The organism is Streptomyces cinereospinus, from assembly GCF_042430725.1.
Classification (GTDB): Bacteria; Actinomycetota; Actinomycetes; order Streptomycetales; family Streptomycetaceae; genus Streptomyces; species Streptomyces cinereospinus.
On record NZ_JBHMCY010000003.1, the window covers coordinates 1 to 57054 of the forward strand.

Consider the following 57054-nt stretch of genomic DNA (forward strand, 5'->3'; position numbering starts at 1 on the left):
CCCGGCGCGTCGACGGCGGCGCGCGCGCCGTCGCGGTCCGCCCGCGCGGCGCGGAAGGCGGCCAGCGCGGCGGCCTCACCGGGGAGTTCGTCGCCGGCCGGGGCGGGTTCGGCGAGCGCGCCGAGCGCGCGGGCGAGCCGCTCGGCCTGCTCGCGGGTGGCGTCGTCGGCAGCGTCCAGTGGCTCTCCGCTCAGCAAACGCTCCGCCGTTTCGCGGTCCAGCCAGCTGTCCTGCTCGTCGGCCATCACATGTCCCTCTGCGTCCGCGTGCGCCCAGGCGTCACACTCGCGGACGACACCGCGCCCTCGCGCGGTTCTCGCTGGGGCGGCAGGGCATCGAGCACTCCGGCGGATTCCGGATCGTCGCCCGGGTCGCCGAGCAGCTCGGCGAGTCGTTTCAGCCCCCGGTGCGCCGCGGTGCGCACGGCACCGGCCCGTTTGCCGAGCGTCTCGGCGGCGGTCTTCGCGTCCAGGCCCACCACGACCCGCAGCACCACGGCCTCCGCCTGGTCCTGCGGCAGCCGGGCGATCAGCGCGAGGGCGCGGTCGGTGGCCAGGGCCTCGATCGCCTCGCCCGCGGTGTCGGAGTCGGCGGCCCGGCCGGTCAGCTCGGTCTCGTCACCGCCGATCGCGGGCCGTCGCCCGCGCATCCGGACGTGGTCCAGCGCGCGGTTGCGGGCTATCCGGGCGGCCCACCCCCGGAACCGGTCCGCGTCGCCGTCGAACCGCGCCAGGTCCCGGGCTATCTGCAACCAGGCCTCGGACGCCACGTCCTCGGCGTCGGGGTCGCCGACCAGGGTCCGCACGTAGCCGAGCAACCGCGGGTGCACCGCGCGGTACACCGTCCGGAACGCGGTCTCGTCACCGCCCTGTGCCGCGAGCACCGCGGCCGTCAGCTCCGCGTCGTCCCCCACCGCGCGCGCCCTTCTTTGCGCCCAGACCGGTTCCGCTCCCGCGGACCCGGTTCTTGCCGTTGGTTCCTCGATCAGTCGTCGCGGTGCCAGGACCGCTGTGGTCGCGGTGATATGCCCGCCTCCGCACTCCGGCGCGAAAGGCACGTTACGTCTTGAAACCGCTCGCCGTCCATGTCGGCCGGGGTTGCAACCGACTCGTGACGCGCGGGGGTGTGACAGAAAACGCGCGCACGGCGCTGTAGGAGATACGGGCCGCCGCGCGGCCCGTGCCGCGCGACGGCCGGGGCCTCTCCTGTGGGGGGTGGCGGCCCCGGCCGTTGCCTTGGCGGCGAAGCGGCTTGCTTCTTCCTCTGCGCCGCCTGCTTTCTCTGCGCCGCCTGCTCTCTCTGCGCTGCCTCTTCCACCGCGCCGCCTGCTTCCTCTGCGCCGCCTGCTTCCTCTGCCTACTTCTTCCTGCTCCGCTCCTCGGCCCGGCCGGGGTCGTCGTCGGGCCGGCCGCCCGCGGCGGCGGGGCTCTCCTCGGCGCCGGGGCCGCGCCGGGCGGCGGGGCCGCCCGCGGCGGCACCGCCCGCGGCGGCGGGGCTCTCCTCGGCGCCGGCCCGCGTCAGCAGCTCGGCGAAGTACGCCTCGACGTGCGCCGCGCCGCCCGCGGCGGCGGCCAGCCGCTGCCAGGCCGTGGCGTCCGGCGACCTGCCGCTGCCGGCGACCTGTCCGTAGGCGCGGCAGTGCGCCTCGGTGTCCCGGGCGGTGGCGGGTCGGTCCGGCGCCGGGAGCGCGGTGCGGGACGGGGCCGGGGCGGCGGAGCCGCTCCCCGCCTGCGGCGCGGTCGGCCGGTCCTCGCGACCGGCCTGGCCCGAGGAGGGCGAAGCGGTCGCGGACGGCGGGCCGGACGGGCCCGGCGCACCGATCGTCGCCACCGCGACGCCGCCCGCGGTGAGGCTCGCGAGCAGCACGGCGAGCGTGGTGCGCACCGTGCGCGCCGGGGGCCGCCGCCGGGGGCGCCAGTCGTCCGGGCGCCGGGTGCGCGCCCGGTGCGCCCCCGCCTCGCGGGCCGCCACGAACGCGGCCACGGCCCGCTGCTCGGCCGCCGCGTCGACGCCGCCGTCACGCAGGGCCGCGCCGAGCAGCGCCTCGAACCGCGTGCCGGGCTCACCGGGCCCGGGCACGGCACCGTGCGGGTGCGCACGCCGGCGGCCGAAGGCTCCTCCGCCGTCTGGCCCTTCACCCATGTCCGTTCCTGTTCCTCCACGCGCCGCCCGGCCGGACCGGCGCGGGCCCCGTCCGCCGGTCCGCGGGACTGCCGCCGCCGTCGTTCATGTCGACTCACCCAGCGTCCCGGAGCCGTCATCCGTCACACCCGTACCGCCCAGCCGCCGGGCGAGCTGCCGCAGCCCCCGGTGGGCGGCGGTGCGCACCGCCCCGGGCCGCTTGCCGAGGACCCGGGCGGCGGCGGGGCCGTCCAGCCCGACCACGACGCGCAGCAGCACCGCCTCCGCCTGATCGCGCGGCAGGCCGCGGACCAGGGCCAGGGCGTACTCGGTGGAGATCGACTCCAGGGCCTGCTCGTGCGTGTCGTGCGCGGCGGGCAGCGCCAGTACGTCCGCCTCGAGCGCCGTCGGCTGCGGCCGTGCCCGGCGCCGGCGCAGGTGGTCCAGCGCCCGGTGCCGGGCGATGGTCGCCGTCCAGCCGCGGAAACCGGCGCCGTCCCCGCGGAACCGGCCGAGGTCCCGGGCGATCTCCAGCCACGCGTCGGACGCCACGTCCTCCGCGTCCTCGCCGACCAGCCCCCGCAGGTACCCGAGCAGCCGTGGCTGCACGAGCCGGTACACGACCGCGAACGCCGCCTCGTCACCGTCCTGGGCCCGCGCGACCGCCGCGCCCACTTCCCCGTCGTACGCCTGTACGCGCCGGGGTTCCCCTCCCTGGCCCAAGACCGTCCTCGTTCGTACGGGTCGTAGCGATGTCCCCGGTGCGGCACGTTCCTGCGGTGCCGTCACCCCCCGAGGTCATCAGCGTCGGCCCGCACAGAAGTGTCACAGCCGTCACACGGGCGCCGCGTCACGCCGGCCGCGTCGCGTCCCGGCACAGCAGCCGCAGCGAGCCCTCGCCGGCGAAGCACCGGCGGGCCTCGTCGATGGGGTCCCAGAGGCGGCCGTCCGGGGTGCGGACCCAGTGGTCACCGCCGCTCGCCCACCACTCGGCCCCGACGTGGCGGGCCATCACCTCGCCGGCGTACGCGCCGAGCCCGCGCAGCACGTGCTCCACGGCGGCGTACGGCGTCTGCTCCCGGCGCAGCTCCTCGATCATCCGGTCGGCCCGCCACAGGGACTGCTCGGAGTAGTCGAGCCGCAGCCGCGCCCCCTCCCGCAGGGTCGCCACCACGTCCGCCGCCCACCGCACCGGCTTCGCCGCGGCCGAGGGCCTGTTCCCGGGGGTCGTCCCCGCCTGAGTCGTCGTCACAGTCTGGGTCGTCACACTGGGAGCAGCGCACCGCGGCCGCGATTCGTCACGCGTTCCGGGCCGCTGCCCGCAACCGGCGCAGGACCGCCCCACCACTCCCCCAGGACGGTCACAGGATCCTTGCGCGGCGCCGCGTTCACGCCTGTCCTCTGCCGTACGGCCGCCCGGCACCCGGGCCGGGCGGGGGCGGCTCAGGCGTGCCGGGCCCGGCGGGACACCACCGCGCGCAGCACCCGCCGTCCCTGCGTGGAGACCTCCAGGGCGCGCCGCAGGCCCGTCGTGCCGTGCCCGGTGAGGAGTTCCAGGACGGTGACCTGGCGGCGCAGCTCGGCGGCGACGAGCGGGGACATGTCCTCGGCGCCGCCCTCACGCCGGGTGTCGACCGGGGCGGTGCCGTCCTCCGCGGGGTCGAGCAGCCGGTGGACCTGCAAGGACGCCACCGAGCAGCCGTCGGCCCAGACCCGCGCCTCGGCGGCGGACCGCACGGCGGGGGCGGCGGCCAGCATCCGCCGGACCAGCAGCGCGGCCTCGTCCTCGACGTCCTCCGCGGCCACCACGTCCGCCACGCCCAGCTGCCCGCGCACCGCGTCCAGCAGGGCGCCCCACTCCCCGGCGTCGCCGCTGTCCGTGAGGTTCGCCCACAGCGGCCGCAGCACCTCGTCGTCACCGCCCAGCAGGGGCACGCACCGATCCAAACAAGCCAGCGCACTGACGGTCAGCCCTCGTTCGTCGGCCTGCGCGATCAGTTCCACCAGGCTCATGCACGCCTCCCGTCCCGGGGCGCCAACCGTTACGGAGCCCGCACTTCCCCTTACTGCGCGCCATCCTGCCGTACTGTCACACCGGCGGGGCGGCGGGTGGGTGAAGGAACAGGGAGAAACGGTTTTCGGCCAACCGCCCTCCAGGGAGACACCCCCTATCCCAGGCGGTCCGCCAGTCGGCGGAACCCCGTCCAGGACAGGTCCGGCTCGTCCGCGTCCCACAGCTTCTGGACGGTGGCCCGCAGCGGCATCCGGATCCCCGCCGCCACCTGCTCCTGCGTCTGGGTGTTCGCCAGGTCGCACCAGACGGCGAAGGAACCGCCGAGTATCTGCCCGTCGTAGCGGGCCGCGACCGGCGCGGTCCCGCGCAGCACCCGGGGCGTCCACTGCTCGTAGATCCGCTGCCCCGTCGGGTAGACGAACGTCTGCGGCTGCCCGAGGACGTAGTAGAGGAACTCGTCGTTGTAGTTGAGGACCTCGCGCCCGGCGCTCAGGTACTCCGCCGGCTGCCGCGCGCCGATCTCCTTGCCCGTCCAGTACGCGACCTCGATGTCCCGGTCGGGCCGCACGGACGTACCGGTGTAGAAGCCGTCGTTCCACGCGCGCGGGGTGCGGTCGTGGGCGCGGACCGTGGCGGCGCGGTCGTTGAGCCAGCCGGTGGCGAGGTCGGCGACGGTGCCGCCGGAGCCGTACGCCGTGCGCGCGGCGGCCGCGAGCTGCGGGTAGGAGGCCTCCGGGTCGGACGCCGTCAGGGCCCGGTACTCGTCGCCGCCGAGGTGCCACCGGCCGCCGGGGAAGAGCCCGGCGTACTCGTCGAGCAGCTCGTCGACGATCCTGGCGGCCGCGGGGTCGGAGATGTCGACGGCGCCGGCGGCCGCGACCCCCTGCGCGTCGCGCAGTTGCAGGTCGGGGTGGGCGGCGATCACCGCTCCGAGATGCCCCGGCGAGTCGATCTCCGGCACGACCGTGATGTGCCGGCTCCGGGCCAGCCGGACGATCCGCCGGACCTCCGCCTTGGTCAGATGCTGCCGCGAGACGATCTCGGGGTGCGTGTCCGACTGGATGCGGAACCCCTGGTCGTCGGAGAAGTGCAGCCCCAGCTCGTTGAACTTCAGATCGCCCAGCTCCCGCACCCGGGCCTCGATCCAGTCGGCCGTGAAGTGCTTGCGGGCGATGTCCAGCATCAGCCCGCGCCGCTGCTTGGCGGGCCCGTCCCGCACGATGCCCTCGGGCGCCGCGCCGCCGTCGCGCACCGCCTGCTTCAGCGTGCGGGTCCCGTAGAAGACCCCCGCCTCACCGGCCGCGCTGATGCCGACCCGCCCCTCGCGCACGGTCATGGTGTACGACTCCTGGTCCGCGCCCCGCGCCCCGCTCAGCGCCAGCCGCACGTCCCCCGCCCGGGTGTCCCCCCGCTGTCCCGCGTAGCTCAGCCCCAGCTCGCCGGCGAGCAGCCGCCCCTCGTCGGCCAGGCCGGCGTCGCTCACCACGACGCGCTGCCCCCGCTCGGGGCGCCAGCCGGGGCCGCGCGCCGGGGAGTGGTCGCGGACGGCCGGGATGGTGCGCGGCGCCGTGGACACGGGGTAGGAGCGGGTGGGGGCCGGAGTGGGGCTCGGCGCGGCCGCCGCCGAGCTGCCGTCCGGCGCGCGGGCCGCCGTACCGGCCGGTCCGGCGCCGTCGCCGCCGGCCCACAGTCCCAGGCTCAGCCCGACGAGCACCACCGCGGTGGCGACCGTCGTCATCAGCCACCGCCTGCGCCTCACGCTCCGCGCCGGTGCCCGGCGCCTGTGCTGGCTCACCCCGCCAACCTACGATCCCTGGCGTCCACCACGCGTCCTCAAACTCTCCGTCCGGGTGAAGTTCGAGCATCTCTCGGACATGCCGTGACCACTATCGATAGCCTGACGGCACATCCCTCACATGATCCCCTGCCGACACACGTGACGCCCACGAGGACCCACGCTGCCCGCGCACCGTCTCCCAGACCTCCCCGGCCGGGTCGCCGTGCCGGCTCAGCTCCGTGACCTGCCGTCCCCCCTGGCGCACTTCAACACCGCTCCCGCCGACGAGCTCCGGCAGTCCCTGCTGTCCTGCCTGCACAGCCTCCGCTGGGCGCACCGCCTCACGGCGCACCGCCCCTACCCCGACCCGGACGCCCTGCTCGCCGCCTCCGACGAGGCCGCCTACGACCTGACGGCGGGCGACCTGGCGGAGGCGCTGGCCGCGGAGTCCCTGCCCGGGCTGCCCGAGGACGCGTACGCGGCGGCCCGCACCGCACTGAGCGCGGCGCACGCGGCGTACGAGGCCCGCTTCGGGCACGTGTTCGTCATCTGCGTGCACGGCGTCCCCCCGGACGAGGTCCCCGACCGCCTGCTGGCCGCCGTCCGGTCACGATTGGCGAACGATCCGGAGGAGGAGCGGGCGATCGTCGCAGAGGAACTGCGCCGCCTCGCACGGGCCCGGCTGGCGGGTCTCCTCCGAGGCGCGGGGAACCGCACGACCAGCGCAAACGGCGCCGGGTCCGCCCAGTGAACCGGACACTCCATCCCAGAAGCCCGCAATCCTCACCCATCCGCGTGCCACTTTGATCACACCGGCAGACCCCGGCTCATCCGAGCGGCAGCACGTGGCTACGATGCTGGGGGCCGGTGGACCGTACCCGGCCGGGCCCGTCCGACGCCGAAGCCGGCAGGCCCCAGTCCCCGCTCCCGGAGGGTTCTTCCGTGCCGGCTGGAACGCTGTACCGCGGCCGGGAAGGAATGTGGTCCTGGGTGGCTCACCGAGTCACCGGCGTCCTCATCTTCTTCTTCCTGTTCGTACATGTGCTGGACACCGCGCTCGTCCGCGTCTCCCCCGAGGCGTACGACGAGGTCGTGGCCACCTACAAGACGCCGCTCGTCGCCGTGCTGGAGTACGGCCTCGTCGCCGCCATCCTCTTCCACGCGCTCAACGGCCTGCGCGTCATCGCCGTCGACTTCTGGTCGAAGGGCCCGCGCTACCAGAAGCAGATGCTCTGGACCGTCATGGCCGTCTGGCTCGTGCTGATGCTGGGGGCGATCTACCCCGTCCTCGGCCACGCCGCTCGTGAAGTCTTCGGGAGCTGACGATCATGTCCACGACTGAGAAGACCGCTTCCGGTATCGGCCCCGTCGAGGGCGCCGCCCTCTACACGGTCGACAACCCCGCGCCGCTCATCGAGCCGCCGCGCAAGCGCACCAAGAAGACCCCGCGGACCACCCGCGGCAACTTCGAGATGGCCGCCTGGCTCTTCATGCGGCTGTCCGGCATCGTGCTGGTCGTCCTGGTCATCGGCCACCTGCTGATCCAGCTCGTGCTGGACGGCGGCGTCTCCAAGATCGGCTTCGCCTTCGTGGCCGGCCGCTGGGCGTCCCCGTTCTGGCAGGTCTGGGACCTGCTGATGCTGTGGCTGGCGATGCTGCACGGCGCCAACGGCCTGCGCACCATCATCAACGACTACGCGGAGCGCGCGAACACGCGCCTGTGGCTGAAGGGCCTGCTGTACACCGCCACGGTGTTCACCATCCTGCTGGGCACGCTGGTGATCTTCACCTTCGACCCGAACATCCGCTAGGCACGGGGCTGAGGTACTCCTGATGAAGATCCACAAGTACGACACCGTCATCGTCGGCGCCGGTGGCGCGGGCATGCGCGCCGCCATCGAGGCGACCAAGCGCAGCCGCACCGCCGTGCTGACCAAGCTCTACCCCACCCGCTCCCACACGGGCGCCGCGCAGGGCGGCATGGCCGCCGCGCTGGCCAACGTGGAGGAGGACAACTGGGAGTGGCACACCTTCGACACGGTCAAGGGCGGTGACTACCTGGTCGACCAGGACGCCGCCGAGATCCTCGCGAAGGAGGCCATCGACTCGGTCCTCGACCTGGAGAAGATGGGCCTGCCGTTCAACCGCACCCCGAACGGCACGATCGACCAGCGCCGCTTCGGCGGGCACAGCCGCAACCACGGCGAGGCCCCGGTCCGCCGCTCCTGCTACGCGGCCGACCGCACCGGCCACATGATCCTCCAGACGCTGTACCAGAACTGCGTCAAGGAGGGCGTGGAGTTCTTCAACGAGTTCTACGTCCTGGACCAGCTGATCACCGAGGTCGACGGCATCAAGCACTCGGCCGGCGTGGTGGCGTACGAGCTGGCGACCGGGGAGATCCACATCTTCCAGGCCAAGGCCGTGATCTACGCGTCCGGCGGCTGCGGCAAGTTCTTCAAGGTGACGTCGAACGCGCACACGCTGACCGGTGACGGCCAGGCCGCGGTCTACCGCCGGGGTCTGCCGCTGGAGGACATGGAGTTCTTCCAGTTCCACCCGACCGGCATCTGGCGCATGGGCATCCTGCTCACGGAGGGCGCCCGCGGTGAGGGCGGCATCCTGCGCAACAAGGACGGCGAGCGCTTCATGGAGAAGTACGCGCCGGTCATGAAGGACCTGGCGTCCCGCGACGTCGTGTCCCGCTCCATCTACACCGAGATCCGCGAGGGGCGCGGCTGCGGTCCCGAGGGCGACCACGTCTACCTGGACCTCACCCACCTGCCGCCGGAGCAGCTGGACGCCAAGCTCCCGGACATCACCGAGTTCGCGCGCACCTACCTCGGCATCGAGCCGTACACGGACCCGATCCCGATCCAGCCGACCGCGCACTACGCCATGGGCGGCATCCCCACCAACGTCGAGGGCGAGGTCCTGTCGGACAACACCACCGTCGTGCCGGGCCTGTACGCCGCCGGCGAGGTCGCCTGCGTGTCCGTGCACGGCGCCAACCGCCTGGGCACCAACTCGCTGCTGGACATCAACGTGTTCGGCAAGCGGGCGGGCATCGCGGCGGCGGAGTACGCGCAGAAGGCGTCCTTCGTCGAGCTGCCGGACGACCCGGAGTCCCTCGTCGTGGCGCAGATCGAGCGGCTGCGGACCTCCACGGGCAACGAGCGGGTGGCCATCCTGCGGCGTGAGCTGCAGGAGACCATGGACGCGAACGTCATGGTGTTCCGCACCGAGCAGACGATCAAGACGGCGGTCGAGAAGATCGCCGAGCTGCGCGAGCGGTACCGGAACGTGGCGATCCAGGACAAGGGCAAGCGGTTCAACACGGACCTGCTGGAGGCCATCGAGCTGGGCAACCTGCTCGACCTGGCGGAGGTCATGGCGGTCTCCGCGCTGGCCCGCAAGGAGTCCCGCGGCGGCCACTACCGCGAGGACTACCCCAACCGCGACGACGTCAACTTCATGCGCCACACCATGGCGTACCGCGAGGTCGGCGCCGACGGGTCCGAAACCGTCCGTCTCGACTACAAGCCGGTCGTCCAGACCCGCTACCAGCCGATGGAGCGTAAGTACTGATGGCTACCCCCGTTCTGGACAAGGCCGAGACCCCTGGCTCGGGGTCCGCGGCCTCCCCGTACATCACCGTCACCTTCCGGATCCGCCGGTTCAACCCGGAGGTCTCGGCGGAGGCGGCCTGGGAAGACTTCCCGCTGGAGATCGACCCCAAGGAGCGCGTCCTCGACGGCCTGCACAAGATCAAGTGGGATCTGGACGGCACCCTGACGTTCCGCCGCTCCTGCGCGCACGGCATCTGCGGCTCGGACGCCATGCGGATCAACGGCAAGAACCGCCTCGCCTGCAAGACGCTGATCAAGGACATCAACCCCGAGAAGCCGATCACGGTCGAGCCCATCAAGGGCCTGACGGTCCTGAAGGACCTGGTCGTGGACATGGAGCCGTTCTTCCAGGCGTACCGGGACGTGATGCCCTTCCTGATCACGAAGGACACCAACGAGCCGACGCGCGAGCGGTTGCAGTCCGCCGAGGACCGCGAGCGCTTCGACGACACCACGAAGTGCATCCTCTGCGCGGCGTGCACGTCCTCGTGCCCGGTGTTCTGGAACGACGGCCAGTACTTCGGCCCGGCGGCGATCGTCAACGCCCACCGGTTCATCTTCGACTCGCGTGACGAGGCCGGTGAGCAGCGCCTAGAGATCCTCAACGACCGCGACGGCGTGTGGCGCTGCCGCACGACGTTCAACTGCACGGACGCCTGCCCGCGCGGTATCGAGGTCACCAAGGCGATCCAGGAGGTGAAGCGGGCGCTGATCACGCGCCGCTTCTGAGTCCCTTCCGCACCACCGCGCCAGGGCCCCGTTTTCCGGTGACACACCGGAGGCGGGGCCCTGGCGCGTTCTCCCGGGGGTGTCCGAGGCGGGCACCGCCCCGCCGACGACCGTACGGGCCGCCCCGGGCAATGCCGGGGTTCGGGCGATCGCCGCCCTACGCTGACGGTATGTCAGATGACGAGTCGTACGAGCTGCTCGGTTTCGACAACGTGCTGTTTCCCGTCGGGGACCTCGGCGAGGCCGTGGGCTTCTACGAGAGGGCCGGCTTCACGACGGGGTTCCGGCTCGACGAGGCCGGGATCGCGCTGCTGAGGGTCGGGGGTGAGACGCCCGGACTGCTGCTGCGCGAGGAGGAGGAGTTCGGGTACCGGCCGCCGCCGTGGCCGTCCCCGCGGGTGTGGGTGGAGGTGCCGGACGCGCGGGCGGCGGCCGGGGCGCTGACCGCCGCCGGGATCCCCCTGCTGGACGACCCCTCACCGGTGATCACGGGGTGGGCGGTGGAGATCGCCGACCCCTGGGGGAACGTCGTCGGCTTCACGGACTACAGCAAGCGGCCGGAGCTGGGCCGAAGACCCTGACACCGGCCGCCCCGAGGCACCCCCCGCCATCGTCTTGAACGCGTTCAAACGACAGGCCCAGTGACCGCCCCGCCGAGGACGGTGGTGCGCCGACCAAGTCCGAGCAGACCCGCGCGCTGATCCTGGAGACGGCGATGCGGCTGTTCCGGGAGCGCGGGTACGACCGGACCACCATGCGGGCCATCGCCCGGGAGGCCGGTCTCCGTCGGCAACGCCCACTACTACTTCGCCGGCAAGGAACACCTGATCCAGGGCTTCTACGACCGGGTCGCCGCCGACCACCGGGCGGCGGTCCGGGAGGTGCTGGAGCGGGAGACCGACCTCCAGGCGCGGCTCGCGGGCGTGCTGAAGGCGTGGCTGGACGTGGCGACGCCCTACCACGAGTTCGCGGTGCAGTTCTTCAAGAACGCCGCCGACCCCGACAGCCCGCTCAGCCCGTTCTCCCCGGAGTCGGAGCACGCGCGCGGGGAGGCGATCAGCGTCCACCGGGAGGTGCTCTCGGGGTCCCGGACCAAGGTGCCGGCCGAACTCCGGGACGTCCTGCCCGAACTGATGTGGCTGTCCCAGATGGGTCTCGTCCTGCACTGGATCTTCGACCGCACGGAGGGGCGGGAGCGCAGCTACCGCCTGGCCGAACGCGGCGCGCGGCTCACCGCGCGGGGCGTCTCCCTGGCCCGCTTCCGGGTGCTGCGGCCGCTGGTGCTGGAGGTGCACGAGCTGTTCACGGACTTCCTGCCGGGGATGACCGGGACGCTGCCGGATCCGGGCGCGCGGAGCGGGCCGGACGACCGGGGGCCGGGCACCTGATCCACCCGTCCCGGCCGGCCCCGCCCGCCGCGGCCGGGGCCGGTCAGGACGGAGCCGGGGGCCGGCCAGGAGGACCGGAACCCGGTCAGGCCGGGGTCATGTGACCGCGTCCAGCTCCCCCTCGGCCAGCTCCACGTCGTACGCCAGCGGCCCCTCGCCGACCTCCACGTGCCCCGCGCGCGAGGCGTGCGCCCCGGCGGCCGTCGCCAGCAGGTACGTGCCCGGCGCCGGTACCGCGACGATGTAGGAGCCGTCCGCCAGGGACGTCACCCGGTCGAGCTGCCGGCCACCGGGCGACAGCAGCGTCACCGCCGCCCCCGCCACCGGCTCGCCGTCCGGCGTGCGGACGAATCCGTGGACCACCGAGGCGGGGCCCTGCGCGGGCACCGGCGCCGCCGCCTCCTCCCTCGGCTCCACCGCCAGATGCGGCAGCCGCCTCTCCAGGCCGGCCGGCAGCCACCAGTTGGCCCTGCCCAGCAGGTGCATCGCGGCCGGCACCAGCGCCGTACGGAGGACGAACGCGTCCAGCGCGACCGCCGCCGCCAGGCCGATGCCCGCCATCGCGCCCTCCATGTCACCGCTGAGCACGAAGGCGGAGAAGACGCAGATCATGATCAGGGCGGCGCAGTTGATGACGCGGCCGGTCTCCGCGAGGCCGACGCGCACCGCGCGCGCGTTGTCCTTGGTGTGCACCCACTCCTCGTGCATCCGGCTCACCAGGAACACCTGGTAGTCCATCGACAGGCCGAACAGCAGGGACAGCATGATCACCGGCAGGAACGCCGTGATCGGTCCCTCCTTGCCGATGCCGAGCAGTTCGGTGCCCCAGCCCCACTGGAAGACCGCCACCAGCACGCCGAACGACGCGGCCGCCGCGATCAGGTTCATCACCGCCGCCGTGAGCGGGACCACCAGCGAGCGGAACGCCACCAGCAGCAGCAGGAAGCCCAGCGCGATGATCGTCGCGATGAAGTACGGCAGCCGGTCGCCGGTCACCGACGCGAAGTCCTTGAAGACCGCCGTCACGCCTCCCACGTGCGCCTCGGCGCCCGAGGCCGGGATCACCTCGTCGCGCAGCACGTCGATCAGCCGGTCCGTCTCCTCGGACTGCGGTGAGGTGGCCGGCACCACCTGGATCACCGTGACGTCGTTCACGGGCGGCAGGGCCGCCACCTGGGCGACGCCCTCGGCCGACTCGATGCGCGAGACCAGCGCGTCGGGGGCCGGGCCGTCGACCACCACCTGGAGTGGGCCGTTGGAGCCGGGCCCGAAGCCCTCGGCGAGCAGGTCGTACGCCTGCCGGGTGGTCGTCGTGTCCTGGTGGTTGCCCTGGTCGGTGGCGCCCAGCCGGATGGACAGGACGGGCAGGGACAGCACCACCATGACCGCGAGCGCGAGCGCCGCGACCGCGCGCGGGCGCCTCTGCACGTACCACGACCAGCGCGCCGCCGGTCCGCCCGCCTCCTCCGGCTCCGGTCCCGCGTGGGCCAGCCGGTGCCGCTGCCGGCGGCTGAGCACCCGCATGCCGAGCAGCCCAGCACAGCGCGGCCCAGTTGCGCCGGTTCGTCGCCGACGCCTCGCACGAGCTGCGCACCCCGCTGTCCGCGATACGCGGCTACCTCCAGCTCTACGACAAGGGCATGCTGCGCGACCCGGCCGACCGCCGACGGGCCTGGGAGCGGGTGCTCGCGGAGGCCGACCGGATGGGCCGGCTGGTGGACGAACTGCTCACCCTGGCCCGCCTCGACCAGCAGCCCGAACTGCGCTTCCGCCCGGTGGACGTCAGCCGCCTGGTGCGCGAGGCCGCCGAGGACCTGCGGGTGCAGCAGCCGGAGCGGCCGGTCCGCGTCCGCGCCGACGGCTCGGTGCTGGTGCACGCCGACGAGTCCGGGTTGCGCCAGGTCCTCGGCAACCTCCTCACCAACGTGCGCGTCCACACGCCCGCCGACGTGCCGGTGCGGTGCGGGGTGGAACGGGCGGAGGACGGCGTGGTCCGGCTGTACGTGGCCGACGACGGGCCCGGACTGGACGCGGAGGACGCGGCCCGGGTCTTCGACCGCTTCTTCCGCGCGGGCGGCGGCGCGGGCAGCGGGCTGGGGATGGCGATCGTGCAGGGCGTGGTCCAGGCGCACGGGGGCGAGGTGGGGGTGCGTACGGCGCCGGGCGAGGGGCTCGCGGTGACGGTGACGCTGCCGGCGCGGGCGCCGGTGCCGGCGTAGCGCCGGGTCCCGTCCGGCGACGGCCCTCGCCGCTCGGAGTGCGGCCCGGCGGCGTCGGGCGCGTGCTCTCCGACGCCCCGGGCGTCGCCGGGCTTGCGGCGGCCGTCAGAGAGGACCTCGGGCCTCGGTGGTCAGCAGCGCCCACACCGTCTTGCCGCCGCTGCGGCTCCACACGCCCCACGCCGCGGCCACGTGCTCCACCAGGTGCAGGCCCCGGCCGGCCTCCTCGACGTCGTCGACCGCCCGCAGGCGGGGCGCGCGGCGGTCCTCGTCGGAGACCTCCAGCAGGCAGGAGCCGTCCGCCAGCGCGGTCACCGCCACCTCGAACTCGGTCGCGGTGCGCGGTGCGTGGCGTACGACGTTGGTGGCGAGCTCGGACACCAGCAGCACGGCGTCGGCCACCGACGGGGCGCCGGGGCCGTGGCCCCAGTCGGTCAGGTGGTCCCGGACCCGGCGCCGGGCGAGGCCGACGGAAGCCGGGTGCCGGGGCAGCCGGAAGGCGCAGCGTCTCACCACGTTCGCTCCTCATCACACGCACACCTTCGACACATGGTGCGGTGTCCACGCGCTGTCCGGCGTCACTTGGGCCGATCCCCCGCGGTGGCCGGGTGCCGCGGGTTCACGTCGGTCCGCCGCCGTGCGGCGGACGGGGCGTCAGATCCAGGTGAGCCGCCAGAGGCGGAACACCCCGGTCCCGTCGGTGAGGTACGGTCCGCCGCCGACGGCCTCGTCGGTGACGACGTACTCCTTGCGCTGCCACAGCGGGATGAGCGGCACGTCGCGGGCGACGGTCTCCTGCAGGGCGCGCAGGTCGTCGGCGGCGCGGCCGCGGTCGGCGTGCCGGCGGCCGGCCAGGATGAGCCGGTCGACGTCCCGGCTGGCGTACCCGGTGCGCAGGGGGGAGCCGCTGCCGACGAGCGGGGCGGCGAAGGTGTCCGGATCCGGGTAGTCGGCGATCCAGCCGACGGCGTACAGGTCGAGCCGGCCGGACGCCCACTGCCGCTGGAAGTCGGTCCACTCGTAGCCCTGGACGGTCACCTCGAACAGTCCGCCCTCCTCCAGTTGCCGCCGGATCTCGGCGGCCTCCTCGGCCCCGGCGCCGGGGCCCGCGCGGTAGCCGTAGGTGAGGGGGACCGGGAGGGTGACGCCGGCCCGGACGAGCTGCGCACGCGCCGTGCGCGCGTCCCGGGCCGGGTAGTTGTCGAAGAAGGACGTGGTGTGGCCCGTGAGGCCGGCCGGGATCAGCGAGTACAGCGGGTCGACGGTCCCTTGGTGCACCGTGGCGGCGAGCCGGTCCCGGTCGATCAGCCGGCTCACGGCCTGCCGGACGCCGGGGTCGTGCAGGGGCGAGCCGGCCCGGACGTTGAGGTGGAGGTTGCGGGTCTCGAAGCTGTCGGACTCGAAGACACGCAGCCCCGGGTCGCTCGGGGAGAGGCCGGCGAGCAGGTCGGGGGGCAGTCGCCGGGTGGCCACGTCGACGGTGCCGGTCCGCCAGGCCTTCTCCAGCGCCTCGGAATCGGCGTAGTAGCGGAGTGTGACGGGCTGTCCGGTGCCGTCGACGGCTCCCCGATAGGCGGGATTGGGGGCGAGAGTCGCCTTTTCGTTCGCCGTGTACGCGGTGAGGGTGTACGGGCCGGTGCCGTCCACCGCGCCGTCCTCGCGCAGGGCGTCCGCCGGGTACGCGGTGCGGTCGACGATGGAGCCGGCGCCGGTGGCCACCTTGAACGGGAAGGTCGCGTCGGAGTCCGACAGATGGAAGGTGACGGTGGAGCCGTGTGCCGCCACCGACTCCAGAGTGTCGAACAGGGATGCGGGTCCGGTCCGGGAATTGATCCGTTTCACCCGGTCGAACGAGAACTTCACGTCCTCGGCGGTCATGTACCGCCCACTGGGAAAGGTCAGTTCCTCACGCAGCCGGCAGCGGTACGTCCGCAGGTCGGAACCCGTGAAGTCGCAGTCACCGGCGGCGTCGGGCTCGGGCTCGGCTCTGCCCGGCGCGAAGGTCAGCAGTGACTGGAAGACGTTGCTGAACAGCGCCCAGGAGCCCGCGTCGTAGGCTCCGGCCGGGTCGAGCGAGGTGACCGCGTCCGTCGTCCCCACGGTGACGGGCCGGTCCGCCTCCCCCCGCGCCGGCCACAACTGCCGGCCCGCGACGCCCGTCGCCGCCAGCACCAGCGATACCGCGACAATCCGCAAGCGAACCGATCGCATCGGCGCCCTCCCCAAGGCCCCCACATGCCGCTTCCTCATGGCACGGTTCACTTCATCACGGGTGTTTCCCGCGGGGAAGGCGACTTCGTTGAGAAGGGGGCGAACTCGCCGGTCGATCGCCTCCGGGGGGTTTCACGCGCTGTTCACGAGAAATCGGCTGCGCGGGATTTCCACGGCCGCCCCTTTCCGGCGTTTCCACCGGGAAGCGGGGCGGCGCCGTAAAACCGCGCGGATATATCTGTTTCCGAGGGACGAGTTCCGTGCTCCCGCGGTGGTCGCGGGGGCCGGCCGGGCGGCGGGGAGTCCTGCCTAAGCCCGGAGTGCCGCCAGCTCGATCACCGTGATGTCGGAGGGGGCGCCCACGCGCGTGGGCGGTCCCCAGGCTCCGGCGCCGCGGCTGACGTACAGCTGGGTGTCGCCGTAGCGTTCCAGGCCCGCGACGGTCGGGTTGGCGGCCTCCGCGAGGAGGTTGCCGGGCCACAGCTGGCCGCCGTGGGTGTGACCGGAGAGCTGGAGGTCCACGGCGTGCTCGACGGCCTCGTGGATCTGCACCGGCTGGTGGGCGAGGAGCACGCACGCACGCGCGGTGTCCCGGTCGCCGAGCGCCCTGGCGAAGTCGGGGCCCTGCCCCTCGCTCTCGCCCGCGATGTCGTTGACGCCGGCCAGGTCGAACCAGGGCAGCTCCGTCCGCGCGTTCTCCAGCGGGCGCATGCCCAGCCGCCGCACCTGCTCGACCCACTGCTCGGCGCCGGAGAAGTACTCGTGGTTGCCGGTGACGAAGTACGTGCCGTGCCGGGCGCTCAGCTGCGCCAGGGGCGCGGCGGCGGGGCCCAGGTCCTTCACGCTGCCGTCGACCAGGTCGCCGACGACCGCGATCAGGTCGGGCTGCGTGCCGTTGATGGTGTCCACGACCTTCTGGGCGAAGCCCCGGCCGAGCACCGGGCTCAGGTGGATGTCGCTGACCACCGCGATCCGGAAGCCGTGTCCCGCGCGCGGGAGCTTGGCCAGCGGGACGGTCACGCGCCGGACGCCGGGACCGTTGAGGACGCCGTACGTGCCGGCGCCCACGGTGCCGACGGCCGCCGCGGCGGCGGCGCCCGCGACGACCCGGGAGACGAACAGGCGGCGGGAGGGGGCGGGCCGGGGTGCGGGCTGCCGTTCCCCGGCGGGACCGGCCTCCCCCGGGGCCTCGGTGGCTGCGGCCCCACCGGACGCGACCGTGGAGACGGCCTCGTTGGACGCAACCGTCGAGTCCGCCTCGCTGGAGGGGCCCGTCGCGGCGGACTCGACGGACGCACCGGCCGGGACGGTCTCCCTGGGCGGTGCTCCCGCCGGTATCGGCTCCGGCCGCGGTACGCCGGCGGCGGCCGGTACCCGCGTGCGCGCGTCCCGGCGTTCGAGGACCCGCCGGAGCACGGGGCGCACCACCTCGCCCGCGACGACCCCGAGCAGCAGGTAGACCGAGAGCGCGAGCCAGAGGAGGCCCGGCCAGGCCAGGGTCTGCTGGAGCCAGAAGGGCGCGCCGGCGCGTTCGGCCATCAGGGCGCCGATCGCGACCACCCAGCCGCCCCCGATCAGCACCGCGCCCGCGCGGCGCGGCACGCCCGGGCCCCGGGTCGTGTCGCGGAACAGGCGGCGCCACAGATACCAGTTCGCCGCCACGAGGACGCTCACCACGACGAGCAGAAGGACGATCACCATGCCGTTGTTCTCTCCTTGGCCGGGGGTGCGAGGGGCTATGACTTGGGGCGCAGTGCGCGCAGTCCGCGCAACCCGATGACCCCGATGACCGTCCCCAATACGAGGGAGACGACGGCGAGCAGCAGGTGCACCCAGAAGTACGCCGTCGGCTGACCGTCCTCGAACGCCAGCCCGCTGCTGTCCTTGATCAGGTTGTTGATGAAAGTGACCCAGATGACCCAGCTCCACACCCCGAAGGCGAGCAGGAACCAGGAGATCGGGCGGCTGAGTCTCATGCGTTCAGTATCGCCGTCCGGTGTCCGGTTCGTGCGCCGGGGCAGGGAGGGTGACGGGACTTCACAAGGCCGTACATGTACGTTCTCGCTCGTGCCCGCACCCAAGAAGACCGCTCGGCGGTCCCTGCTGATCGCTTCGGCGACCCTTGTGTCCGTTTCCCTGACCGCCCCCGCCGCCTTCGCGGCGCCCCGCCCCACGCCGAGCTCTTCGCCCAGCTCTTCGCCCAGTTCCTCGCCGAGCCCGACGGTCGCTCCCCCGGCGAACATGTCGACCGTGGGCGGCACCCGGCTCGGCCGTCCGGGTACGCAGGTGAACCTGGCGAGCGGCGTTCCGGTGCTGCCCAAGGACGTCACCGCGCGGTCGTGGATCATCGCCGACGCCGAGTCCGGCGAGGTGCTCGCCGCGCACAACGCGCACTGGCGGCTGGCCCCGGCGAGCACCCTGAAGATGCTGTTCGCCGACACGCTGCTGCCGAAGTTCCCCAAGACGAGGACCCGCAAGGTGGCCCCCTCGGACCTGGCGGGGATCGGCGCCGGCTCCAGCATGGTCGGCATAAAGGAGAACGAGACGTACACCGTCCACGACCTGTGGCTCGGGGTCTTCCTGCGCTCCGGCAACGACGCCGTGCACGTGCTGTCCGCGATGAACCAGGGCGTTCAGAACACCGTCGAGGAGATGAACCGGCACGCCGAGGAGCTCCAGGCCCTCGACACGCACGTGGTCAGCCCCGACGGCTACGACGCCGCCGGGCAGGTCTCCTCGGCGTACGACCTGACGCTGATCGCCCGCTCCGGGCTGCAGAAGAAGGACTTCCGCGAGTACTGCTCCACGGTGACCGCGAAGTTCCCGGGCGCCACGACGAGGAACGACAAGGGCGAGGCGGTCCGCGAGCCCTTCGAGATCCAGAACACCAACCGGCTGCTGACCGGCGACTCGGGCCTCTCCCAGTACCAGGGCATCGCGGGCGTCAAGAACGGCAACACCACGAACGCGGGCGCCACCTTCACCGGCGTCGCCGAGCAGGGCGGCAAGGTGCTGCTCGTCACCGTGATGAACCCGCAGAAGGACGCGCACAACGAGGTCTACAAGGAGACCGCGCAGCTGTTCGACTGGGGCTTCAAGGCGGCCGGGAAGGTCGAGCCGGTGGGCGAGCTGGTGCCGCCCAGGGGCGCGGCCGGCGCCCGGCCGGGCGCCACCGCCTCCGGCGAGGCGAACGCCGCCGGGGGGTCCGGCGAGGCCGGCGGCGGCGCGGGGGCCGGCGGGGACTCGACCAGGCCCGTGGCGAGCGCCACGACCCCGAGCGGCTCCGGCGGCATGGGGACCGCCCTCGGCATCACGGCCGGTCTGCTGGCGCTGCTCGCGGGCGGGGCGTTCCTGGTGAAGCGGCGGTGGCCGCTGCCCGACCTGGTGCGGCGCCGGAAGTGACCGCCTGACGGGTCGCGGGGTCGGTGGTCAGCCCGTGCCGGCCGCCGCCACGTCCGGTACGCCGTCCCCGTCGGCCCGCGCCCGTTCGGCCTCCTTGCTCGGCGTCGCCGTCCAGGCCGCGCAGAACAGCACCAGCTTCGAGGTGAGGTTGATCCACAGCAGCAGGGCGACGGGGACGCCGAACGCGCCGTACATGCTCTTCGCGGCCACGCCCTGCATATAGCCGCTGAGCAGCAGCTTCAGCAGCTCGAAGCCGACCGCGCCGATCAGCGCGCCCACCACCAGCCGCCGCCGGGACGGCTCGACGCCGGGCAGCAGCGTGAGGACGTACAGCAGGAGCAGGAAGGCGGCGAGCACGGCGACCCCGAACGCCGCGACGCGCAGCAGCAGGCTCCCCCAGCCGCGCTCGTCGAGCCCCCACTGGCGGGCGGTCCAGCCGACCGCCGCGGAGGCGACCGTGGACGCGGCGAGGGTGACGAGCAGCGCGCCGCCGAGCCCCAGCAGGATGCCCGCGTCCTTGGCCTTGTGCAGCACGGGGTTGTCCTCCTCGTCCGGCAGCTCCCACACCGCCCGCAGGCAGTCGCGCGTGGAGCCGACCCAGCCGATGCCGGTCAGGAGCAGCAGCGCGCCGGCGATGACCCCGACGGTGCCGGCGTTGTCCACCAGGGAGGCGATGTCCAGCTGGTCGGAGATGCCGGGGATCTGCTCGGCGATCTTGTCCTGGATCTCCTTCTGCTGCTCGGTGCTGAGCGTGGCGGCGGTGATCGCGGCGCTCACGGTGAGCAGCGGGAAGAGCGCGACGAAGCTGGTGAACGTCATCGCGGCGGCCAGACGGGTCCACTTCACCCGGTCCAGCCGCTCGTACGACCGCCACGCGTGCGTGAGCATCAGCCGTGCGGCCGGTGGGCCGATGACAGGAAGCTTTTTCAGCCAGTCCATGATTCGAGCCTGCCCTCCGCTTCACCGTGGACCCGGCCGCCGCGGCCGCCGGCCGCGCGGTCGATGCCGAACACCCCTGTCCTTGTGCCCCGGAACCGCGGGATCGTGGCCGGTGCCCCGCCGATTCCCGCGCCGGAGACGGAGTCGGCACGCCGGGCGGTGAAGCCGAGGCAGTTGTGGCTGATGGTGGGGCACAGCGGCTGGACGAGGGCGCCGGCCTCACGGAGACCCCTGGGCCACCGCCCCCGAAGCGGTCGCCACAGCCGTCGAACTGGGCCTGTGCCGCCGCTCGGAGACGGTCTGGGTGCCCGGGTCGCTCCGCCTGGCGACGGCGGCGCTGCGGCACCTCCCGGGCGCGGCGCTGCGGCGCCTGCCGGTCCAGGGCGCCGTAGGGGCCCCGCCCAGGTCGCCGTCCGGACGCTAACGGCTCGGGATGCTGCCCCGCCCCGCGCGGCCCGCGCGCCCCGTCTGCGGCGGCACCACCGTGCCGCCGAACACGAAGTCCCGGAGCCTGCGCCACACGCCGTCGGCGCCCTGCTCGTAGAGGGCGAAGCCGGTGCAGGTCCAGTCGGCCTCGTAGTCGGCGAGTTCCTCGAAGGCGCGGTCCATGGCGGCCTCGTCGATGCCGTGGGCGACCGTGACATGCGGGTGGTAGGGGAACTGCAGTTCCCGTGCCACCGGGCCGGAGGCGTCCCGGACCTGCTTCTGCAGCCAGGCGCAGGCCTCGGCGCCCTCGACGACCTGGACGTACACCACCGGCGACAGCGGCCGGAAGGTCCCGGTGCCGGACAGCCGCATCACGAACGGGCGCCCGGCGGCGGCGACCTCGGCGAGGTGCGTCTCGATCGCGGGCAGTACCGCGTCGTCGACCTCCGTCGGCGGCAGCAGGGTGACATGCGTGGGGATGCCGTGGGCCGCGGCGTCGCCGAAGCCCGCGCGTCGCTGCTGGAGCGTGCTGCCGTGCGGCTCCGGGACCGCGATCGACACACCGATCGTTACGGTCCCCACATCATCTCCTGTCGTCGTGTCGGATACGGGTCTCATGCGGGCACGGGTGGCCGTGGTCGCGGCCGTCCGGCTATCGACTGTACGGCTCCGGCCGCGCCGTGGGCAGGCGCAGCCGTAGTGATGTGCAGCGCTGTACGGGGTATGGGCGTACGGCCCGGGGGTGCGGGTGTGCGACCCGGGGGTACGGGCGTACGGTCCGGCTCAGTGCTTGGCCGGCAGGAAGCCCACCCTGTCGTAGGCCTGCGCCAGTGTCTCCGCGGCGACGGCGCGCGCCTTCTCCGCGCCCTTGGCCAGGATCGAGTCCAGCGTCTCCGGGTCGTCCAGGTACTGGTTGGTCCGCTCCCGGAACGGCGTCACGAACTCGACCATGACCTCGGCGAGGTCCGTCTTGAGCGCGCCGTAGCCCTTGCCGGCGTACCTCTCCTCCAGTTCCGCGAGGCCCGCCCCGGTGAGCGTCGCGTAGATGGACAGGAGGTTGCTGACGCCCGGCTTGGTCGCGGGGTCGAAGCGGATGACGGTGTCCGTGTCGGTGACCGCGCTCTTGACCTTCTTCGCCGTGGCCCTGGGCTCGTCCAGCAGGTTGATCAGGCCCTTCGGCGTGGACGCCGACTTGCTCATCTTGATCGCCGGGTCCTGGAGGTCGTAGATCTTCGCCGTCTCCTTGAGGATGTACGGCTTCGGAAGCGTGAACGTCTGGCCGAACCGGCCGTTGAAGCGCTCGGCGAGGTCGCGGGTGAGCTCGATGTGCTGGCGCTGGTCCTCACCGACCGGGACCTCGTTGGCCTGGTACAGGAGGATGTCCGCGACCTGGAGGATCGGGTACGTGAACAGGCCGACCGAGGCACGGTCCGCGCCCTGCTTGGCGGACTTGTCCTTGAACTGGGTCATGCGCGACGCCTCACCGAAGCCGGTCAGGCAGTTCATGATCCAGGCGAGCTGGGCGTGCTCGGGGACGTGGCTCTGGACGAACAGCGTGCAGCGCTCGGGGTCGAGTCCGGCCGCGAGCAGCTGGGCGGCGGCGAGCCGGGTGTTGGCGCGCAGGTCCGCGGGGTCCTGCGGGACCGTGATCGCGTGCAGGTCGACGACCATGTAGAACGCGTCGTGGGTCTCCTGCAGAGCCACCCACTGGCGGACGGCGCCGAGGTAGTTGCCGAGGTGGAACGAGCCTGCGGTGGGCTGGATTCCGGAGAGCACGCGGGGTCGGTCAGTGGCCATGCTCACCATTCTCTCAGAGCCCGGGGACCGCTCCGGAACTGATCGGGAACAGCCGGGAACCGAATCGCCCGCCGCGGTGCGACGAGAGTGCGAGGACGCGGGAGGGGGGCCGCATCGTCGATGAGGCCGCGGTGACCGCACGCGAACGCGCCGGGGAGCCGGAGGCGTACGCGGAGCCGGTGCGGGCCCGCACGGACACCGCCGCCCGCACGGACACCGCCCTGCGGGCGGCCGCGGCACTCGGGGCCGGTGCGGACGCGGCGGACGTGGTGCGGCAGGCGTTCGTCAAGGCGTACCGCGCGCCGGGCGGGTTCAGGGACGGCTCGGCGTTCACGCCGTGGCTGCTGTCGATCGTCGCCGATGAGACGAGGAACACAGTGCGCACGGCGGGCGCGTCGGCGCACGCTCGCCGGCCGCCGACTCCGGCGGCCCCGATGGTCGGCCTCGACAGCCGGCCCGCCCTCGCCGCCCGGCCCCCGCCGGCCTCGGCGCGCGACGGGGGCGGCTGGACCTGGGCGGTACCGGGGCCGGCCGGGGGGCCGGCCCTCGGGGCGCGGGCGGTTCCGTGCCGAGACGCCACGCGGCGGGCCGGCCGGGGGCCGGACCGCCGCGCGAGGAGCCGCGGCAGGAGCTCATCGACCGGTGAGCGGCCGATGCGCCCCGCGGGGGCCGGGTCAGCCGAGGTCGACCTCCGGGTAGAGCGGGAAGCCGGAGACGAGGTCGGTGGCCCGGTGGGAGATCTCGTCCGCGACCTTCGGGTCGAGGATGTGCTGGGCCTTCGACGGCGTGCCCTTGCTGGTGGTGCCGGGCTCCGTGGTGGTCAGCACGCGGTCGATGAGGCCGGCGACCTCGTCCATCTCGGCGGTGCCCAGGCCGCGGGTGGTCAGGGCGGGGGTGCCGACGCGGATGCCGGAGGTGTACCAGGCGCCGTTGGGGTCGGACGGGATGGCGTTGCGGTTGGTGACGATGCCGGACTCCAGGAGCGCGGCCTCGGCCTGGCGGCCGGTGAGGCCGTAGGAGGAGGCGACGTCGATCAGGTTGAGGTGGTTGTCGGTGCCGCCGGTGACCAGGGTGGCGCCGCGCCGCGTCAGTCCCTCGGCCAGCGCGCGGGAGTTGTCGACGATGCGCTGGGCGTAGTCCTGGAAGGCGGGCTGCCGGGCCTCGGCGAGGGCGACGGCCTTGGCGGCCATGACGTGCGGCAGCGGGCCGCCGAGGACCATCGGGCAGCCGCGGTCGACCTGGTCCTTGAGGGAGTCGTCGCACAGGACCATGCCGCCGCGCGGGCCGCGCAGCGACTTGTGGGTCGTGGTGGTGACGATCTGGGCGTGCGGCACCGGGTCGAAGTCGCCGGTGAGGACCTTGCCGGCGACGAGGCCCGCGAAGTGCGCCATGTCGACCATGAGCGTGGCGCCGACCTCGTCGGCGATCTCGCGCATGATCCGGAAGTTCACGAGCCGGGGGTAGGCCGAGTAGCCGGCGACGATGATCAGCGGCTTGAACTCGCGGGCGGTGGCGCGCAGGGTCTCGTAGTCGAGCAGGCCGGTGGCGGGGTCGGTGCCGTAGGAGCGCTGGTCGAACATCTTGCCGGAGATGTTCGGGCGGAAGCCGTGGGTGAGGTGGCCGCCGGCGTCCAGGGACATGCCGAGCATGCGCTGGTTGCCGAAGGCCCGGCGCAGCTCGGCCCAGTCGGCCTCGGAGAGGTCGTTGACCTGGCGGACGCCGGTCTTCTCCAGGTAGGGGGCCTCGACGCGGTCGGCGAGGACGGCCCAGAAGGCGACGAGGTTGGCGTCGATGCCGGAGTGCGGCTGGACGTAGGCGTGGCGGGCGCCGAAGAGTTCCCGCGCGTGCTCGGCGGCCAGCGACTCGACGGTGTCGACGTTGCGGCAGCCGGCGTAGAAGCGGCGGCCGACGGTGCCCTCGGCGTACTTGTCGCTGAACCAGTTGCCCATCGCCAGGAGGGTGGCCGGGGAGGCGTAGTTCTCGGAGGCGATCAGCTTGAGCATCTCGCGCTGGTCGGCGACCTCCTGGCCGATGGCGTCGGCGACACGCGGCTCGACGGCGCGGATCACGTCGAGAGCGGAACGGAAGGCGGTGGACTCGGTGGAGAGGGGCTGCTCTGACATCTCGGCCTCCGGGCGGCGTGGCATGGACGGTCACGGTTCACGGTTCGGCCCAGGCGCACGGCACTCGCTCAGCACAAGGCCGCTCCCCGATGGTCGGTCCCATCCCAGCGCGCCAGTCACGGCCCGCCGGTCAGCCTACCGGGCGCGCCGGACGGTCCGGGTCCCGAGTCCACCATGCGAGCGACGATAAGAAGGGGGCCCAGCCTCATGTTCGGGAGTTGCCGTGACCGCTACGGAAAGCCTCATCGCCGAAGCCGAAGCGCACAGCGCGCACACCTACCACCCGCTGCCGGTGGTCGTCGCCTCGGCCGACGGGGCGTGGATGACGGATGTGGAGGGCCGGCGCTATCTCGACCTGCTGGCCGGTTATTCGGCGCTCAACTTCGGGCACGGAAACCGGCGGTTGATCGAGGCGGCGAAGGCGCAGCTGGAGCGGGTGACGCTGACGTCGCGGGCCTTCCACCACGACCGGTTCGCGGCGTTCTGCACGCAGCTGGCGGAGCTGTGCGGCATGGAGATGGTGCTGCCGATGAACACGGGCGCGGAGGCGGTGGAGGCCGCGGTGAAGACGGCCCGGAAGTGGGGCTACCGGGTCAAGGGCGTGCCCGCGGAGATGGCGAAGATCGTGGTGGCCTCGGGCAACTTCCACGGCCGTACGACGACGATCATCAGCTTCTCCACCGATCCGGAGGCACGGGCGGACTACGGTCCCTACACGCCGGGCTTCGAGATCGTGCCGTACGGGGACCTGACGGCGATGCGGGCGGCGCTGACCGAGAACACGGTCGCCGTGCTGCTGGAGCCGATCCAGGGCGAGTCGGGGGTGATCGTGCCGCCGGCCGGCTATCTGCCGGCGGTGCGGGAGCTGACCCGGGAGCGGAACGTGCTGTTCGTGGCGGACGAGATCCAGTCGGGGCTGGGCCGGACGGGGCGGACGTTCGCGTGCGAGCACGAGGGCGTGGTGCCGGACGCGTATGTGCTGGGCAAGGCGCTGGGCGGGGGGATCGTGCCGGTGTCGGCGGTGGTGTCGTCGGCGGCGGTGCTCGGGGTGTTCCGGCCCGGGGAGCACGGGTCGACGTTCGGCGGGAACCCGCTGGCCTGCGCGGTGGCGCTGGAGGTGATCGCGATGCTGCGGTCGGGCGAGTACCAGGCGCGGGCGGCGGAGCTGGGCGGGCGTCTGCACCGGGAGCTGGCGGCGCTGACGGGCACGGGACGGGTGACGCGGGTGCGGGGGCGCGGGCTGTGGGCGGGGGTGGACGTCCATCCCCGGTTCGGTACCGGACGGGAGGTGTCCGAGAAGCTGATGGACCGGGGTGTGCTGGTGAAGGACACGCACGGTTCGACGATCCGGATCGCGCCGCCGCTGGTCATCGGTGAGGAGGACCTGGACTGGGGGTTGGCCCAGCTGCGCGGTGTGCTGGGGGTGGAGGGGGCCACCGGCTAGCGGGGGGCGCGGGCGGCGGGTTCGGGTCGTCCAGCTCGGCGCGTGGCAGGAGCCGCCGCACCCCTGCACGGGCGAGGAGCCGGCGGCGCCGGAGCTGACCGAGGCGGCGACGGTGCTGACGGACGGGTTCGTGCCGGACGAGGGGTACGAGCGGGCGGCGAGGTGTCTCGGCGCCGCGCGCCTCGCTCACCCGATCGTCCTGATCACCGCGATCAACGGCTGGAACCGGCCGACGGTGAGCCGGCGGGTCCCGGTGGGAAGTGAACAGTGGTGACCACGACAGAGACATTCCGCGCCCTGCACCGCCGGCCCGACCCGGCCGACCCCCTGATCCTGCCGGGCCCTTGGGACGCGGCCAGCGCCCGTGCCTTCGTGGACGCCGGTTTCCCGGCGCTCGCGACGCCCAGCGCGGGGGTGGCCGCCGCGCTGGGGTACGAGGACGGCCGGACGCCGGCGGACGAGATGTTCGCGGCGGTCGCCCGGATCGTCCGGGCGGTGGACGTACCGGTGTCGGCGGACGTCGAGGACGGGTACGGGCTCGCGCCGAAGGAGCTGGTCGAGCGGCTGCTGGAGGCCGGCGCCGTCGGCTGCAACCTGGAGGACTCCCGCGGGGGCGTCCTCAAGGACCCGCACGCGCACGCCGAGTGGCTGGCCGAGGTGCGGGCGGCGGCGGGCGACCGGCTGTTCCTGAACGCGCGCGTCGACACCTTCCTGCGGGGCGTCGAGGACCCCGACCGGGCGCTGGAGCGGGCCGCGCTGTACGTCGCCGCGGGAGCCGACTGCGTGTATCCGATCGCCGCCCCGCCCGAGGTGCTGCCGTTGCTGCGGTCCGGGATCGAGGGGCCGATCAACGCGTTCGCCGCCCTGGACGCGGACGGACGGCCCGGCCCCTCGTGTGCCGAGCTCGGGGTACGAGGGGCCACCCGCATCACCTTCGGCCCCGGCCTCCAGCGCCGCGCCACCGACGCCCTGCGCCGCATCACGGCCGGCCTGCGGAGTTAGCCCGGAACCGGACCGCGGCCCGGGACCGGACCCCGGGCCGCGGCTCCGGGCCGGGCAGCGGCCAGGGCCCCGGTCCCGGCCCCGGTCCCGGGGCCGTACGGAGGCAGGGGTCAGGACAGCCACGTCCGCCACGTCGGCTCGTGGCCGTCCACCCACTTCTCCGCCGCCTCCTCAAGGCCGAGCTGCTGCTCGGCGATCATCAGGGCGACCCTCCCAGGCGGTCACCGGCTCGGGGGCGAGGAGGTTCTCGCCCACGCCGGGCAGGCCGTGCGCGACGCGACCCCCGGTCCATGGCGGCGGACCGGGGGCCGTGCGGCGGGTGGCGTGGGGTCAGATCAGACCGAGACCGCGGACCGCCTCGCGCTCCTCCGCCAGCTCCTGCACCGAGGCGTCGATGCGGGCGCGGGAGAACTCGTTGACGTCCAGGCCCTGGACGATCTCGTACTTGCCGTCCTTGCAGGTGACCGGGAAGGAGGAGATCAGGCCCTCGGGGACGCCGTAGGAGCCGTCGGACGGGATGCCCATGGAGGTCCAGTCGCCCTCGGCGGTGCCGTTGACCCAGGTGTGGACGTGGTCGATGGCGGCGTTGGCGGCGGACGCGGCCGAGGAGGCGCCACGGGCCTCGATGATCGCGGCACCGCGCTTGGCGACGGTCGGGATGAAGTCCTCGGCCAGCCACTTCTCGTCGTTGACGACCTCGGCGGCGTTCTTGCCGGCGATGGTGGCGTGGAAGATGTCCGGGTACTGGGTGGCGGAGTGGTTGCCCCAGATGGTCAGGCGCTTGATGTCGGAGACGGTGGAGCCCGTCTTCTTCGCCAGCTGGGTCAGCGCGCGGTTGTGGTCCAGGCGGGTCATCGCGGTGAAGCGCTCCGCCGGTACGTCCGGGGCGGCGGCCTGCGCGATGAGCGCGTTGGTGTTGGCCGGGTTGCCGACGACGAGGACCTTGATGTCGTCCGCGGCGTGCGCGTTGATGGCCTGGCCCTGCGGCTTGAAGATGCCGCCGTTGGCCTCCAGCAGGTCGCCGCGCTCCATGCCCTTGGTGCGCGGGCGGGCGCCGACGAGGAGGGCGACGTTGGCGCCGTCGAAGGCGACGTTCGGGTCGTCGGTGATCTCGATGCCCTGCAGCAGCGGGAACGCGCAGTCGTCCAGCTCCATCGCGGTGCCCTCGGCGGCCTTCAGCGCCGGGGTGATCTCGAGGAGGCGGAGCTTGACCGGCACGTCCGCGCCGAGCAGCTGGCCGGAAGCGATGCGGAAGAGCAGGGCGTAACCGATCTGGCCGGCCGCGCCGGTGACGGTGACGTTCACGGGAGTGCGGGTCATGGCGTTCTCCGTATGACAGCTGGCGGTGGGGCGTCCCTGCCCCGGCTTTTTTTGATCGATCTCTTGGCGTCAAGAGATCCAGCGGTCAGGCTATCGCGCATCCGGGATGCCGGACGTCCGCGTCGGTGTGGCCCGCCCCACAGAGCCCACGAAAGGCGGCGGCCGCCCGTCCGGGAGAGGTGGGACGGGACGACCGCCGGGTGGGGGGTACCGTTGCCGGACTCCCGTGGGGGTACTGAGCGCTTGCCCCGGATCGCGCGCGGCATGCGCGCCACCGCCGACTTCTTCCGCGAGCCGCCGACACCCCTCTCGGCGAGCGGCGCCGCCCTCACCGGCACGTCGCCGGCGCCCTCTTCACCGAGCCGGTGGCGTGCCTTCCCAGCGCGTCGGCGAGGTCCTCGCCGGCGGGGCCTTCGCCCGCCGCGGCCCCGGCCCCTACGGCGTGCAGCCCCGTTCGCCCGACGCCAGCGTCGCGCAGGCCGTGGCCTCGGCCGCCTCCTGGACCGCGACCATCGGGGTGTACGCGATCGTGTCACCGGCGGCCGTGAGGGAGCCGCTCTTCTTGACGGCACCCACGGTCACCTGGACCTCGTCGCCCGGTGCGGCCTGGGTGATCCGGCCCCACGCCGCGCCGCAGGTGCGGCTGTAGCGGACCTCGACGACGGTACTGCCGACGGTCGCCGTCCGGTCGGTGCTGACCAGGTCGCCGGTGCACCCCATGGCCTCCGCGTCCTTGCCGGTGCAGGAGTCGCCGCCGCACTTCACACCGGGCGGCAGGTCGGCACCGGTGGCCGGGGACGGCGAGGCGGTCGCGGCGACGGGCCGGTCGCCGACGGCGCCGGTCAGGTGGTACGCGCCACCGGCGGCGACGACGACGGCGACGGCACCGGCGAGGAACATCGCCGAACGCCGCTTGCCGGACGCCGCTGCGGCGGGAGCGGCCGGCGCCGCGCCCGTCCCCGTACCACCGGGACCGCGTGTACCGCCTTTACCGCCAGGACCGTGCAGACCGGCAGTACCGCCAGGACCGTGCGTACCGCCTGTACCACCGGGACCGCGCAGACCGGCAGTACCGCCAGGACCGCGTGTACCGCCGGTACCGCCGGTACCACCTGCACCGGCAGCCCGGCGCCCGCCGGCCCGGGACGGACCGGTGTATCCCGCGAGCCCCCAGGAGTTGACCACCGGCCGCGCCCCGGTCTCCCTGGCGTTCGCGTCGGGCGCCGTCGGCTGGGGCGGCACCGTCGGGGCCACGCCCGCCGGGCCGGCGACGCCCGGCAGCGCCGTCGCGCTGCCGCCCCTGCGGGCGGGCCCGCCCCCGGCGCTGCCCGGAGGCGCGCCGGACTCGCCGAGCGCCGCGCGCGCCGGCGGGATCCGCAGCGCCTCCATGGCCAGGTCGTGGTGCGTCTCCGAACGGCTCCAGGCCCGTTCGGCGAGCTCCCACATGGTGGTGAGACGGACCGGGTCGGAGCCGGTGACCTCGGCCAGCGCGACGACCGCGCCCTTGGGCGCGAGCAGCCGGCCGTTCAGGTAGCGCTCCCAGGACGTCTTGCTGTATCCCGTGCGGTCGGACAGCGCCGGGATGCTCAGGCCGCTGCGGTCCACGAGTCGCCGCAACTGGCCCGCGAACTCCGCGATCTGCGGGTCGAGTCCGTCCGGCAGGGCCTTCCAACGAGGCATCGCTTCCCCCCTTTTCCCCCTGTGCGTGTTTCCCCCTGTACGTGCCGGTTGTTCCCCCCAGCGACCGCGATGCGACCCGTCGGGACCCAGCGACCGGGATGCGCCCCGTCGGAACCCGGCTCCCGGGACGTCCCGATCGGGCAGATCAGCCCCGCTGTGCGGCACCCGCGTCCGGCATCCCCGAAGCTGTCGATACATCGACACAACGGGCACACAACGGTGACCTCGGGCGTCCCAGCGGTGCGCTCGGCACCCGGACGCGACCGCCACCCGGCTGTGGCGGAGCGCGGACACCGTAGCGGAACGGTCACTTCCGTGCCACAGCGCACGGACAGCCGTTGAACAGTCGTTCGACGTGCGGCAGTTTGGACGCGACGGCGGCCCGTCCTTGCTCGGGGGAGGGGACGGGCCGCCGTTCCGTCGAGGTGAGCCGCCCCCTCGGGGTGTCGCCTGCGCGGCAGGCGACGTCTGCCCGTGGCGGAGCGGCGTCCGGTGCGTGCTCTCGGCGTGCCGGCCGGAAGCCCTCGTCCGGGACGTACTCGGGCTTCCGGCCGGTGCGGCGGGAGTGCGTGCCGGTCGTCGCGACGGGAGGCGAACGTCGCCTGCCGCGGCACTAGCCGCTGACGGTGAAGTGCAGCGTGTCCTTCAGGAACGGGATCTCCAGCCAGGGGTCCGGCTGGGCCATCAGCGCCAGCAGGACGATCGCCAGGCCGAGGACCCCGTAGGTGGCTATGTCCGTGAAGCGGGAGCGCACGGCGAGCATGCCGACCCCGGGCAGCAGCCAGCGCAGCACGGCGCCGCCGACCAGCGCCGTGCCGGTGAGCACCGTGCCGATCCGGAACGCGTCGAACGCGGTCAGCAGCAGGCCCAGCCCGACCAGCGCCAGCACGGCGAGCATCGGCCACTGCCGCGCCGGGGCGGGCGCGTCACCGGACGCCGCCCGGCCGCCGCCCTCGGGCCGCGCGGTGTCCTTGGTGAACAGGGGAAAGCGGCGGGTGGCCCGCCGCGGCGTGCCGTCCTCGTCCACGACGCTGATCGCGTCCCGCACGACGAGTTCGGCGTCACCGGCCGCACCGTCCCCGTCCGGCGCGGGCGCGGACCCGTTCGACGCCACCCGGTCCTCCGCCGACTCAGCCGACACTGCGCTCCGCCGCCTCGACCACGTTGACGAGCAGCTGGGCCCGGGTCATGGGGCCGACGCCGCCGGGGTTGGGGGAGATCCAGCCGGCGACCTCCGCGACGTCCGGGTGGACGTCACCGACGATCTTGCCCTCCGCGCTGCGCGAGACGCCGACGTCGAGGACGGCCGCGCCCGGCTTGACGTCCTCGGGCCGGATCAGGTGGGCGGACCCGGCGGCGGCGACGACGATGTCGGCGCGCCGGAGGTGGGCGGACAGGTCACGCGTACCCGTGTGGCACTGCGTCACCGTCGCGTTCTCGCTGCGCCGGGTGAGCAGCAGCGGCATCGGGCGGCCGATGGTCACGCCCCGGCCGACGACCACGACCTCCGCGCCCTTGATCTCCACGCCGTAGCGGCGCAGCAGCGTCAGCACGCCGTTGGGGGTGCACGGCAGCGGCGCGGGCTCGTTGAGCACCAGCCGCCCCAGGTTCATCGGGTGCAGCCCGTCCGCGTCCTTGTCCGGGTCCATCAGTTCCAGGATGCGGTTCTCGTCGATCCCCTTGGGCAGCGGCAGTTGCACGATGTAGCCCGTGCACGCCGGGTCCTCGTTCAGCTCCCGTACGACCGCCTCGATCTCCTCCTGCGTCGCCGTGCCCGGCAGTTGGCGCTGGATGGAGGCGATGCCGACCTGGGCGCAGTCGCGGTGCTTGCCGGCGACGTACTTCTGGCTGCCGGGGTCGTCCCCGACGAGGATCGTGCCGAGGCCGGGCGTGACGCCCTTCTCCTTCAGCGCCGCCACGCGGGCGGTCAGATCGGACTTGATCGCGGCTGCGGTGGCCTTGCCATCGAGAATCTGGGCGGTCATGGACCCATCCTCCCGGATGACCGCCTCCCGGTTCCAATCCGGGTCCGGGGACCGCGTCCCCGGCGTATCCCCTCATGATCGGCGATGTTGCACTTGCACAACACCTGGGGAACGCGGCTGGACAAGCGAGCCGTGGCTGAAGAACGATTGACGTCACAGTGCCGCGGGCTGTACCCGGGGGGACGAACCGCATCTGTCACCGCATTCCTCCACAGCACGCCGCGTCGTCCCCGCACACAGGCATCACGGAGGAGACACCGCCATGAGTTTCGGCGAGCCCCAGAACCCCTACGGGCAGCAGCCCCAGCAGCCGCCGCAGCCTCCCGGTTACGGCTACCCCCAGCAGGGCCAGCCCGGTGTCCCCCCGCAGGGCTACGGCTTCCCGCCCGCCCCGCCGGTCCAGCAGCCGTACGGCGGCGGCTACCTGCCCGGCGTCCCGGCGCGGATGCCCGGCATCACGCGCGCCGCGCAGATCATGCTCGGGGTGATAGCCCTGGCACACGCGATCATCGCGGTGCTGTACGGCGTCGCGCTCGGCCAGTGGGACGAGACCATGGCCGAGGCGGGCGTCACCGGCGACGCGGAGGCCGAGGCCATCGCCGACCTGGGCAAGGGCGTCGTGGTCTTCCTGCTCGGCCTGGCCACCGTCTTCGCCGTCCTCGGCCTGGTGCTGCTGCTCCAGTACGCCAAGGGCGGCAACGGCGTCCGGGTCTGCTCGATCGTCTACGGCTCGTTCGCGATCGTCACCGGCATCGTCATGATCGCGGCGTACGGCATCGGGCTGCTGATCATGGCGATCTCCATCCTGCTGATCGTGTTCGCCGCGAAGCGGGCCACCGCGGAATGGTTCCGCCGCCCGCGCTACTGAGCGCGGCGGGACGCCGCACGCACCTCGACACACACCCCAAGGGCCGTGTCCCACCCGTGCGAGGGGAGACACGGCCCTGGTGCGTCACGGGCTCGGCGGCCGCCCGGCTCAGTGACCGGTCCGTTCAGTGACCGCCCGACCGAGTGGCCGCCCGGCTCAGTGGAAGAAGTGGCGCGTGCCCGTGAAGTACATCGTCACGCCCGCCTTCCGGGCGGCCTCCACGACCTGCTCGTCACGGACCGAACCGCCGGGCTGCACCACGGCCTTCACGCCCGCCTCGGTGAGGATCTCCAGCCCGTCGGGGAAGGGGAAGAAGGCGTCGGAGGCCGCGTAGGAGCCCCGCGCCCGCTCGGCGCCGGCCCGCTCGACCGCCAGCTTGGCGGAGTCGACCCGGTTGACCTGCCCCATGCCGACGCCCACCGAGGCGCCGTCCTTGGCGAGCAGGATCGCGTTGGACTTCACCGCCCGGCACGCCGTCCAGGCGAACGCCAGCTCCCGCAGCTCCTCGGCGCCCAGCGCCTCGCCGGCCGCCAGCGTCCAGTGCGCGGGGTCGTCGCCGTCGGCCTGGAGGCGGTCGGTGACCTGGAGCAGGGCGCCGCCGTCGATCGCCTTCACCTCGACGGGGTTCGACGGGCCCTCGGGGCAGCGCAGCACGCGGATGTTCTTCTTCTTGGTGAGCGCTTCGAGGGCGCCCTCCTCGTAGCCCGGCGCCACGATGACCTCGGTGAAGATCTCCGCGACCTGCTCGGCCATCTCCCTCGACACCGGGCGGTTCACGGCGATCACGCCGCCGAAGGCGGACAGCGGGTCGCAGGCGTGCGCCTTGCGGTGTGCCTCGGCGACGTCCGCGCCGACCGCGATGCCGCAGGGGTTGGCGTGCTTGATGATCGCGACGCACGGCTCGGTGTGGTCGTACGCGGCACGGCGGGCGGCGTCCGTGTCCGTGTAGTTGTTGTACGACATCTCCTTGCCGTGCAGCTGCTCGGCCTCGGCCAGGCCGCCGCCGGTGCCGTCGGCGTAGAGCGCGGCGGGCTGGTGCGGGTTCTCGCCGTAGCGCAGGGTGTGCGCGCGCTCCCAGGTGGCGCCGAGGAAGTCCGGGAAGCCCGAGTCGTCGGCGGGGGCGTAGGAACCGGCGAACCAGGAGGCCACCGCCACGTCGTACGCCGCCGTGTGCTGGAACGCCTCCGCGGCGAGCCGCTTGCGGGTGGCGAGGTCGAAGCCGCCGTCCCTGACCGCGGCCAGCACCTCGCCGTAGCGGGCGGGGCTGGTGACCACCGCGACGGACGGGTGGTTCTTGGCGGCGGCGCGGACCATGGAGGGACCGCCGATGTCGATCTGCTCGACGCACTCGTCGGGGCTCGCGCCGGAGGCGACGGTCTCGCGGAACGGGTAGAGGTTGACCACGACCAGGCCGAACGGCTCGACGCCGAGCTCCGACAGCTGCCGCTGGTGGTCCTCCAGGCGCAGGTCGGCGAGGATGCCCGCGTGCACCTTGGGATGCAGGGTCTTCACCCGGCCGTCCAGGCACTCGGGGAAGCCGGTGAGCTCCTCGACCTTGGTGACGGGGACGCCGGCGGCGGCGATGCGGGCGGCGGTGGAGCCGGTGGAGACGAGTTCCACGCCCGCCTCGTGCAGGCCCCGGGCCAGCTCCTCCAGCCCGGTCTTGTCGTAGACGCTGACGAGCGCCCGTCGGACGGCCCGCTTGTTGCTCTCGGCGGTCACTGGATAACTACCTTTCGTCCCTCGATGCGATAGCCGTTGCGGGCGAGCCGCCCCACGACCTCGACGAGCAGCCTTCGCTCGACTTCCTTGATGCGCTCGTGCAGCGCGCCCTCGTCGTCCTCGTCCCGGACCTCCACCACGCCCTGAGCGATGATCGGCCCGGTGTCGACACCGTCGTCGACGAAGTGGACGGTGCAGCCGGTGACCTTGACGCCGTACGCCAGCGCGTCACGGACGCCGTGGGCGCCGGGAAAACTGGGGAGCAGGGCGGGGTGGGTGTTGACGAACCGCCCGCCGTACCGGGCCAGGAACTCCTTGCCCACGATCTTCATGAAGCCGGCGGAGACGACGAGGTCGGGCTCGTACGCGGCGACGGCCGCGGCGAGGGCGGCGTCCCACTCCTCGCGGGTGGCGTGGTCCTTGACCCGGCAGACGAAGGTGGGCAGCCCGGACCGCTCGGCGCGCGCGAGCCCCTCGATGCCGTCGCGGTCGGCGCCGACGGCCACGATCTCGGCTCCGTACGCCTCGACACCCTCGGTCGCGACGGCGTCGAGCAGCGCCTGCAGGTTGGTGCCGGATCCGGAGACCAGCACGACGAGGCGCCTGGCGCTCCCGGCCACGGGCTTGGCGGCCACGGTGAGGCCCTTTCTCGGGGATGCGTTTGTACGGTCGTACGAATGCTTCGGGCCCCCGGATACGGGGAAGCCTACGAAGCGGTCGACCGCCAGCAACGATACCGGCACACCGGGCGGCCCCCACGGGACGGGGGCGTGGCCGGGAGGTAGCGTCAGGGTGGGCGGGCTCGGGAACGCGGGCGGTGTGCGGCGCGTTCACGAGGCGACGGATCGCGTCGTGTCTCGTCGTGATCCGGTCAGCACCAGCAGCTCCAACCGTCCACTCGTTGCCACACAGGGAAGACGCTCACTTGATGTCGGACCGCAGCCTGCGACTCCTCACGCTCCCCCGGCAGTCGGCGCTGGGAGGAAGGCGCGCCGGCGTGCTGCTGCGGGAGCGCCCCGCCTCGCCGTCCGACGCGTCCTCGGGCCGCGCCGACGGCGGCCGGCAGGACGGTCCGGGACGGAACGGCCCGGGGCGGGGCGACACGGGGCAGAACGGCCCGGGACAGAACGGTCCGGGACAGAACGGTCCGGGACAGGACGGTCCGGGACAGGACGGTCCGGGACAGGACGGTCCGGGACAGGACGGTCCGGGACAGGACGACAATCCGTTCGCGCCGCCGCCGGAGGGCACGCCGGACCGGCCCTGGCAGCCGCGGCGGCCTTCCGGCGACAGCCCGGACTCCGCGGGTCAGGACAGCGGGCGCCAGGACGGCGGGCGCCCCGCCTGGGGCAGCCAGTGGAGCGACCGGCAGCCCGTGCGCTCCTCCGGCGAGGGCTTCGGCGACCGGCCCCGTGGCGGCCCCGAAGGACAGGGCGGTCCGGCGCCGGGCATGCGCTGGGACCCCACCGACCCGGCGCAGCGCCGGGCCCGCTACGCGCTGCTGGCGGGCATGTGGGCCTTCTTCTTCGCGCTGTTCAGCTGGACGTACGTGGCGCTACTGCTGGGTGCGCTGGCGCTGTACTGGGGCGTCAGCGCGCTGCGCACCAAGCCGCGGACGCCCTCACCGGACACCCCGGCCGGTGCGCCGCCCGCCCGGCCGCAGACCGCGGCGGCGGTGAGCGGCCTGGTCACGGCGTCGCTGGCGATCGCTCTCGTCGGCGCGTCGTTCGCGGCCCAGATGGTGTACCGCGACTACTACACCTGCACCGGTGACGCCCTCACCAACGAGGCGCGGCAGGCATGCGGCACGCTGCTGCCGGAGCAGCTGCGGGACGTGCTGGGGGCCAACGCCTAGCGTTCGGCATCGTCTCCGCCGGATTCCGGCCCGGCGGGCTCGGCCGGTTCCGGCCGGGCGGCCCGCTCCGGCGGCTCCGCCTCGGCCCGCGCCGGCCGCACCGCTTGCCCCGCCTGCCCCGCCTGCCCCGCCTCCGTCTTCGCGGAGATCTCGCGCAGCGCCGCCCAGCGGGCCGCGCGGGCGGCTTCGTCGTGGGGCCAGGGGGGCGGGGGGCCTGGCGGGAAGGGTGCCTGCGGGTCGTGTTCCGGTGCGCGGGACGCGGGGAGGTGGAGCGGACCGGGTCCGGTGCCCTCCGGTCCCGGGTCGGGCCCGGTGCGCGGGGTGCCCTCCGGCAGCCGGCCGGGTGCCGTTCCGTCGGCGCCGTCGCCTCCGGGGCCGGAATCGGTTTCCCGCGGTCCCCGGCCGGGTCCGACGTCCCACGACGCCGGGCCGTGCCCGGTGTCCGGCAGTCCAGGGGCGGGCTCGTGGTCCGGCGGCTCCGGGGCCTGCTCGTTCGCCCGCGGCCCCGGAGCGGGATCGCCGTAGCGCGGCCCCGGAGCGGGATCGCCGTAACGCGGCCCCGGAGCGGGATCGCTGTGGCGCGGCCCCGGAGCGGGATCGCCGTAGCGCGGCCCCACGACCGGTTCCGCGTCCCGCACCCCCAGGCCCAGTACCGCGTCCCACACCCCCAGACCGGCGTCCGGGTCCGCATCCGGCGCCTCGCGGTCACCGGCGGCTCCCCGGTCCCCGCGCGCCACCGGCCCGGCCGCCGCCCGCTCCCCTGCCTCTCCCGTCACGTCCGCCCCCACGACCCCCGTCACGCCCCCCGTCGCGGTCAGGTCCTCCACCACGCCCGCCGTCACGTCCTCCGGGACGACCCCCGTCGGGTCCTCCGCCGCGACCTCGGTCGCGCCGTGCGCCAAGCCCTCCGCCGCCGTCTTCCGGCAGCCCCACCACCGCACGCCCAGAGCCACCGGCACCGCCACCACCGCCACCCACGCCAGGGCCGCCACCCCCACCTGCCAGCCCACGGGCCCGAACCGGGCCAGCGTGCGCACCCCCAGCGGGCCGCCCGCCAGCCCCGCCAGCAGGGCGAGCCAGGCCCCGCACAGCACCGCCGCCACCCCGGCGTACCCCGCGGTCCGCCCCCGCGACCAGGGCTCGGCCTCGCCCGCGACCGCCGCCCGAGCGGTGAACCAGCCCACCGTCACCCCGGCGACCACGGGCACCACGCCGGCCGCCCAGTGCAGCGGCGTACCGGCCCCCGCCCCCGGCACCGCCGCCAGCAGCGGGACCGGCGGCAGCAGCGGGGCCGGGTCGGAGGACAGCGGCCCCGTCACATGCCCGGCGCCCAGCACGAACCCGGGCCCGAGGGCGTACGCCGCACCCCACACCGCCGCGTTCGGCACCAGCGCCAGGCACAGCAGCAGCACCGCGAACCGCCCCGACCACCCCTCGGTGAGCTGCGCGAACGCGATCCGGGCGGCCGGACCGTGCCACACCAGCGAGGCCGCCACCAGCAGGGCGCCGCCGCCGACCAGTACCGCCGCCCCGGCCGTCGCCGCCCGCGCGCAGGCGCCGAGGCGCCTCCGGGTCCGCGCCCCGGGGCGGGCCCGCCGCAGCGGCCCCCACCGGTTCAGCACGCCGGTCACCGGCCGGTGCGGCCGCCCGTACGCCGTCCACACCCCGGCGCCGGCCGCGCCCAGGGTGACGAGCGGCAGGCACAGCGCCGTCCAGCCCCAGTCCGGCCGCAGCACGCCCCCCGCCGTGTACGCGGCGGCCCCGCCCCCGACGGCGAGGTAGCCGAGCACCACCCCGGCCCAGGCGGTCCGCCCCGCCACCAGGGGTGCCGGACCCTCCGCCGCGTAGGCCCCGTCCACCGCGTCGCGGGCCGCCCGGTGCAGCAGCCACACCGGCAGCAGGAGCAGCAGCATGGGGGTGAGTCCCACCGGCGCGGGGGCGCCGGAGAGCGTGTCGGTGCGGACCAGTTCCGCGCCGTGCGCGAGCAGCCACAGCGCCGCCGCCACGTGCAGCGCGCCGCCCGGCCCGCTGTCCGGATACGGCGAGCTGATCCACAGCGTCATCACCAGCACGGCGAAGGTGCCCAGTCCCAGCCCGGCCGCCACCACGCCGCCCAGGAGGCTGGCGGCCAGCCCGGGCGACCGGCGGCGCATCCGCGTGAGCCGGGAGTTCAACGGCGATCGGCGGTCGGTCATCAGGATCACGACGGCCATGCTCCCAACGACACGCGCTTTCCCGGCGTAACAGGCGAACCGCCGATGTGTCGCTCAATATGTGGTTATGTGCTTTTTCCTGCGAAGGGGTGACCTGTGACCCAGACCCCTGCAACCCCGCTTCCCCCGCCCGAGGAGCGGCGACGCCTGCGCGAGGCCGGTTCCCTGACGCAGGCTCAGGTCGCGTCCCGCATGGGCGTCCCCCGGTCGACGGTGCGGGCGTGGGAGTCCGGCCGTTCGACGCCCCAGGGCCGGCAGGCGGAGGAGTACGCCGAACTGCTCGCCTCCCTCACGACCGAGACCGTCCCCGCGTCCGGACTCGGACCCGAACCCACCACCGAACCCCTGACGCCCGATCAGGCATTCGACGCCCTCTACGCGTTCTGCGCGCCCGCCCTCGTCCGGCAGGCGTACCTGCTCACCGGGCGGCGCGAACTGGCCCGTGAGTCGGTCGAGCGGGCCTTCCAACTCGCCTGGCAGCGCTGGCCCGAGGTGGCCGTCGACCGCGACCCGGCCGGCTGGGTGCGGGCGGCGGCGTACGAGTACGCCCTCTCCCCCTGGCACCGCTTCCGCCCCCGCTACCGGCACCCGGAGGCACCACCGGCCGACGAGCGCGACCGCGAGCTGCTCGACGCCCTGCTGGTCCTGTCCCCGCCGCACCGCCGCACCCTGCTCCTCTACGACGGGGTCGGCCTCGACCTGCCGGAGACCGCGGCCGAGACGGAGGCGACCACCCCCGCGACGGCCGGCCGCCTGCTGCACGCGCGCCAGGCCGTCGCGGCCCGTCTGCCCGACCTCACCGACCCGGCCGAGCTCCAGCGGCGCCTGTCCGGGCTGGCGGCCACGGAGCGGCTGAGCCCGGCCGGGCCCGTCGCCGTGCGCACCGGCGGCGAACGCCGGGCGCGGTTCTGGACCCGGGCCGCCATCGCCTTCACCGTCACCCTGATCGGCGCGACCGCACTGACGCTGCGGACGGCACCGACGCAGTACGAGCCACCGGTGGCCCCCGGTGAGACCGTGCGGGGGATGCCGCCGCGGGCGGCGCCGGGTCCGCTGTCGCACGAGCAGCTCGCCCTGCGGGCGAAGCTGCGGCGGGCGATGACCGGCGGGCCGGACCGGCTGGCGCCGGAGGCCAGGTGAGCGGAGCGGCATGCGGAAGGGCCCGCACCCCGGCGTGTGGCCGGGGTGCGGGCCCTCCCGCTGTACCTGCCGGTCCCGCCGGCCCCGCGGCCCGCGGGGGCCTGCCGGGCCGGTGGGGGACCGGGTCGGCGAGGTGTCAGCCGGCGAGGATCTCGCGGGCCAGCTTCGCGGTCTCGGTCGGGGTCTTGCCGACCTTGACGCCCGCGGCCTCCAGGGCCTCCTTCTTCGCCTGGGCGGTGCCCGACGAACCGGAGACGATGGCGCCCGCGTGGCCCATGGTCTTGCCCTCGGGGGCGGTGAAGCCCGCGACGTAGCCGACGACCGGCTTGGTCACGTTCTCCTTGATGAAGGCCGCGGCCCGCTCCTCGGCGTCGCCGCCGATCTCACCGATCATCACGATCAGGTCGGTGTCGGGGTCGTTCTGGAAGGCGGCCAGCGCGTCGATGTGCGTGGTGCCGATGATCGGGTCGCCGCCGATGCCGACGGCCGTGGAGAAGCCGATGTCACGCAGCTCGTACATCATCTGGTACGTCAGCGTGCCGGACTTCGAGACCAGGCCGATGCGGCCCGGCTTGGTGATGTCGCCCGGGATGATGCCGACGTTGGACTGGCCCGGGGTGATGATGCCGGGGCAGTTCGGGCCGATGATGCGGGTCTTGTTGTCCTTCTTGCCGGCGTACGCCCAGAAGGCGGCCGTGTCGTGCACGGCGATGCCCTCGGTGATGACGACGGCGAGCGGGATCTCGGCGTCGATGGCCTCGACGACCGCGTCCTTGGTGAACTTCTCCGGCACGAAGATGACGGAGACGTTGGCGCCGGTCTTCTCGATGGCCTCCTTGACGGTGCCGAAGACGGGTACCTCGGTGCCGTCGAAGTCCACGCTCTGACCCGCCTTGCGCGGGTTGACGCCGCCCACGACGTGCGTGCCGTCACCGAGCATGAGCCTGGTGTGCTTCATGCCGGTGGCGCCGGTCATGCCCTGGACGATGACCTTGCTGTCCTTGTTGAGCCAGATAGCCATGGTGTGTGGATGTCCTCGTCCTAGGTGCTTACTTGGCGGCTGCGGCGAGCTCGGCGGCCTTGTCGGCCGCACCGTCCATGGTGTCGACGCGCTGGACCAGCGGGTGGTTGGCGTCGGTGAGGATCTGGCGGCCCAGCTCGGCGTTGTTGCCGTCGAGGCGGACGACCAGCGGCTTGGTGACGTTCTCGCCGCGGTCCTCCAGGAGCTTCAGGGCCTGGACGATGCCGTTGGCGACCTCGTCGCAGGCGGTGATGCCACCGAAGACGTTGACGAAGACGGACCTCACGTCCGGGTCGCCGAGGATGATCTCCAGGCCGTTCGCCATCACCTGGGCGGAGGCGCCGCCACCGATGTCCAGGAAGTTGGCGGGCTTGACGTTGCCGTGCTTCTCGCCGGCGTAGGCGACGACGTCCAGGGTGCTCATCACGAGACCCGCGCCGTTGCCGATGATGCCGACCTCGCCGTCGAGCTTGACGTAGTTGAGGTTCTTCTCCTTGGCGGCGGCTTCCAGCGGGTTGGCCGCGGCCTTGTCGTGCAGCTCGTCCCAGTCGTGACGGAACTCGGCGTTGTCGTCCAGCGACACCTTGCCGTCGAGGGCGATGACCTCGCCGGAGGCGACCTTCGCCAGCGGGTTCACCTCGACGAGGAGGGCGTCCGACTTGATGAAGGTGTCCCACAGCTTGACGAGGACGTTCGCGACCTTGTCGGCGACCTCGGCCGGGAACTTGGCGGCCTCGACGATCTCACGGGCCTTGGCCTCGTCCACACCGTCGATGGGGTCGATCGCGGTCTTGGCGACGGCCTCCGGACGGGTGGCCGCCACCTCCTCGATCTCCATGCCGCCCTCGACGGAGGCGATGGAGAGGAAGGTGCGGTTGGCACGGTCGAGGAGGAAGGAGACGTAGTACTCCTCGAGGATCTCCGGAGCGGTCTCGGCGATCATGACCTTGTGGACCGTGTGGCCCTTGATGTCCATGCCGAGGATGTCCGTCGAACGGGCGACGGCCTCGTCCGGGGAGGCCGCCAGCTTCACGCCACCGGCCTTGCCGCGGCCACCGACCTTCACCTGCGCCTTGACGACGGACTTGCCGCCCAGCCGCTCGGTGATCTCGCGCGCCGCCTCAGGCGTGTCGATGACTTCACCGGCCAGCACCGGTACATCGTGCTTGGCGAAGAGGTCCCTCGCCTGGTACTCGAACAGGTCCACGCGCTTCCGTCCCTATCAGTGATCTCGCGGTTCGTTGGATGCGTGGGCGTGCCGCGAAGGGCAACGTGACGACCGCATGTGTCACAGGGGAAGCGCACACGGTGTCCGAGCGCGCGGCATGTCCGTCTCGCAGGTTATCGCTGCTTGCGGGAGGCCCCTAAATCGCAGGTCACATGCCAGCGGTGATACCTGTCACATGATGCCGGGCTCACTGGCACGGCGTGCCGCCGGTGAGGAAACCCGCCGGTGGCGGGGTCTGGCGCTCTTCGGTGACGGGTCTGGGTGCGGCTCGCGGGTGCTACTCGGTGACGGGGCCGGGTGCTAGTCGGTGACGGGGCGGGGCCCTGCCGGTGACGGGGGCGGGGCGCTACCCGGTGACGGGCTGAGGACTGCCCGGCGACGGGCCGGGCACCACCTCGGCCACGGGACCGGGCCCTGCCAGCAACGGGGGCCGGGCGCCACCTCGATCACGGGACCGAGCCCTGCCGGTGACGGGAGCCGGGCGCTACCCGGTGACGGGACCGGGCCCTGCCAGCAACGGGGGCCGGGCGCCACCCGGTGACGGGCTGAGGACTGCCCGGCGACGAGCCGGGCACCACCTCGGCCACGGGACCGGGCCCTGCCAGCAACGGGGGCCGGGCGCCACCCAGTGACGGGCTGAGGACTGCCCGGCGACGAGCCGGGCACCACCTCGATGACGAGGCCGAGTCCTGCCGGTGACGGGGCCGGGCGCCACTCCATGACGGGGCCGGGCCCTGCCGGTGGCGGGGCCGGGGCCTCACCGGGCTGGGGTTGGCCCGGTGAGGCCCTTGGAGCTGCCCCGAGGTGACGCGAACGGTGCGCCGCCGCGGGGTTCCGGCCCGGCGGTCCCGTCCCCATGGGGCCGCCGGGCCTGGTCCGCAGGGTTCCGCCGGGACGGCCGACGGCTTCGGCCGTCCGTGCCGGGTGCCTGCGGAGATCAGGGGCACGCCCGCTGGGCGGGGCGTGCGGCTACGGGCCGCGCACTCCGGCGCGCGGAGCCCGCGGCTCAAGGGCGAGCGCGCGGCACGCAACGTGCGGCTCCGGGGTGAGCGAGGCGTACACCTGCCGGGCGCGCGCGGCGCGGGGCCGGGTCAGTGGCGGAAGCCGCCGGCGTCCGGGACCTCCTGGACGCACCCCTGCGCCCGGCCCGGCGTGAGCGAACCGGTGACGCCCCGCGCGCCGGTGACGGCGTGGCCGGTGAACGAGCCGCCGGTGCCCTGGGCGGTGGCGGTCAGGTCCTGGGCGAAGGGCGCGACGCCCGCCGCGAACGCGCCGGCCTCACGGGCCACCCCGGCCGCGAACGGAGCGACCTCGTCCGTTGCCCTGGCCTCGGACACGGCAACCGCGGTCGTGGTGCCGGCCTCCGCCTGTACGGCCGCCCGGGCGGCCCGCGCCCCCGCGATGGCCTGGCCGCCCCGGATCTTGGCCGCCTGCCCGGTCTGCGCCGCGGCGCTCCCGGTCGCGTCCGCGGCGGCCTCCCCGACGCTGCCCGCCCGGTCGGTGACGGCCGACGTCACCTCGGCGACGCTCTCCTCGCCGACGCCGGTGACCCCGTCGAGCGGCCCCTCGGCGTCATCGGCCGGGTCCGGCACGGTGAGGGAGGACACGGGCAGTTCGTCGGCGTTCGGGGCGGCGGAACCGAGCGCCCACGCGCCGGTCACCCCGGCGGCCATGACGAGAGAGCGGCGGACGTTCTTGTTGATGCGGATGGTGTTCATCGCGTGCGTCTGATCCTTCAAGAACGGACGTCCGGAACGGGACGTCCGGGGCACGAACCCCCCTCCCGATCGCCGCACAACAGCGACCTGGGCCGGGATTCACGCCACGGGACTCGGGGACCGTCCGGCACCGTCCGCGACCGCGGTCCCGCACGGGGGACCGGCGAGGTCAGGGGGACGACTCCGGCGGCGTCCGTCCGCCGGCCGGGAACGGCCGGGACGGTCGGGCAGACCTGTTCCGCCCCCGCGCGACAGGTCCACTGCGGGGGGGGAGGCCTGCCCTAGCCGGGGAAGACCGGGATGTCCCGGTGCCGGTCCCGCGTCCCGTCCGCCTCGACGCGCGCGGCCGCACCCGGCATCAACCGCGTGGGCGGCCGCCGGCTCTCCGTCACCGCGTACGCGTCACCGTGCCGCGACGTACCACCGTCCGCCGCCGACCGGCTGCCCAGCGTCCCGTCGCCATGACCGGCCGGCGCCCGGTGTCCGGGCGCGTGCGCGCCGACGGCGCCCTCCTGCCGCTGTGCCCCGTCCCGGTCCGCCACGGCACCCGCACCGCCGCCGGCGGACACGCCGAGACCCGGCCCGTGGACACCGGTCACCTGCACCGCGCGGTCCCGCTCCGGGAAACCGCCGTCCCCGGCTGCCGGCCCCTCGGCCCCGCCCGGCAGGGGCGCGACCGTGTCGGGCAGCGGCAGAGTCCGCGCCGGAAGCTCGGGAAGCACCGGAACACCGGGCACCGCGGGAGCTCCGGGCGACACCGGCGTCCCAGGCCACTCGGGAACCGCCGGAACGGAAACGTCGGGAAGCCCGGGCGGGGCGGGCAGAGCAGGGACAGCGGGAGGAGCGGGAAGAGCGGGCAGCGCAGGAAGAGCGGGAAGAACCGGGAGAGCTGGGAGAGTGGGCAGGGCGGGCAAGCCGGGGAGACTGCCGGGTCGGCTCCCGGGGTCACTGCCGGACCACTCCGCGAGACCCGGCAGCTCGGGGAGCCGGGACAGCCCCGTCCCCACGACACGCCCGACCGGCCGCACGGCCCGCTCGGTCACGGAACTCCCGGCCGCCACGGACCGCCCGGCACTCGCGACCGCGGCCCGCTCGCCGGCCGGTGCCACCGACCCGCCGGAGCCGGCCGCGCCACCCGTGCCCGCGCTCCGCGCCGGACGCTGCGCGGAACGGCTCTCGCCGTCCGCGCCCGCACCGGGCGTCACCGCCACGGCGACCGGAGCGGTCACCCGCGGCAGAGCCTTCGAGGAGCCGGGTGCGCTGTCGGCCGCGTCCGCCCGCTCCCCGCCCAGCACGCCGAGCACGAACACCCCGCCCACCAGCAGGACCAGGTGCAGCAGACGCCGCCCCGCCACCGCGCGCGACAGGCGCGCGGCGGCCCGGGGCAGTGCGGCTGACCAGATCAAGAGGGCGAGGATCCTCACCGTGCGGTGGAACAAGGCATCGATCCTCGCACGTGACTCCGCAGGGTGCGCAAGCCCTGCGTTACCGATGGGTGGTCATATCCCTTTGAAACCGGACTCGACTGTTCCTCTCCCGGTCGTCACACGGTGTCCGGTATCGGCAGCGGGCGCTTCTCTATCGCCGCCGCCATCACCTCCGGGAACAGGTCCGGCGTACAGGCGAAGGCCGGCGCCCCGAGCGCCGCCAGCGCGGCCGCGTGCTCCCTGTCGTACGCGGGCGCCCCCTCGTCCGAGAGCGCGAGCAGCGTCACGAACTGCACTCCCGACGCCTTCATCGCCGCCACCCGCTTGAGCATCTCGTTGCGTATCCCCCCTTCGTACAGGTCGCTGATCAGCACGACCACCGTCTCCGCGGGCCGGGTGATCTGCGACTGGCAGTACGCCAGCACCCGGTTGATGTCGGTGCCGCCGCCGAGTTGCGTGCCGAAGAGCACGTCCACCGGGTCGTCAAGCTGCTCGGTGAGGTCGACGACCGCCGTGTCGAACACGACGAGTCGCGTGGATATCGTCCGCATGGACGCCAGCACCGCCCCGAACACCGACGCGTAGACCACCGACGCCGCCATCGATCCCGACTGGTCGATACAGAGGATGACCTCCTTCTTCACCGATTGAGACGCCCGCCCGTAGCCGATCAGCCGCTCGGGGACGACCGTCCGGTACTCCGGCAGGTAGTGCTTGAGGTTGGCCGCGATCGTGCGGTTCCAGTCGATGTCGTGGTGGCGCGGCCGGCTGATCCGCGCGCTGCGGTCGAGCGCCCCGCTGAGGGTGGCCCTGGTGCGGGTGGCGAGCCGCTTCTCCAGGTCCTTGACGACCTTGCGCACGACGGCCCGCGCCGTCTCCTTGGTCGTCTCCGGCATCGCCTTGTTCAGCGACAGCAGCGTGCCGACGAGATGCACGTCGGCCTGCACCGCCTCCAGCATCTCCGGCTCCAGCAGCAGCGCGGACAGCCCGAGCCGGTCGATGGCGTCGCGCTGCATGACCTGCACGACCGACGCCGGGAAGTACGTCCGGATGTCCCCCAGCCAGCGGGCCACGGACGGCGCCGACGCCCCCAGTCCCGCCGACCGGCCCGTGCCCGACTGCCCCTTGCCCTCCTTCCCGTAGAGCGCGGTCAGCGCCCCGTCCATCGCCGCGTCCCGCCCACCGAGCGCACACCCGGTGCCGTCCGCCGCGTCACCCCCCAGCACCAGCCGCCACCGCCGCAACCGCTCCCGCCCGGCGTCGTCCGGCGCGGCCACGCCCCCGGCTTCCTCAGTCATACGTCCTCCTCCCCGCACGCCCCGTGCATCACGCTCGTCACGTCACCCCGGCCGGCTCGGCGCCGGCCGCCTCCACCGCCCCGTCCAGCCCCAGCAGCAGCCGCACCACCGGCAGCACGGCATCGGCCCGCTCGGCGTCGAGCCCCGGCCCGAAGCCCGGTGTCCCCGCCCCCGCGGCCTCCGCGCTCCCCCGCTGCCCGGGCCCCCGCCGCACCAGCTCCCCCAGCGTCCTGCGGACCCCGGGCTCGTACGCCGAGAAGGTGCGCCGCAGCAGCGGCAGTACGCCGGTGAACGCCTCCGTCGGCACCCCGGTCAGCCAGCCGTCGACCAGCCCCAGCAGCCGCTCGTCGTGCACCAGCAGCATGCCGCCGCCCCCGCCGGCGAACCCCTCGATCCACGCGGCCGCGTCCGCCGGAGGCGTCCCCGGCGACAGCACCAGCCCCATCAGCCGCGCCGCCTCGTCCTGCGCCAGCTCCCCGTCGTCCAGCAGCAGCCGCACCGCGCGCCCCCGGATCACGCCGGGCACGGTGTCCCGCGCGCAGAGCACCCGCAGCACCGTGTGCCAGCGGCCCCGCAGGTCGCCGTGGTCCGCTGCCGGACCGTCGCCGAGCAGTCCCACGGCCGTGTGCGCCGCGTCCACATGACGCCGCATCTCCTCGGCCGCGTCCGCGTCGAGCGCGGCGCAGGCGGGTGGCAGACCGACGAAGACCCGCTCGGCCAGGCCCGCGGCGACCTCCGCCAGGGCTCCGGTGTCCGTGCCGCGCACGTCGCCGTAGCGCAACGAGCGGACCAGGGCCGGCAGCGCCTGCGCGAGGTGGCCGACGTCGGCGTCCAGGGCCGCCCGGTCGGCGAGGACGCGCATCACCGCCGGGAGCGCGTCGGGCAGTTCGGCCAGCAGGCAGTGCTCGGCCAGCGCGGTGACCTCGGCCAGGCCCTGCGCCGCCGTGGCGTCGGCCTCCGCCTTGGCGGTCGCGGCGGCGAGCACGGTCGTCCCCCACACCCCCGCCTCGGCGACCCGCACCGACAGCTCCGGCTCCCAGCGCAGCCGCCAGCTCTCCCGGAACGTTCCGGTACTGCCGCGCGACATCACCGGCTCGCCCCACGCCACGCCCAGCAACCGCAGCCGGTGCAGCAGCCTGCTGCGTCCGGCATCGGTCTCCTTGCGCAGGTCGAGCTCCAGTTCCCGCTCCAGCGCCTCCGGCTTCAGCCGCAGCCGCCGCTGCACCCGGGCGAGGTCCCGCTGCAGGGGCACCGCCGGCGCCGCCTGCGGCACCTCGCCCAGCACGTCCCCCACGACCAGCCGGTCGTGCACCAGCGCCAGCGGTACGTCCGAGCCCTCGCACATCACCGCCCGCACGGCGTCGGTCGTCTCGCCGAGCCCGGCCAGCGGGCGCCCGCGCATCGCGGCGAGCGTCTCGGCCAGCCGCACCGCCTCGATGACATGGGCCGAGGAGACGGACCGGTCCTCGGCCCGCAGCAGCCCCGCCACCTTGGTCATCCAGCGCTCGACCGGCCGGTCCGGCGCCGCGAACAAGTGGGCGTACCACCCCGGTGAGTCGACCCCCGCGCCGTACCCGCTCGCCCGCGCCAGCCTGCGATGCGTCCACGGCACCCAGGTCATGTCGGTCTTGACCTTGGGCAGCCCCTTCAGCAGCGCGCGGTCCGCCGCGACGGTCGCCTTCTGCCGCAGCGCGGGCACGTGCCACGCCCCGCACACCACGGCCACGCCGCCCCCGAACTCGCGCTGGGCCGCGCGCATCTGGAGCCGCATGTGCGCCTCCCGCACGAGGTCCCGGTCGTGTCCGCCGCTGCCGTACACCTCCCGCAGCGCCCCCATCGCCTCCTCGACCACGGCGAACGGGGCGAACACGTCCTCCCGGCCGGGCCCGCGGTGCTCGACGACGTCCTCCCACCAGCGCTCGGCGTCGTCATATCCAGCGGCCTCGGCGAGCACCCCGAGCGGATCGATCCGCACGTCGGTCCGGGGACCGGCGCCCCCGCCGTCCGAGTCGTCCTCGGCTCCGGCGCCGACTGCGGAGTCCCCCTCGGCCTCGGTGCCGACTGCGGAGTCCCCCGCGGCACCGGAGTCGGCGGCGGCGCCGGCGCCGGGCCCGGCCTCACGGTCATCGCCCTCACCGCCATCGCCCTCGCCGGCCGCCGCCGGCTCCTGCCCCGTCCCGCTCTGCCACACCAGCGTGTGCGTGGCCGGCAGGTCGATGAAGCGAGCCGGGATCCCCTGCTCCAGAGCCCACCGCATCGCCACCCACTCCGGCGAGAACTCGGCCAGCGGCCAGAACGCCGAACGCCCGGGCTCGTCCACGGCATGGGCGAGCAGGGCGACCGGCGGGCGCATCTCCGGGTCGCCGGCCAGCGGGATCAGCGGGTCGGCCTCGGGCGGCCCCTCGATCAGCACCACCCGCGGCCGCGCCGCCTCCAACGCCGCCCGCACGGCCCGCGCCGACCCCGGCCCGTGGTGCCGTACGCCGAGCAGCAGCGGCTCCCCGCCGGTCCATCCGCTGCTCCCGGCGGCCTCAACGCCCGTCACACCGTCCCCCTCGCCTCCGAGGCCATCCCAGATCGTCGTCGTCCACCGCGCCGGCGCTCGCCGCCGCGTCCCACCCGACGCTGCTCACGCGCTCACCTCCCGGCAGGCCCGGTAGAAGTCCTTCCAGCCCTCCCGCTCCCGCACGACCGCCTCCAGGTACTCCTGCCAGACGACCCGGTCCGCCGCCGGATCCCGGACCACCGCGCCGAGAATGCCCGCGGCGACATCGCTCGGCCGCAGCACGCCGTCGCCGAAGTGGGCGGCCAGGGCGAGGCCGCTGGTGACGACGGAGATCGCCTCCGCCGTGGACAGCGTGCCGCTGGGCGACTTCACCTTCGTACGGCCGTCGGCCGTGATCCCGTCCCGCAGTTCGCGGAAGACCGTCACCACCCGCCGGATCTCGTCGACGCCGTCCGGCACGGCCGGCAGGTCGAGGGAGCGGCCGAGCTGGCCGACGCGCCGCGAGACGATGTCGACCTCCGCCTCCACGCTCTCCGGCAACGGCAGCACGACCGTGTTGAACCGGCGGCGCAGCGCGCTGGACAGCTCGTTGACCCCGCGGTCGCGGTCGTTGGCCGTGGCGATCAGGTTGAAGCCGCGGACGGCCTGCACCTCCTGGCCCAGCTCCGGTACGGGCAGCGTCTTCTCCGACAGGATGGTGATGAGCGTGTCCTGCACGTCCGCCGGTATCCGGGTCAGCTCCTCGACCCGCGCGGTCATCCCCTCCGCCATGGCCCGCATGACCGGGCTGGGCACCAGTGCGTCCCGGCTCGGGCCGTGGGCGAGCAGCTGCGCGTAGTTCCAGCCGTAGCGGATCGCCTCCTCCGGCGTGCCGGCGGTGCCCTGCACGAGCAGCGTCGAGTCGCCGCTGACCGCCGCGGCCAGGTGCTCCGACACCCACGTCTTGGCCGTGCCGGGCACGCCGAGCAGGAGCAGGGCGCGGTCGGTGGCGAGCGTGGTGACGGCCACCTCGACGATGCGGCGCGGTCCCACGTACTTCGGTGTGATCACGGTGCCGTCGGGCAGGGTGCCGCCCAGCAGGTAGGTGGCGACCGCCCAGGGCGAGAGCTTCCAGCGGGCCGGGCGCGGCCGGTCGTCCTGCACGGCCAGCGCGGCGAGTTCGTCCGCGAAGGCGTCCTCGGCGTGCGGCCGCAGCGCCTCCGCTTCGTGCGCGGACGTGTTCTCGGTCTGCTCGACGGACGTCGGTTCCACGGACACAGACATGGCTGAGTCCCCCTCCAGCTCGGCCGGTTCGGATCTGGTCACCACGGTGCACCACCCCACTGACAATCCATCCTGACCTGCGAAAACGCGTTCGCCAGGCCGATTGTCAGTGGGGGGATCTACCTTCGATGGCATGACTCAGCAGGGGGTGCGCTGGACGGCGGAACAGGTGCTGGCACTGGCGCCTGACGCCGCGTCACGCAAGGCGGGCAGCAAACTCGGAGCGGCCGGGCCGTGGTCCGGGACAGGGACTTCCGACGAGGGGACGTTGTGGGGACTGTGCAAGGGCAGTGGCAGCAAGCCGTACCAGACGGTCGTCGACGTCGCGGACGCGTCCGGTCCGGCGTACAAGTGCAGTTGTCCCAGCCGTAAGTTCCCGTGCAAGCACGCGCTGGGGCTGCTGCTGCTCTGGTCCGGCGACGACGGCGCGGTGCCGCGGGGCCAGGCGCCGGAGTGGGCCGAGCAGTGGACGGCGGGCCGGCGGCAGCGCGCCGCGGAGCAGCGGACGCCGGGAGCGGCGGGTGCGCCGGCCGCCGCCGACCCGGAGGCGGCGCGGCGCAGGGCGGAGCGCCGCGCCGAGCGGATCAGCGCGGGCGCGACCGAGCTGGAGCAGCGCCTGGCGGACCTGCTGCGCGGCGGCCTGGCCGCGGCCGAGCAGGCGGGGTACGGGCTGTGGGAGGAGACCGCGGCGCGCATGGTCGACGCCCAGGCACCCGGGCTGGCCGCGCGGGTCAGGGAGCTGGGGGCGATCCCGGCGTCCGGACCGGGCTGGCCGGTGCGGCTGCTGGAGGAGTGCGCGCTGCTTCACCTCCTCGACCAGGGCTGGCTGCACCGCGACCGGCTGCCGGAGAGCCTGGCGGCCACGGTCCGTTCCCGGGTCGGGCTGCCCGCCGCGGCGGACGGCCCGCCGGTGCGCGACCGCTGGCTGGTCCTCGCCCAGTACGACACGGCGGACGCGCGCCTGACCACCCGCCGGACGTGGCTGTACGGCACGGACTCCGACCGCACCGCGCTCCTCCTCTCCTACGGCGCGGCCGGCCGGGCTCCGGAGCTCGCCCTGCCGGTCGGACTGACCCTGGACGCGGAGGTGTCCGCCTATCCGGGTGAGGGCCAGGCGCGAGCGGCGATCGGCGAGCAGTTCGCGCCGCCCGCCCCGACGCCGGTCCAGCCCCCGGGCATGTCGACGACCCTCGCCGTCGCCCGTTACGGCGAGGCGCTGCGCGCCGACCCGTGGCTCGACGCGGTCCCGGTGACCCTGGACCGGGTCGTACCGACCCCGGACGGCGCCTCGTGGCAGCTGGCCGACGCCGACGAGGACGCGGCGCTGCCGCTCACCCCGGCCGCCCGCTCCCGCCCCGGCCTCTGGCGCCTCGTCGCCCTCTCGGGCGGCGCCCCCGTCAAGGTCTTCGGCGAGTGCGGCCACCAGGGCTTCACCCCCCTGACGGCCTGGCCGCGGGGAGCGCGCACGGCGGTCTCCTTGTGCTGATCCCGCCGCGCGCCGGCGTACGTCTCACCGTCGCGAGACCCACCGCCGCCCGCCCCGCACGGCCCTCCGGTCATCAGCCGCCGGCCACCCGCCCTCGTAGGGCTCCTGACCCTCGTCGTGACACCGAAAGGACTCTCGTGAACAGGACCGCAACCCCGGTGGACCCGCCCGCGCCGGGCGGCCCCACCGGCCACGGTCACGCGGGCGCCACCGCCTGGGAGGACCTGGTCACCACCGCCCTGCTCGGCACGGACCGGCGCCCGCCGCCCGTCTCGCTCCCCGCTCCGGGCCGGGAGGCACCGGCGGCCCTGCTGGACGCCGCGGCCGCGGAGACCGTACGGCGCCGGGCGGGCCTGCGCCCGGCCCGCGCCGCGGCCCGCCCGGACCCGGCCCCCGAGGACCCCCGCCCGCCCCTCCCCGCCGCCGCGGCCCGCCGGCTCGCCCTGCTGCTGGCCGACCGGCCCGGCGCGTCCGGCGGCGGCCGCAGAGGCACGGCACCGGACCTGATGGAGCTGCTGCCCCAGTGGCTCGCGCTGGCCAACAGCCACCACTACGCGGCGCCCCCGGAAACACTGCCCGTCCTCCTGGACGCGGCCCGCGGCCGTACGGACCTGCGTCCCGCCGCCCTGACCTTCGCCGGCCCGCGCGCTCTGTGGCTGGCCCGCCTCAACCCGGACTGGCGCTTCGCCCTGCGCGCGGCTCCGGGCGGGGGCACCGCGCTGCCGCATGCGGACGACACGGAACAGGTGCGGCGGCTCTGGGAGGAGGGCCTGTTCGCCGAACGGGTGGCGCTCCTGACCGCCCTCCGTGCCCAGGAGCCCACCCGCGCGCGGGAGCTGCTCGCGTCGACCTGGTCGACGGAGCGGGCCGAGGACCGCCTGATGTTCCTCGACTCCCTCCGCACGCGGCTCACCGGCGAGGACGAGCCGTTCCTGGAACGGGCCCTGGCCGACCGGAGCCGCAACGTACGGGCCACCGCGGCCGAGCTGCTCTCGGCACTGCCCGGCTCGGCGCTGGCCGCGCGGATGGCGGTACGGGCCGGAGCGTGCGTGGCCGTGGACCACACCCGGGACGCCCCGGTGATCACCGTCGAGGCACCGCACGAATGCGACGCGAGCATGGAGCGGGACGGCGTGCTGGCCAAGGCCCCGGCCGGACGGGGCGAACGGTCGTGGTGGCTGGGCCAGCTGGTGGAGGCGACGCCCCTCACGGCCTGGCAGGCCCGGCTGGGCGGCCGTACGCCCCGGGAGGTCGTGGCGCTCCCGGTGGCCGACGACTGGCAGGCCGAGCTGCACGCGGCGTGGTGCCGGGCGGCGGTCAGACAGCGGGACGCCGACTGGGCCCGCGCCCTGCTGGGCTCGCCCTCGGCACCGGAGGCGGGCGGCCCCGGGGCGGTGTCGCTGGCGGAGCGGGCCAAGCTGCTGGACACCCTGGGCGGCGAGGAGCGGGCCGAGTGGGTCGCGGGGTTCATCGCCGCGCACGGCCTGTCCGAGGCGTTCCAGCTGCTGGGGGTCTGTGCGGTGCCGTGGTCCGGGCCTCTGGGGCGGGCGGTCGTCGACGCGCTCAACATCGCCCGGGACGCGGGAAGTTACCCGTGGAGCTTCAGCGGAGTGATGGGCCTGGCCGAACGCTGCCTCGACCCGTTGGAGGCCAACCGGCTCGACGGCCTCCTCGCGGTACCCGAGGAACCGGAGAACGCGTCACCGGGAGCGGGCGGCTACTGGGCCGAGGCCTTCCAGCGCCTGGTCACGACCCTGCGCCTGCGGGCGTCGATGGCCGAGGAGCTGAGCCCTTGAGAAGAGCGCGACCCGGCACCCGCCCCGCCGCACCGGCGCGGTCGCAGACGCAGGTGAGGCTCAGGCCCCCGCCGGCTGCCGTACGTTCGCGCGCACCCAGTCCACGATCGACGCGGTCGTCGCCCCGGGCGTGAAGATCTCGGCGACACCCTTCTCCTTCAGCGGGGCGATGTCCCCCTCGGGGATGATGCCGCCGCCGAAGACCAGGATGTCCTCGGCCTCGCGCTCCCTGAGCAGGTCGATCACGGCGGCGAAGAGCGTGTTGTGCGCCCCGGACAGGATCGACAGCCCGACGGCGTCGGCGTCCTCCTGGATCGCGGTGTCCACGATCTGCTCGGGCGTCTGGTGGAGCCCGGTGTAGATGACCTCCATACCGGCGTCCCGCAGCGCCCGTGCGATCACCTTGGCCCCGCGATCGTGGCCGTCGAGCCCAGGCTTGGCCACCACCACGCGGATCGGACCGGCTGCCACACCCATCACTGCCTCCATGAAGCGACTACGTCCATCCGTACCGACAAGTACCGCACAGTTCCCTCATGCCCGGACGCGCGGCACGCCACCCGCGGCCGGGACCGCCGCCCATGCGCCGGGCCGCAACCCCCGGGGAAGTGAACGAACGTTATCGTCAGCGGCCCGCGCCCGGCAGTTTTACGACGAGGACCGAGGGGGAAATCACATAGTGGGACACATTCGACGCGCGACGTTCCGAGGAACCCGCGCAACGGGAGCCGCGACGAGGCCGCCCCACCCCCGCGCCGCGAGCCGCGCGCCGCGGACGGTGAGGCGCGTCGACGCCGGCACGAAGGGCACCGACAGCTTGTAGCGCAGAGAGACGCGTTCCATCACCGGCACCACACCAGCCTCACCAGGCCCACGAGGCTCACGGGTCGGCAACAACAGCACACAGGCGGCACAGCACAGACAAGCGGCACAGCGGACCTGCACCCCAGGCACCAGGCAATCCGGCCACCAGGCACCATCCGGGCGCCGCCCCCTCACCACCCAGCCCATCCCATCCCGCCCTTCGCGCCCCGTCGACCCTCCAGCGCGACACCCACGGGCGCACACGGGAGGACAGAGCCGTCCACCGTGTGCCGACGGGAGGTCGTCGGCCATGAAGGTCACGCAGGTCACCAGGGCACTGCTGCCCTTTCCCCCGTTCCCCCGCCAGCTGCTGCCGATCCCGGGCACCCTCGCGGGACTCTCTCTGGCCCTGCTGAAGGCCACCGCCCTGGAGATCGCGATCCTGGCCGGCCACCTGATCCTCTACCCCTCCGGCATCATCCAGGAGCGCCGCGCACCGGCCCCCCGGATCCCCGCCCAGGAGGGGACCGCACAGCTCCCCGCGCAGGCCAGGCCCCCGGTCGTCCTGCTGCACGGCTTCATCGACAACCGCTCGGTCTTCCTGCTGCTGCGCCGCTCGCTCGCCCAGCACGGCACGCAGCAGATCGTGTCGCTCAACTACTCTCCACTGACCTGCGACATCCGTACGGCCGCCACATTGCTCGGCCGGCACATAGAGGAGATCTGCGAGCGCTCGGACAGCGAGCGGGTCGACATCGTGGGCCACAGCCTCGGCGGGCTGATCGCCCGCTACTACGTGCAACGGCTGGCCGGCGACAACCGCGTGCGCACGCTCGTCACGCTCGGCACGCCCCACTCCGGCACCCGTGTCGCGCCGCTCGCCAACGCGCACCCCATCGTGCGCCAGATGCGCCCCGGCTCCGCCGTCATCGAGGAGCTGGCGCTGCCCGCGCCCGGCTGCCGTACGCGGTTCGTGAGCTTCTGGAGCGACCTCGACCACCTGATGGACCCGCTGGAGACGGCCTGTCTGGACCATGCCGACCTGCTGGCACAGAACGTCCGGGTGAGCGGGATCGGCCACCTCGCCCTGCCGGTGCATCCGGCGGTCGCCACGGGCGTACGCCAGGCCCTGGAAGGCACGTACGCCGGCCCCGCGGAGGACCCGCGGCCCGGCGCGCACGACGGCGGCCTCACCGTGGCCTGAGCAATTCCCGTGGGCCACCACTCGGTTACCTGCCGGCCACCCGCCAGCCCCGGCCGGTCACCTGACGGCCACTCGCCCGCGTCAGGACCACGCGGCCGGCCCCTCGCCCCGGCACGGCCCGTGATGTCGAACAATCCTCGAACACAAACCCAAACCCGTGCCCGCAGTCCCCCAAAACACGGCCGAATGCCCGTTTCCTGCGCACGCGAAACCAGCAGAAGATTGTCGTGCCCGCGTACCGCCGGGTACAGTCGCCGCACTGCTCTGCCAGCCCCTGTTGTCGAGGCGAAAGAGAAGTTGGTGAACGACCGTCACCCGTCGGGGACCATGACCACCCCGGCATCGGCTTCCGAAGCCGACTCGGCGCCCTACGCGTCGTACGGCACCCAGGAAGCCCAGTACGGCGACCTCACCACATACGCCGGGTACCCCGCCACTGGATTCGACACCGGCGGCCACGCCACGGTGACCGCCCCGAACGCTCCCACCGCCACCACGACCTTCGAGGCCGACCCCCTCTTCGGCGACCTCGCGGGCAACGGGCACGGCACCGGCGCGTACGACGCCACCCAGTGGTCCACCGGCAGCCACCAGACCGTCGCCTACGACGGGTACGCCGCGCACCACCACGCCGCCTACGACACCGGCGCCTACGACACGACCACCTGGACCACGGGTCACCAGCAGCTTCCGCTCATCCCTCCGCAGGCCGGAGCGGTGGACGCCGGCGGCCAGTGGGACGCGAGCGCGTGGGTCCAGCCCGAGCAGGGCGGCCCGGCCGACCAGACCCAGCAGTGGGAATGGGGCACGCAGGCCTTCGACACCGGCGCGTACGACGCCACGCAGTGGAACTCCGACGGCGCCCGGGGCACCGGCCGGACCACCGGCGCGTACGACCAGCAGGCCGAGCACTTCCCGCAGCAGGCGGGGCCGTTCGACCAGCACAGCGGGGAACGCGAAGCGCACACCGGCGAGTTCGACCCGCACACCGGCGAATTCGCGCGGCACGGCGGTGACTTCGCTCCGCACGCCGAGCCGTTCGACCAGCAGGCGACCGCGACCTTCGAACAGATCGACCCCGCCGACGGCGAGGACACGCCGGAGAACACCGGCGAGACGCCGGCCGAGGCCCCCTTCCTCCTCGACGACCAGGAGGAGGTCACGCCCGCCCCCGCCGGCCGGGCGGCCGGCCGCAGCGGTTCCCGCTCCCGTCGCCGTACGCCCGCCAAGCGGTCCGCGCTGCTGACCGTCGCCGTGCCCTCGGCGTGTGTGATGGGCGTGGCGGGTATCGCCGCCGCC

Annotated in this window: 46 protein-coding genes, 6 pseudogenes and 1 riboswitch (1 of these 53 only partly in view); of the genes and pseudogenes, 20 read left to right on the forward strand and 32 right to left on the reverse strand. The window is 74.1% G+C overall.

Translation table 11 applies throughout. The features are described from left to right. The 7 genes and pseudogenes from ACFF45_RS01845 to ACFF45_RS01875 all read right to left on the reverse strand — a co-directional run. Window positions 1-245, reverse strand: a pseudogene (locus ACFF45_RS01845) (hypothetical protein); the annotation flags it as partial. Continuing rightward, a complete protein-coding gene (locus ACFF45_RS01850) occupies window positions 245-913 on the reverse strand; it encodes an RNA polymerase sigma factor (protein ID WP_381340956.1) in 669 nt (222 codons plus the stop codon). The gene ACFF45_RS01850 and the pseudogene ACFF45_RS01845, both read right to left, overlap by 1 nt. Window positions 914-1356: 443 nt before the next feature. Beyond that, window positions 1357-2142, reverse strand: a complete 786-nt coding sequence (locus tag ACFF45_RS01855; protein WP_381340958.1) for a hypothetical protein — start codon at window positions 2140-2142, stop codon at window positions 1357-1359. A gap of 84 nt (window positions 2143-2226) precedes the next feature. After that, window positions 2227-2844 carry an RNA polymerase sigma factor gene (locus ACFF45_RS01860; RefSeq protein WP_381340960.1) on the reverse strand — a complete coding sequence of 206 codons (618 nt, stop codon included), beginning with the start codon at window positions 2842-2844 and terminating at the stop codon, window positions 2227-2229. A 127-nt stretch (window positions 2845-2971) separates the two neighbouring features. Beyond that, on the reverse strand, window positions 2972-3373 hold the full coding sequence (locus ACFF45_RS01865; protein ID WP_381340963.1) for a hypothetical protein: 402 nt from the start codon (window positions 3371-3373) through the stop codon (window positions 2972-2974). Between the two features lie 191 nt (window positions 3374-3564). Continuing rightward, window positions 3565-4134, reverse strand: a complete 570-nt coding sequence (locus tag ACFF45_RS01870) for a hypothetical protein (protein ID WP_381340966.1) — start codon at window positions 4132-4134, stop codon at window positions 3565-3567. Between the two features lie 155 nt (window positions 4135-4289). Continuing rightward, window positions 4290-5873 (reverse strand): beta-N-acetylhexosaminidase, encoded by a 1584-nt coding sequence (locus tag ACFF45_RS01875; protein WP_381340969.1) that lies wholly within the window; start codon window positions 5871-5873, stop codon window positions 4290-4292. A gap of 262 nt (window positions 5874-6135) precedes the next feature. On the opposite strand from ACFF45_RS01875, the gene ACFF45_RS01880 reads away from it, so the two are divergent. The 7 genes and pseudogenes from ACFF45_RS01880 (at window position 6136) to ACFF45_RS01910 (ending at window position 11658) form a co-directional block, all read left to right on the forward strand. Next, a complete protein-coding gene (locus ACFF45_RS01880; protein ID WP_381340972.1) occupies window positions 6136-6663 on the forward strand; it encodes a 2-oxo-4-hydroxy-4-carboxy-5-ureidoimidazoline decarboxylase in 528 nt (175 codons plus the stop codon). A gap of 191 nt (window positions 6664-6854) precedes the next feature. Continuing rightward, complete coding sequence (sdhC, locus tag ACFF45_RS01885) at window positions 6855-7235, forward strand: succinate dehydrogenase, cytochrome b556 subunit (protein WP_381340974.1); 381 nt, start codon at window positions 6855-6857, stop codon at window positions 7233-7235. Window positions 7236-7240: 5 nt separating this feature from the next. Next, complete coding sequence (locus ACFF45_RS01890) at window positions 7241-7723, forward strand: succinate dehydrogenase hydrophobic membrane anchor subunit (protein WP_381340976.1); 483 nt, start codon at window positions 7241-7243, stop codon at window positions 7721-7723. Window positions 7724-7745: 22 nt separating this feature from the next. After that, window positions 7746-9500 (forward strand): succinate dehydrogenase flavoprotein subunit, encoded by a 1755-nt coding sequence (gene sdhA, locus ACFF45_RS01895; RefSeq protein WP_381340979.1) that lies wholly within the window; start codon window positions 7746-7748, stop codon window positions 9498-9500. Further along, window positions 9500-10270 carry a succinate dehydrogenase iron-sulfur subunit gene (locus ACFF45_RS01900; protein WP_381340981.1) on the forward strand — a complete coding sequence of 257 codons (771 nt, stop codon included), beginning with the start codon at window positions 9500-9502 and terminating at the stop codon, window positions 10268-10270. The genes sdhA and ACFF45_RS01900 overlap by 1 nt, the downstream gene beginning before the upstream one ends. 170 nt (window positions 10271-10440) lie before the next feature. Then, on the forward strand, window positions 10441-10851 hold the full coding sequence (locus ACFF45_RS01905) for a VOC family protein (protein ID WP_381340984.1): 411 nt from the start codon (window positions 10441-10443) through the stop codon (window positions 10849-10851). Between the two features lie 134 nt (window positions 10852-10985). Beyond that, window positions 10986-11658, forward strand: a pseudogene (locus ACFF45_RS01910) (TetR/AcrR family transcriptional regulator). Between the two features lie 96 nt (window positions 11659-11754). Here the strand turns inward: ACFF45_RS01910 and ACFF45_RS01915 are convergent. Beyond that, window positions 11755-13206: pseudogene (locus ACFF45_RS01915) on the reverse strand (MMPL family transporter); the annotation flags it as partial. On the opposite strand from ACFF45_RS01915, the pseudogene ACFF45_RS01920 reads away from it, so the two are divergent. Beyond that, window positions 13194-13877: pseudogene (locus ACFF45_RS01920) on the forward strand (sensor histidine kinase); the annotation flags it as partial. The pseudogenes ACFF45_RS01915 and ACFF45_RS01920 overlap by 13 nt on opposite strands. A gap of 105 nt (window positions 13878-13982) precedes the next feature. Here ACFF45_RS01920 and ACFF45_RS01925 read toward each other — a convergent pair. From ACFF45_RS01925 to ACFF45_RS01940, 4 genes are all read right to left on the reverse strand, one after another. Beyond that, window positions 13983-14393: an ATP-binding protein gene (locus ACFF45_RS01925; RefSeq protein WP_381340986.1), complete on the reverse strand. Its 411-nt coding sequence runs from the start codon at window positions 14391-14393 to the stop codon at window positions 13983-13985. Window positions 14394-14531: 138 nt separating this feature from the next. After that, window positions 14532-16088, reverse strand: a complete 1557-nt coding sequence (locus ACFF45_RS01930) for an ABC transporter substrate-binding protein (RefSeq protein WP_381340989.1) — start codon at window positions 16086-16088, stop codon at window positions 14532-14534. A 309-nt stretch (window positions 16089-16397) separates the two neighbouring features. Continuing rightward, window positions 16398-17789 (reverse strand): metallophosphoesterase, encoded by a 1392-nt coding sequence (locus ACFF45_RS01935; RefSeq protein ID WP_381340992.1) that lies wholly within the window; start codon window positions 17787-17789, stop codon window positions 16398-16400. Window positions 17790-17824: 35 nt separating this feature from the next. Further along, the gene (locus ACFF45_RS01940; RefSeq protein ID WP_381340995.1) at window positions 17825-18064 is read right to left on the reverse strand and encodes an SCO4848 family membrane protein; all 240 of its coding nucleotides are present in this window, start codon (window positions 18062-18064) and stop codon (window positions 17825-17827) included. A gap of 91 nt (window positions 18065-18155) precedes the next feature. Between ACFF45_RS01940 and ACFF45_RS01945 the strand changes: the two genes are divergently transcribed. Further along, entirely contained in the window at window positions 18156-19490 is a 1335-nt protein-coding gene (locus tag ACFF45_RS01945) for a D-alanyl-D-alanine carboxypeptidase family protein (RefSeq protein WP_381340997.1), read from the forward strand. Window positions 19491-19517: 27 nt separating this feature from the next. Here the strand turns inward: ACFF45_RS01945 and ACFF45_RS01950 are convergent, their stop codons facing one another. After that, window positions 19518-20429, reverse strand: a complete 912-nt coding sequence (locus ACFF45_RS01950) for a YihY/virulence factor BrkB family protein (protein ID WP_381341000.1) — start codon at window positions 20427-20429, stop codon at window positions 19518-19520. A gap of 206 nt (window positions 20430-20635) precedes the next feature. Here ACFF45_RS01950 and ACFF45_RS01955 point away from each other — a divergent pair. Continuing rightward, window positions 20636-20853, forward strand: a pseudogene (locus ACFF45_RS01955) (hypothetical protein); the annotation flags it as partial. Here ACFF45_RS01955 and ACFF45_RS01960 read toward each other — a convergent pair. Beyond that, window positions 20850-21437 (reverse strand): 2'-5' RNA ligase family protein, encoded by a 588-nt coding sequence (locus ACFF45_RS01960; RefSeq protein WP_381341003.1) that lies wholly within the window; start codon window positions 21435-21437, stop codon window positions 20850-20852. The pseudogene ACFF45_RS01955 and the gene ACFF45_RS01960 sit on opposite strands and share 4 nt — an antisense overlap. Before the next feature lie 201 nt (window positions 21438-21638). Continuing rightward, complete coding sequence (gene trpS, locus ACFF45_RS01965; RefSeq protein WP_381341006.1) at window positions 21639-22652, reverse strand: tryptophan--tRNA ligase; 1014 nt, start codon at window positions 22650-22652, stop codon at window positions 21639-21641. A gap of 269 nt (window positions 22653-22921) precedes the next feature. On the opposite strand from trpS, the pseudogene ACFF45_RS01970 reads away from it, so the two are divergent. Then, a pseudogene (locus ACFF45_RS01970) lies at window positions 22922-22981 on the forward strand (hypothetical protein); the annotation flags it as partial. 345 nt (window positions 22982-23326) lie between these two features. Here ACFF45_RS01970 and ACFF45_RS01975 read toward each other — a convergent pair. Continuing rightward, the gene (locus tag ACFF45_RS01975; RefSeq protein ID WP_381341007.1) at window positions 23327-24775 is read right to left on the reverse strand and encodes a glycine hydroxymethyltransferase; all 1449 of its coding nucleotides are present in this window, start codon (window positions 24773-24775) and stop codon (window positions 23327-23329) included. A gap of 40 nt (window positions 24776-24815) precedes the next feature. Then, a riboswitch (ZMP/ZTP riboswitch) is annotated at window positions 24816-24905 on the reverse strand. Between the two features lie 93 nt (window positions 24906-24998). Between ACFF45_RS01975 and rocD the strand changes: the two genes are divergently transcribed. From rocD to ACFF45_RS01990, 3 genes are all read left to right on the forward strand, one after another. Then, window positions 24999-26219: an ornithine--oxo-acid transaminase gene (gene rocD, locus ACFF45_RS01980; RefSeq protein ID WP_381341010.1), complete on the forward strand. Its 1221-nt coding sequence runs from the start codon at window positions 24999-25001 to the stop codon at window positions 26217-26219. 112 nt (window positions 26220-26331) lie between these two features. Further along, complete coding sequence (locus tag ACFF45_RS01985) at window positions 26332-26493, forward strand: hypothetical protein (RefSeq protein ID WP_381341012.1); 162 nt, start codon at window positions 26332-26334, stop codon at window positions 26491-26493. Then, complete coding sequence (locus tag ACFF45_RS01990) at window positions 26490-27221, forward strand: isocitrate lyase/PEP mutase family protein (protein WP_381341014.1); 732 nt, start codon at window positions 26490-26492, stop codon at window positions 27219-27221. Before ACFF45_RS01985 ends, ACFF45_RS01990 begins: the two co-directional genes overlap by 4 nt. A 330-nt stretch (window positions 27222-27551) precedes the next feature. Here the strand turns inward: ACFF45_RS01990 and ACFF45_RS01995 are convergent, their stop codons facing one another. From ACFF45_RS01995 to ACFF45_RS02010, 4 genes are all read right to left on the reverse strand, one after another. Next, window positions 27552-28541, reverse strand: a complete 990-nt coding sequence (locus ACFF45_RS01995; protein ID WP_381341017.1) for a malate dehydrogenase — start codon at window positions 28539-28541, stop codon at window positions 27552-27554. A 435-nt stretch (window positions 28542-28976) separates the two neighbouring features. After that, entirely contained in the window at window positions 28977-30221 is a 1245-nt protein-coding gene (locus ACFF45_RS02000) for a helix-turn-helix domain-containing protein (protein ID WP_381341020.1), read from the reverse strand. Between the two features lie 613 nt (window positions 30222-30834). Continuing rightward, on the reverse strand, window positions 30835-31335 hold the full coding sequence (locus ACFF45_RS02005; RefSeq protein ID WP_381341023.1) for a DUF3017 domain-containing protein: 501 nt from the start codon (window positions 31333-31335) through the stop codon (window positions 30835-30837). 16 nt (window positions 31336-31351) lie between these two features. Next, complete coding sequence (locus ACFF45_RS02010) at window positions 31352-32206, reverse strand: bifunctional methylenetetrahydrofolate dehydrogenase/methenyltetrahydrofolate cyclohydrolase (protein WP_381341025.1); 855 nt, start codon at window positions 32204-32206, stop codon at window positions 31352-31354. Between the two features lie 262 nt (window positions 32207-32468). Here ACFF45_RS02010 and ACFF45_RS02015 point away from each other — a divergent pair, with 262 nt between their 5' ends. After that, window positions 32469-33074 (forward strand): hypothetical protein, encoded by a 606-nt coding sequence (locus tag ACFF45_RS02015; protein WP_381341028.1) that lies wholly within the window; start codon window positions 32469-32471, stop codon window positions 33072-33074. A gap of 156 nt (window positions 33075-33230) precedes the next feature. Here the strand turns inward: ACFF45_RS02015 and purH are convergent, their stop codons facing one another. The 4 genes from purH to ACFF45_RS02035 all read right to left on the reverse strand — a co-directional run bounded on the left by purH (window position 33231) and on the right by ACFF45_RS02035 (window position 38864). Then, entirely contained in the window at window positions 33231-34796 is a 1566-nt protein-coding gene (gene purH, locus ACFF45_RS02020; protein WP_381341031.1) for a bifunctional phosphoribosylaminoimidazolecarboxamide formyltransferase/IMP cyclohydrolase, read from the reverse strand. Beyond that, window positions 34793-35431, reverse strand: coding sequence for a phosphoribosylglycinamide formyltransferase (gene purN / locus ACFF45_RS02025; protein ID WP_381341034.1), 639 nt, complete (start codon window positions 35429-35431; stop codon window positions 34793-34795). Before purN ends, purH begins: the two co-directional genes overlap by 4 nt. Before the next feature lie 236 nt (window positions 35432-35667). Continuing rightward, on the reverse strand, window positions 35668-36276 hold the full coding sequence (locus tag ACFF45_RS02030) for a pentapeptide repeat-containing protein (RefSeq protein WP_381341324.1): 609 nt from the start codon (window positions 36274-36276) through the stop codon (window positions 35668-35670). Between the two features lie 371 nt (window positions 36277-36647). Next, entirely contained in the window at window positions 36648-38864 is a 2217-nt protein-coding gene (locus tag ACFF45_RS02035) for a cell division protein PerM (RefSeq protein WP_381341037.1), read from the reverse strand. A gap of 96 nt (window positions 38865-38960) precedes the next feature. Between ACFF45_RS02035 and ACFF45_RS02040 the strand changes: the two genes are divergently transcribed. Then, window positions 38961-40004 (forward strand): helix-turn-helix domain-containing protein, encoded by a 1044-nt coding sequence (locus ACFF45_RS02040; RefSeq protein ID WP_381341039.1) that lies wholly within the window; start codon window positions 38961-38963, stop codon window positions 40002-40004. Between the two features lie 136 nt (window positions 40005-40140). Here the strand turns inward: ACFF45_RS02040 and sucD are convergent, their stop codons facing one another. The 7 genes from sucD to ACFF45_RS02075 all read right to left on the reverse strand — a co-directional run bounded on the left by sucD (window position 40141) and on the right by ACFF45_RS02075 (window position 50465). Beyond that, on the reverse strand, window positions 40141-41025 hold the full coding sequence (gene sucD, locus ACFF45_RS02045) for a succinate--CoA ligase subunit alpha (protein ID WP_381341040.1): 885 nt from the start codon (window positions 41023-41025) through the stop codon (window positions 40141-40143). Between the two features lie 28 nt (window positions 41026-41053). Next, window positions 41054-42232: an ADP-forming succinate--CoA ligase subunit beta gene (sucC, locus tag ACFF45_RS02050; RefSeq protein ID WP_381341043.1), complete on the reverse strand. Its 1179-nt coding sequence runs from the start codon at window positions 42230-42232 to the stop codon at window positions 41054-41056. A 1112-nt stretch (window positions 42233-43344) separates the two neighbouring features. Then, entirely contained in the window at window positions 43345-43971 is a 627-nt protein-coding gene (locus ACFF45_RS02055) for a hypothetical protein (RefSeq protein ID WP_381341046.1), read from the reverse strand. Window positions 43972-44252: 281 nt separating this feature from the next. After that, window positions 44253-45377: a hypothetical protein gene (locus tag ACFF45_RS02060; RefSeq protein ID WP_381341049.1), complete on the reverse strand. Its 1125-nt coding sequence runs from the start codon at window positions 45375-45377 to the stop codon at window positions 44253-44255. A gap of 137 nt (window positions 45378-45514) precedes the next feature. Continuing rightward, entirely contained in the window at window positions 45515-46696 is a 1182-nt protein-coding gene (locus ACFF45_RS02065) for a VWA domain-containing protein (protein WP_381341052.1), read from the reverse strand. 37 nt (window positions 46697-46733) lie between these two features. Then, the gene (locus ACFF45_RS02070; RefSeq protein ID WP_381341054.1) at window positions 46734-49241 is read right to left on the reverse strand and encodes a DUF5682 family protein; all 2508 of its coding nucleotides are present in this window, start codon (window positions 49239-49241) and stop codon (window positions 46734-46736) included. 84 nt (window positions 49242-49325) lie between these two features. Then, on the reverse strand, window positions 49326-50465 hold the full coding sequence (locus ACFF45_RS02075) for an ATP-binding protein (protein WP_381341057.1): 1140 nt from the start codon (window positions 50463-50465) through the stop codon (window positions 49326-49328). Window positions 50466-50598: 133 nt separating this feature from the next. Between ACFF45_RS02075 and ACFF45_RS02080 the strand changes: the two genes are divergently transcribed. Beyond that, complete coding sequence (locus ACFF45_RS02080) at window positions 50599-51951, forward strand: SWIM zinc finger family protein (protein ID WP_381341060.1); 1353 nt, start codon at window positions 50599-50601, stop codon at window positions 51949-51951. Window positions 51952-52088: 137 nt separating this feature from the next. Beyond that, window positions 52089-53747 (forward strand): DUF5691 domain-containing protein, encoded by a 1659-nt coding sequence (locus ACFF45_RS02085; protein WP_381341062.1) that lies wholly within the window; start codon window positions 52089-52091, stop codon window positions 53745-53747. Between the two features lie 60 nt (window positions 53748-53807). Here the strand turns inward: ACFF45_RS02085 and icmB are convergent, their stop codons facing one another. Continuing rightward, on the reverse strand, window positions 53808-54224 hold the full coding sequence (gene icmB / locus ACFF45_RS02090; RefSeq protein ID WP_381341065.1) for a coenzyme B12-dependent isobutyryl CoA mutase small subunit: 417 nt from the start codon (window positions 54222-54224) through the stop codon (window positions 53808-53810). Between the two features lie 637 nt (window positions 54225-54861). Between icmB and ACFF45_RS02095 the strand changes: the two genes are divergently transcribed. Both ACFF45_RS02095 and ACFF45_RS02100 read left to right on the forward strand, forming a co-directional pair. Beyond that, complete coding sequence (locus ACFF45_RS02095; RefSeq protein WP_381341068.1) at window positions 54862-55755, forward strand: esterase/lipase family protein; 894 nt, start codon at window positions 54862-54864, stop codon at window positions 55753-55755. A 327-nt stretch (window positions 55756-56082) separates the two neighbouring features. Next, window positions 56083-57054, forward strand: the 5' portion of a protein-coding gene (locus ACFF45_RS02100) for a M23 family metallopeptidase (protein WP_381341071.1). Its footprint extends 639 nt past the window's final position; the window shows 972 of its 1611 coding nt (coding positions 1-972); it begins with the start codon at window positions 56083-56085; its stop codon lies off the right edge, out of view.

Excerpts from the sequence above, each read along its gene's own strand:
- trpS (WP_381341006.1), bottom strand. The coding sequence starts at position 22,652 with ATGGCCACTGACCGACCCCGCGTGCTCTCCGGAATCCAGCCCACCGCA.
- ACFF45_RS02065 (WP_381341052.1), bottom strand. The coding sequence starts at position 46,696 with ATGACTGAGGAAGCCGGGGGCGTGGCCGCGCCGGACGACGCCGGGCGG.
- ACFF45_RS01855 (WP_381340958.1), bottom strand. The coding sequence starts at position 2,142 with ATGGGTGAAGGGCCAGACGGCGGAGGAGCCTTCGGCCGCCGGCGTGCG.
- ACFF45_RS02095 (WP_381341068.1), top strand. The coding sequence starts at position 54,862 with ATGAAGGTCACGCAGGTCACCAGGGCACTGCTGCCCTTTCCCCCGTTC.
- ACFF45_RS01940 (WP_381340995.1), bottom strand. The coding sequence starts at position 18,064 with ATGAGACTCAGCCGCCCGATCTCCTGGTTCCTGCTCGCCTTCGGGGTG.
- ACFF45_RS01950 (WP_381341000.1), bottom strand. The coding sequence starts at position 20,429 with ATGGACTGGCTGAAAAAGCTTCCTGTCATCGGCCCACCGGCCGCACGG.
- ACFF45_RS01905 (WP_381340984.1), top strand. The coding sequence starts at position 10,441 with ATGTCAGATGACGAGTCGTACGAGCTGCTCGGTTTCGACAACGTGCTG.
- ACFF45_RS01995 (WP_381341017.1), bottom strand. The coding sequence starts at position 28,541 with ATGACCCGCACTCCCGTGAACGTCACCGTCACCGGCGCGGCCGGCCAG.
- ACFF45_RS02075 (WP_381341057.1), bottom strand. The coding sequence starts at position 50,465 with ATGTCTGTGTCCGTGGAACCGACGTCCGTCGAGCAGACCGAGAACACG.
- ACFF45_RS02055 (WP_381341046.1), bottom strand. The coding sequence starts at position 43,971 with ATGAACACCATCCGCATCAACAAGAACGTCCGCCGCTCTCTCGTCATG.
- ACFF45_RS01975 (WP_381341007.1), bottom strand. The coding sequence starts at position 24,775 with ATGTCAGAGCAGCCCCTCTCCACCGAGTCCACCGCCTTCCGTTCCGCT.
- ACFF45_RS02000 (WP_381341020.1), bottom strand. The coding sequence starts at position 30,221 with ATGCCTCGTTGGAAGGCCCTGCCGGACGGACTCGACCCGCAGATCGCG.
- sdhA (WP_381340979.1), top strand. The coding sequence starts at position 7,746 with ATGAAGATCCACAAGTACGACACCGTCATCGTCGGCGCCGGTGGCGCG.
- ACFF45_RS01870 (WP_381340966.1), bottom strand. The coding sequence starts at position 4,134 with ATGAGCCTGGTGGAACTGATCGCGCAGGCCGACGAACGAGGGCTGACC.
- ACFF45_RS02015 (WP_381341028.1), top strand. The coding sequence starts at position 32,469 with ATGAGTTTCGGCGAGCCCCAGAACCCCTACGGGCAGCAGCCCCAGCAG.
- ACFF45_RS02035 (WP_381341037.1), bottom strand. The coding sequence starts at position 38,864 with ATGGCCGTCGTGATCCTGATGACCGACCGCCGATCGCCGTTGAACTCC.
- sucD (WP_381341040.1), bottom strand. The coding sequence starts at position 41,025 with ATGGCTATCTGGCTCAACAAGGACAGCAAGGTCATCGTCCAGGGCATG.
- icmB (WP_381341065.1), bottom strand. The coding sequence starts at position 54,224 with ATGGGTGTGGCAGCCGGTCCGATCCGCGTGGTGGTGGCCAAGCCTGGG.
- ACFF45_RS01900 (WP_381340981.1), top strand. The coding sequence starts at position 9,500 with ATGGCTACCCCCGTTCTGGACAAGGCCGAGACCCCTGGCTCGGGGTCC.
- ACFF45_RS02010 (WP_381341025.1), bottom strand. The coding sequence starts at position 32,206 with ATGACCGCCCAGATTCTCGATGGCAAGGCCACCGCAGCCGCGATCAAG.
- ACFF45_RS01935 (WP_381340992.1), bottom strand. The coding sequence starts at position 17,789 with ATGGTGATCGTCCTTCTGCTCGTCGTGGTGAGCGTCCTCGTGGCGGCG.
- ACFF45_RS01875 (WP_381340969.1), bottom strand. The coding sequence starts at position 5,873 with ATGACGACGGTCGCCACCGCGGTGGTGCTCGTCGGGCTGAGCCTGGGA.
- ACFF45_RS02080 (WP_381341060.1), top strand. The coding sequence starts at position 50,599 with ATGACTCAGCAGGGGGTGCGCTGGACGGCGGAACAGGTGCTGGCACTG.
- ACFF45_RS01930 (WP_381340989.1), bottom strand. The coding sequence starts at position 16,088 with ATGCGATCGGTTCGCTTGCGGATTGTCGCGGTATCGCTGGTGCTGGCG.
- ACFF45_RS01890 (WP_381340976.1), top strand. The coding sequence starts at position 7,241 with ATGTCCACGACTGAGAAGACCGCTTCCGGTATCGGCCCCGTCGAGGGC.